We start from the raw sequence: 47,405 nt of genomic DNA, 5'->3' as shown, positions 1-47,405 counted from the left end.
ATCGGCGAAAACGCGGTAGCGCCGCTCGGCGTGGAGCTGGTCGATCGCATCCTCGAAGAACCGCTGGTAGTTCATGTCACTTCCCGATTTTGGGGCCGGATCATAATCACTGCCCCCTGCCTCGTCCACCGGACCCGACCGGTCAAAATGCCACGCCCTTGCCCTGTTCCTAACGATGCCGGATCGTGGCCTATTCCCGGCTGTCTGAAGCAGTTTTGTTTCAGTACGATGCCTCAGGCGGAAGGAACTGTTACGGACTTAACATTTGGGAGGGTAATGGGCTTGCGGCGGGGTTTCCAGCGCGGTGGCTGTTGAGACAGTTTCCGATAAATCTTGATCAGCGAGGTAGGTGATGACGGTTTTGGTGACAGGCGGTGCCGGTTATATCGGCAGCCACATGGTCTGGGAGCTGCTCGACGCCGGCGAAAGCGTGGTTGTCCTGGACCGGCTTTCCACCGGCTTCGAATGGGCGGTCGCCCCGGAAGCAAAGCTCGTCGTCGGCGATGTCGCCGACCGCGATCTGGTCGGCCGGATCATCCGCGAGAACAAGGTCGACGCCATCATCCACTTCGCCGGCTCGATCGTGGTGCCGGAATCGGTCGCCGATCCGCTCGGCTACTACGAGAACAACACCTGCAAGACCCGCACGCTGATCGAAACCGCCGTGCGCGAGGGTGTGCCGCATTTCATCTTCTCCTCCACTGCCGCCGTCTATGGCGGCGCCGGGCTGGAGCCGGTGCGCGAGGATGCGCGGCTGGCGCCGGAATCGCCCTACGGCCTTTCCAAGCTGATGAGCGAATGGATGCTGCGCGATGCGGCGCTGGCGCACGACATCCGCTATACGGCGCTGCGCTATTTCAATGTCGCCGGCGCCGATCCAAGGGGCCGCACCGGCCAGTCGACGCCCGGCGCCACGCATCTGATCAAGGTCGCCTGCGAGACCGCGCTCGGCAAGCGGCCCTTCATGCAGGTCTTCGGCAAGGATTATCCGACGCCGGACGGCACCTGCATGCGCGATTACATCCATGTCAGCGATCTGGCGGCTGCGCACCGGCTGGCGCTGCAGCGGCTGCGCGACGGCGGCGGGAGCCTCGTCGCCAATTGCGGCTACAGCCACGGCTATTCCGTGCTCGAAGTCATCGACAGCGTGCGCCGCGCCTTCGGCCACGATTTCGACGTTCGCATGGGCGACCGCCGGCCCGGCGACGCCGCCGCCGTGGTCGCCAATTCCGACCTTGCGCGCAAGGAGCTCGGCTGGACGCCGCAGCGCGACGATCTCGACCAGATCGTCAACGATGCGCTGGCCTGGGAGCGTATCCTGACCGGCAAGAACTCGGCGCGGAGCTAGTCACAGCGAGCTGTTGGGCCAAGGGCTCGTCCGGCGCGTTCATAAGCGGTATTGAGGCTCGTTCAGCGGTGCGCAAAGCGCGCCGCCGGCATGATCCTTGAGGGGAAGGCATGAAGGTCCTGGTTCTCGGCGCCGGCGCGGTTGGCACGGCGGCCGCCTACTATCTGGCTGAAGACGGTCACGAGGTGACGGTGATCGAGCGCCATGAGGCGGCGGCGCGAGGCACCAGCCAGTCGAATGCCGGCCTTGTGTCGCCTGGCGACGCCACCGCCTGGGCCTCGCCCGCCGCGCTGAAAACTTTCCTGCGCGCGCTCTGGAACCACGACCTCGGCATCAAGGTCAGGCTGCGCCTCGATCCCTATTTTTATGCCTGGAGCCTGCGCTTCCTGCGCGAGTGCACGGTGGCAAGGCTTCGCGCCAACACCGACGTCAAGCTGAGGCTGGCGCTCTATTCGCGCGAGTGCATCAATGCGTTGTCGGACGCGACCGGCATCGATTACGACGAGCGCCGGAAAGGCATCCTCTATTTCTTCCGCTCGCAGAAGAGCCTCGACACCGGCACCGACAATTACCGCTATCTCGGCGAGCATGGCCTGCCGATCGAGATCGTCGGCCGCGAGCGTCTGGTCGAGCTGGAGCCTGGCCTGGCCGGCGTGAAGGAAAAGATCGCCGGCGGCATCTATTCGCCGATCGACCAGACCGGCGATTCCAAGCAATTCGTCGACAAGCTCGCCGCCTATGCGGCCGAGAAGCTCGGCGTGAAATTCCTGTTCGGCACGACAATCCAGGGCCTCGACGTCGAAGGCGATCGTGTGCGCGCCGTCATGACCTCGGCAGGGCCGGTGACGGGTGATGCCGTCGTCATCTCCATGGGGCCGGAAAGCGGCCTGCTCGGCCGCCGCTACGGCATCGACCTGCCTGTCTACCCGGTGAAGGGCTACACCGCGACGATTCCCTTGGAGGACGAGAGCAAAGGGCCGACCATGGGCGGCGCCGACGAGGACCGGCTGATCGGCTATTCGAGGCTGGGCAATCGCCTGCGGATGTCCTCGACGGCCGAATTCACCGGCTTCGACCGCAGCTTCAAGCCCGGCGATTTCAGAACCATCCTGGAGACCGGCAAGGACCTTTTCCCGGGCGCCTTCGACGAGAAGAAGGCTGTGCTGTGGGCGGGTCTGCGGCCGATGATGCCGAGTTCGGTGCCTGTCTTCGGTCAGGCGAAATACCGCAATCTCTATCTCGATACCGGCCACGGCCACCTCGGCTGGACCATGGCCTGCGGCTCCGGAAAATTCCTGGCCGACATCGTCGCCGGCCGCAAGCTGGAGATCGATCCGCAGGGATTGCTTTACGGGACAGCGCGCTGAGCCAAGCACGCGGCCGGCTCAGAGTTTCACGGCCTGCCGCCAGGCCAACGCGTATTCGCCCCAGGCGCGCTCGGCCGGCGGTCCGCAGCGTTCGCCTTTGCTCATTGTGGTAGCGCCATCCGAGGCCAGCAGCGCGGCGCCGATGCTGGTCCCGGTCGACGTCTCCGACGCGACGACCGGCCTCTCCGTCGCCGCCGCCAGCATGCGGACGAAAAGCGGGTTCCGCGCGAAAGGTCCCTCGACCGTCGTCGGCCCATCGCCGCCGATCAGCTCCAGGCAGGTTGCGGTCATCAACGCCAGATAGAACGAGATGGCGGCGAAGCGCTGGCCGGAGCTTGAATCGTCGACATTGCGCCATTGCGCGGCGCGGTGCGGGAACGGTCCAGACCCCTGTTGGGTGGAAGGCAGCAGCAAGGCCTGGCGCGCCAGAACGGCGGCAACATCGGCTTCGCTCCATTGCTGTGGCTGGCCCTCGGTCAGCAGCGAGAATTCGCGCCCGCCCATGAAGCGCGCCGAGGGCACGGGGTCGCCGAGCGCATTGACGTTGACCAGCGTGTCGCGCGCCGGGTCGAGTTGCACCTTCTTGCCGCCAACCGCCATCGACACCACCCATGTACCGGTCGATACGACGCAGAAGGGTGGTGTATCGGACAGCAGGTGCGGCAGCAGCGAGGCGTTGGAATCGTGCAAGCCGCAGAATACCGGTGTCTGCGGGTTGAGCCCCGTCCGTTGCACGATCGCCGGCAAGATCGGCCCTAGCCGATCCTTGGCCGGCCGCACCGGCGCCATCAGCCGGCGCCAGTCCATCCTATCGACCAGGGAGGAGTAATCGGACGTCCAGGGGTTCCACAAATCGGTGTGGCAACCGAGCGACGTCACCTCATTGGCGGCGACGCCCGTCAATCGCAAGGCCCAGTACTGCGCATACATCAGGATAGTGGTGGCCCCGGCAAATTCGGCGGGAAAGCGCTTCTGCTGAAAGAAGAGCTGCGCGCCGACGTTGAGGCCGGCAGGCAGGCGCGGCGTGCCCGTCTCGGCAAAGGGAGGACGTACGGCGTCATAGTCCGGCGCCAATTCGTCGATGCCGCCAAACTCATAGTCGATCACCGGCAGCGCTAGCTCGCCTTGGGCAGCGACCAGCACTGCGGTGGCGCCATGGGTGGTGATCGAGATCGCGTCGACGCGTTGCTCGCGATGAAGCGCCGCTACGCTTTCGAGGATGAAAGCCCATAGCCGTTCGACATCGTGATGCCGATAGGGGCCATCCGTGGAGGCAGCGTTGGCTGTGCGGCGGACCGCCACTTCGCGCATGCTCTCCAGGTCGACCAGCGCCACCTTGGCGTTGGTCTTGCCGATGTCGATGACGGCGACGTGGCGGATCATGCCATATGGAACATGGTTTCCAGCGGCATCGCCACCGGCTCGTTGTCGGCCTTGGTTTGCATCACATCGGCCATATGCGTCCACCAGCGCTGCATGACCGGATGTTTGGGCAGGTCGGCCATGCCGTGGTCGTCCAGCCGCCACAGCACGCCGAACAGGATGTTGGTCTCCTCGTCGAGATGGATCGAATAGTCGGAAACGCCGGCCTGCTTCAAAAGTGCCACCAGTGACGGCCAGATCTCGTCATGACGGCGCTTGTACTCGGCCTTCATGCCGGGATTGAGCTTCATCTTGAAGGCATATTTTTCCATCAGGCGAAGCGACCTTCGCGCAGCCGCCGCCAGACGATCGGCAGCGCAATGACGATGATCAGCAAAAGGCCAATGAAGATCGACATGACGATGCCCGGCACGTTGAGCAGCCCGAGGCCGAAGGTCACCAGTCCCATGATGAAAGCTGCGAGCACGACGCCAAGGATGCTGCCGGCGCCGCCGAGGATCGAGACGCCGCCAAGCACAACCATGGTGATGGCTTCGAGTTCGTAACCCTGCGCGATCGACGGCCTGGTCGAGCCCAGCCGCGAGGTGATCAGCACCGAGGCGATGCCCGACATCAGCCCGGTCAGGCAGAACAATGTGAACTTGATACGGTCGACGCGCACGCCGGAAAACTGGCAGGCGACGGGATTGTTGCCGATGGCAAAGACGCGGCGGCCGAAGCTCGTCCGATGCAGGATGAACCAGTAGATCAAAGCCGCGACGAGGAACAGCGCCAGCTCGAACGAGAACACCCACCAGACATAGCCCTGGCCGAAGAAAGCGAAACTCTCCGGATAGCCCTTGTAGGCCTGGTCGCCGAGGATGATGAAGGCGATGCCGCGGAACAGGCTCATCGTGCCGATGGTGACGACGATGGACGGCAGGCCGAGCCGGGTGACGAGCAGCCCGTTGAAAGCGCCGCAGCCGAGCCCGACAACGATGCCGATCAGCACCAGCACCGGCGTGCCGGCGCCCGCCTGCACGGCCATGCCCATCATCGTCGAGGCTAAAGCCACGATCGCGGCGACCGACAGGTCGATCTCGCCGGAGATGATCAGCAACGCCATGGCAAGCGCGATCAGGCCCTTTTCGGTGAAGTTGAAGGTCAGGTCCGACAGCGACCACGGATCGAGGAAATAGGGCGAGGCGAAGCTGTTCACCGCGAAAATAAGGATCGCGATGATGACGAGCAGCGCCTCCCAGGAGAAGATCGCCGAGGAAAGCGGCTTGTCGAGCCGGTCGGGGATATGGCGCGGAGCAGGGGTATCGGTCATGCCGTTTCCGCCTTTCTCAGGATGATGCGGCCCTGCCGGCGTTCGCCGCGTGCGTTGAGCACCACGGCCAGGATGATGGCGCTGCCCGAGATAGCCATCTGCCAGAAGGGCGAGATGTTGATGACCGGCAGCGCGTTGGAGATGATGCCGAGGAACAGCGCGCCGAGCACAGCGCCGCCGACCGAGCCGATGCCGCCGGCGATCGAGATGCCGCCGATGACGCAGGCGGCGATGATGTTGAGCTCGTAGCCATTGGCGACCTCGACCGATGCGATCACGTAGCGCGAGATCCACAGATAGCCGGCGAGCCCGCCAATCATGCCGGAAATGCAGAAGACGATGAACTTGGTGCGGCCGACATCGATGCCGGCATAGACCGAAGCGGTCGGATTGACGCCGATGGCGTAGATCGAGCGTCCGATGGCGGTGCGCGTCATCACCAGGAAGAACAGCGCGATGACCGCGATCGCGATCCAGGACAGCACCGGCAGGCCGAGGAAGGCGGCGCGCTGGAAATTGATGAAGTCGGGGCTCATCTGGTCGGCATTGACCCAGGCGCCGCCGGAGATGACGAATGTGGCGCCGCGATAGATGGTGAGCGTGCCCAGCGTCACCACGATCGACGGGATGTTCAGCCGCCACACCAGCAAACCGTTGATGGCGCCGAGCGCGAGGCCAACGGCGAGAGCGACGACGATCAGCACCGGGATCGGGATCGCCGGATGCGCGGCGTTGAGCATGGCCACCACCATGCCGGTGAAGCAGAGGTTGGACGCCATCGAAAGGTCGATCGAGCGCGTCAGGATCACCGCCATCTGGCCGAGCGCCAGGATCATCAGGATCGAGGTGTCGTTGAACACCTGGCGCAGATTGGCCGGATCGGCGAAGCCCGGGAAGCGCGTCGAGATCAGGCCGACCAGAACGACGATGCCGGCGAGCAACCAGATCTCGCGGTTTTTGAGGAAGCTCTTCATGCCGCGATCCCCGCTGCCGTCCGAACCAGCGTTTCGGCGTCCAGGCCTTTGTTGTCGTAGGTCGCCGCGATGCGGCCCTCGCGCATGACGACGACCCGGTCCGACATGCCGAGGATTTCGGGCAGTTCCGACGACACCATGATCACTGACAGGCCTTGCGCGACCAGCTCGGCCATGAAGCCGTGCACGGCGGCCTTTGAGCCGATGTCGATGCCCTTGGTCGGCTCGTCGAGGATGATGACTTTCGGCGTCGTCGCGAGCCATTTGGCGATGACAACCTTCTGCTGGTTGCCGCCCGAAAGCGTGCCGACATCCTGGCTGAGCGAGGAGGCGCGCAGGTCGAGCCGCTCGGTGTAGGAGCGGGCGAGCGAGAACTCTTCCGCGAGCTTGAGCACGCCGGATCTCGAGGTGCGATTCAGCGACGGCAGCGAAACGTTCTGGAAGATCGGCAGGCCGATCACCACCCCCTGCTTGCCGCGCTCTTCCGGCACATAGACGATGCCGGCCTCGATGGAGTCCGCGGCCGATTTCGGCGCGATCGTCTGGCCGTCCAGCGAAATAGCGCCTCGGCTGGTGCGCGTGATGCCGGCGATCGCCTGCATCACCTCGCTGCGCCCGGCGCCGACCAGCCCGTAGAAGCCGAGGATCTCTCCCTTACGCAGCTCGAAGCCGATGTCGTCGAACTCCGTCGGATGCGACAGGCCGGAGACGGAAAGCACCGGTGCGCCGATCTTCGGTTCGCGCTGCGGGAAGATGTGGTCGACATTGCGGCCGACCATCATGCGTACGATCTCGTTCTGGCCGGTGTCTTTCAGAAGGCCTTCGCCCACCATCTCGCCGTCGCGGAAGACGGTGTAGCGGTCGGCGATGCGGTAGATCTCGTCGAACTTGTGGCTGATGAAGAGCACGGCCTTGCCTTCGCTCTTCAGGAATTCGATCAGAAGGAAAAGCTCCTCGATCTCCTTCATCGAGAGTGCGGCGGTCGGCTCGTCCATGATGACGATGCGCGCGTCGATCGACATCGCGCGGGCAACGGCCACCAGATGCTTGTTGGCGATGCCGAGGTCCTTCAGCCGCGCGTCGGCGTCGATATGGCTGGCGCGCATCGTCTCCAACACCTCGCGCGCATTCTTGCGCATGGTGCGCCAGTCGATGGTGCCGAATCGGGTGCGCGGCGCATGGCCGAGGAAGATGTTTTCGGCGACCGAAAGATCGTCGAACAGCACCGTTTCCTGGTGGATGGCGGTGATGCCGTGGCCGAAGGCGGCATGCGCGCTGGGCAGTGTGGTGGCCTGGCCGTCGATCCCGATCTCGCCTGAATCGGGCTGGTAGATGCCGGTCATGATCTTGACCAGCGTCGACTTGCCGGCGCCGTTCTCGCCGATCAGCGCCGTCACCTGTCCCGGATAGAGCGACAGGCTGACATTGTGCAGGGCGCGGACACCCGGGAAACTCTTGGAGATGCCTGAGAGCGTCAGGCGGGGAGAGGCGCTCGGAGCCGGGCCTGAAGGCTCGGGCAGCTGCGTCTCCATTTTGTGCTGGGCTGTCGTGTCCATATTCGTATCAGGCCCTGAGAGAAGGTCCGTTTGAAGATGCGGCGGGACAATTGTCCCGCCGCATGGGCTTGAAGTCGATCCGGATCAGTAGATCTTGGAGAACTTCTCGATGTTGGTCTTGTCGAACTGGAAGGGCGGAGCCATCGCAGCCGAGTTGGTGTCGTCGAGCGTCACCTTGCCGACGCGGCCGATCGACAGCGTCGCACCCGGCTTGGCCTCTTCCTTCTTCACCGCAAGGTCATGGGCAAGGTAGATCGCCGAGTAGCCGAGGTCGATCGGATTCCACAGCGCGACCGCCTGGCTGGCGCCGTTGTCGATGAACTTCTTGAACTCCGACGGCAGCGCGAGGCCGGTGACATTGACCTTGCCGATCAGGTTCGCGTCGGTGACGACCTGCGCGGCGGCGACGACGCCCACGGTGGTCGGCGCAATGATCGCCTTGAGGTTCGGATAGGACTTCAGCAGGCCCTTGGCTTCGTCGGTGCTCTTGGCCGAATCGTCATCGCCATAGACGGTGGCGACCAGCTTGATCTTCGGGAACTTCTCCGGCAGCACCTTCTTGGCCGCTTCGATCCAGGCGTTCTGGTTGGTCGCGGTCGAGGAGGCCGACAGGATCGCGACGTCGCCGCCTTCCGGCAGGTAGTCGGCGGCGAGCTTGATGATCGTCTCGCCGATCAGGCCGGTGTCGGACGGGTTGAGGTGAAGCTGGCGGCCTTCCTTGGCGACGCCGGAGTCCCACGAGATCACGGTGATGCCGCGGTCCATCGCCTTCTTCAGCACCGGCACCAGCGCGTCGGCGTCATTGGCAGAAACGGCGATCGCGTTGACCTTTTGCGCGATCAGCGAGTTGATCACCTCGATCTGGGCCTCGGCGGTCGCCTTGGTCGGGCCGGTGTAGATCACGTCAACATCGCCAAGTTCCTTGGCCGCTTCCTCGGCGCCCTTGTTGGCGGCGTCGAAGAAGCCGTTGCCGAGCGACTTCACGACCAATGCGATCTTGACGTTCTCGGCATAGGCGGCATTCACGAACATGGCGGCGGAAAAGGCCGCCGTAACCAGCAGTTTCTTCAAAAAGCTCATCGAATATCCTCCCTTGAGCGTTGCATTCCATCGCCGCTGCGGGCGTGAGTTTCCCTCAGGCCTGCAGTGAAGATTCTTCCTTGTCGCTTGACTGTTTGCGGGCGACGATCAGCGCCACGCCCGCTGTTTCCAACATCTTGGCCTCGCGGTCCTCGATGCCGTCGTCGGTGATCACGGTTGCGATGCGCGACAGCCCGCACAGGATCAGGCTGGAACGCATGCGGAATTTCGAGGAGTCGACCAGCACCACCAGTTCGTCGGCCTGGTCGATCAGCTTCTGTTCCGCCTGGATCAGCAGCGGATCGCCCTCCATCAGTCCGAGCGGCCCCAACCCCTGCGCGCCCATGAACATGCGCCGCGCATAGAAGTTGCGCGTCACGTCATTGTCGAAGGGCGACAGGATGATGTTCTGCTCGCGGTAGATCGTGCCGCCCGACAGCATCACCGTGTTCTTCGAGTGCTTGAGCAGGTGCTCGGCGATCGGGAAGGAATTGGTGAAGATCGGCATGCGGCGGCCGGTCAGGAAATGCACCATCTGGAAGGTCGTGGTGCCGCCATTGATGATGATCGGTTCGCCGTCCGTGCACAGGTTCACCGCTTCCCGTGCGATCGCCCGCTTCTGCGCGGCGTTGAGCGTCTCGTTGACGGAGAACGGCCGGCCGGCAAGGCCGATGAACTGCGGCGGCGAGATCGCCTCGGCGCCGCCGCGCACGCGCCGAAGGCGCTTCTGGACATGCAGCGCCGCGATGTCGCGCCGGATCGTCGCTTCGGAAGATTCCGTCAGCTCGACCATCTCCTGCACCGTCACCACAGGCTTTTCCTGGACGGCGGACAGAATGATCCTGTGGCGCTCTTTTTCGTGCATGGTTCCTCCCTGCCCCAGCATCAGGCCTTAGAAAACGCGCAGTGTCAATCATTTCCGATCATATATTTTCATTGTGCAGTGCAATATGATCGATGTTGATCGTTTCTGATTGACAAGCGGGGCGCTTGCGTAGACATTCCCAGGCGAGAAATGAGGGGTGCGGCGTTCGCGCTCCAAGGGAGGATACCTATGCTCGACAAGCGCTCCGGCTCGCGCCTCGCCAATCTGTGGGACGACGCAAAAGCCGAAGGGATGAGCGGTCCCGAACTCCTGGTCTATCGCTCGAACACGCTGGGTTCCGACAAGCGCGTTACCAATTATGGCGGCGGCAACACCTCGTCCAAAGTCTGGCAGAAAGACCCGCTGACCGGCGAGGACGTCGAGGTCCTGTGGGTGAAAGGCTCGGGCGGCGACAGCGCCTCGATCAAGCTGGACGGTTTCGCTACCCTTTACATGGACAAGCTGCGCGCCCTGAAGGGGCTCTATCGTGGCGTCGAGCACGAAGACGAGATGGTGGGCTATCTGCCGCACTGCACCTTCAACCTCAATCCGCGCGCGGCCTCCATCGACACGCCGCTGCATGCCTACGTGCCGAAGGCTTGCGTCGACCATATGCATCCCGACGCCATCATCGCCGTTGCTGCCGCCAAGGATTCCAAGGCGATTACGAAGGAGATCTTCGGCGATGCCATCGGCTGGTTGCCCTGGAAGCGGCCGGGCTTCGAGCTCGGCCTATGGCTGGAGAAATTCTGCCTCGAAAACCCCGATGCCAAGGGCGTCGTGCTCGAAAGCCACGGCCTGTTCACCTGGGGCGATACGCCCAAGGAATGCTATGAGACGACGATCTCGGTGATCAACCAGGCGATCGACTGGTTCGAGCGCAAGTCGCAAGGCAGGGCGATCTTCGGCGGCGAGGTGGTGAAGTCGCTCGATGCCCCGGCGCGCCGCGCCATCGCCGCAAAGCTGATGCCGAGGATCCGCGGCCTGATTTCCGAGAAGAGCCACAAGCTCGGCCATTTCGACGACCAGCCGGCGGTGCTGGAGTTCGTCAATTCGAAGGATTTGCGGCCGCTGGCGGCGCTTGGCACGTCATGCCCGGATCATTTCCTGCGCACGAAGATCCGGCCGCTGGTCATCGAGTTCGATCCGGCAAGTCCGGATGTCGACGCCGTCATCACGCGGCTCGCCGACGACATCGCCGCCTATCGTGTCGGCTACCAGGCTTATTACGACAGCTGCAAGCACCCGGACTCGCCGGCCATCCGTGATCCCAATGCCGTGGTCTATCTGATGCCTGGCGTCGGCATGTTCACCTTCGCCGGCGACAAGGCGACGGCGCGCATCTCCGGCGAATTCTACGTCAATGCCATCAACGTCATGCGCGGCGCTTCGACCGTATCGTCCTATGTCGGCCTGCCCGCGCAGGAAGCCTTCGACATCGAATATTGGCAGCTCGAGGAAGCCAAGCTGCAGCGCCTGCCGAAGCCGAAGGCGCTGGCCGGCCAGATCGCGCTGGTTACGGGCGGCGCCGGCGGCATCGGCCGCGCCACCGCCGACCGGCTGCTGCGCGAAGGCGCCTGCGTGGTGCTCGCCGATATCGACGAGGCGGCGCTGGCCGCCGCCAACGAAGAGCTATCGAAGGCCTTCGGAAAAGATTTCGTCCGTCCGGTGCGGATCGATGTGACGTCAGAAGACCAGGTGACTGCCGGCTTCACCGAAACATCAGTCGAATTCGGCGGCATCGACATCCTGGTCTCCAATGCCGGCCTGGCGTCCTCCGCGCCGATCGAGGAGACGACACTGGCGCTGTGGAACAAGAACATGGACATCCTGTCCACGGGCTATTTCCTGGTTTCCCGCGAGGCCTTCCGGCTGTTCCGCGCCCAGAAGATCGGCGGCAACATCGTCTTCGTCGCCTCCAAGAACGGGCTCGCCGCTTCGCCGAATGCGTCCGCTTACTGCACGGCCAAGGCCGCCGAAATCCATCTTGCCCGTTGCCTCGCGCTGGAGGGCGCGGAAGCGCAGATCAGGGTCAATGTCGTCAATCCGGACGCGGTGCTGCGCGGTTCCAAGATCTGGACCGGCGAGTGGAAGGAACAGCGCGCCGCCGCCTACAAGATGTCGACCGACGATCTCGAGGAGCACTACCGTTCACGCTCGATGCTGAAACGCTCGGTCTTCCCGGAAGACATCGCCGAAGCGATCTACTTCTTCGCGTCCGACATGTCGGCCAAGTCGACCGGCAACATCGTCAATGTCGACGCCGGCAACGCGCAAAGCTTTACGCGCTAATTTAGAGCGCTTTCCTTCTCCCCGTTCACGGGGAGAAGGTGCCGGCAGGCGGATGAGGGCAGCGCCGGCCAAATGTAGTCTTGGGAGGAACAGCACTTGTCCGAAACCATCATTTCCACCGACGTCGTCGCCGGCCATAACGCCAAGCGCCAGGCAGACCTCGAGCGCGACTACGCCTCGCTTGGCGAGCGCCTCGACCGCCGCGGCATCGCCATCGACGCGATCCTGGGCAAAGTGGAAAAATTCGGCGTGGCGATCCCGTCCTGGGGCGTCGGCACCGGCGGCACCCGCTTTGCCCGCTTCCCCGGCGTGGGCGAGCCGCGCGACATCTTCGACAAGATCGAGGACTGCGCAGTCATCAGCCAGTTGACGCAGGCGACACCGACCGTCTCGCTGCACATCCCGTGGGACAAGGCCGACCCGAACCGGCTGAAGCAGGCGGCCTCGCGCTTCGGCCTCGGCTTCGACGCCATGAACTCCAACACGTTTTCCGATGCCAAGGACCAGGAACGTTCCTACAAGTTCGGCTCGTTGTCGCATGCCGATGCCGGCACGCGCCGGCAGGCGGTCGAGCACAATCTCGAATGCATAGAGATCGGCAAGACGCTCGGTTCAAAGGCGCTGACGGTGTGGATCGGCGACGGCTCGAATTTCCCGGGCCAGGTCAATTTCGCAAAAGCCTTCGAGCGCTATCTCGACGCCATGCGCGAAATCTATGCCGGCCTGCCGGACGACTGGCGGCTGTTCACCGAGCACAAGATGTACGAGCCGGCCTTCTACTCCACGGTCGTGCAGGACTGGGGCACCAACTACATCATCGCGAAAGAACTCGGCGACAAGGCATTCTGCCTGGTCGACCTCGGCCATCACGCGCCCAACGTCAACATCGAGATGATCGTGTCGCGGCTGATCCAGTTCGGCAAGCTCGGCGGCTTCCACTTCAACGATTCCAAATATGGCGACGACGACCTCGATGCCGGATCGATCGATCCCTACCGGCTGTTCCTCGTCTTCAACGAGCTGGTCGATGCCGAGCTTTCCGGTGCCAAGGGCTTCAATCCCGCGCATATGCTCGACCAGAGCCACAACGTCACCGATCCGATCGAGAGCCTGATGCTGTCGGCGGTCGAGGTGCAGCGCGCCTATGCGCAGGCGCTGTTGGTCGACCGCAAGGCGCTGGAAGGTTTCCAGGAAGCCAATGACGCGCTGATGGCGACGCAGACGCTGAAGACGGCTTACCGCACCGATGTCGAGCCGATCCTCGCCATGGCGCGGCTGAGGACAGGCGGCGCCGTCGATCCGGTCGCCGCCTATCGGGCAGCGGGCTATCGCGCCAAGGCCGCGGCGGAGCGTCCGGCGGTCGCCGGCGGCGGCGGCGGCATCGTCTGAGGTGAGCTGATCTTCCTCCTTGTGGGGGAGATTGGCAGCCTACCTCACCGCGCGGCGCGGAAATGCTTGGAGAGCTTCAGACCCTGCGCCTGGTAGTTCGAGCCGAGATCGGTGCCGTAAAGCGCCTGCGGCCGCTTCAGCATGTGCTCGTAGACGAGGCGGCCGACGATCTGGCCATGGTCGAGGATGAATGGCACTTCGTGGCTGCGCACTTCGAGCACGGCGCGGCTGCCGCTGCCGCCGGCGGCGGAGTGGCCGAAACCCGGATCGAAGAAGCCGGCATAGTGGACGCGAAACTCACCGACCAGCGGATCGAACGGCGTCATCTCGGCGGCGTAGAGCGGCGGCACGTGCACGGCCTCGCGGCTGACCAGTATGTAGAATTCGTCCGGATCGAGGACGAGTTCGCCGGCGCCGCTCTTGTAGATCGGTTCCCAGAAATCGACGACGTCCTGCGCGGCGCGCTTGTCGACATCGACGAGGCCGGTATGATGCTTGCCGCGGTAGCCGACAAGGCCGTCCTTGTCGCCGTCGAGGTCGATGGACAAGGCGATGCCGCCGCCGGAAATGTTGGGCGGCTCGGTGGCGACCAGCATCTCGGCGCGGTGGAGATCACGCAGCTCGCTTTCCGAAAGCACCGCATTGCCGGTGCGGAAACGTATCTGCGACAGGCGTGAGCCGGCGCGCACCACGATCGGGAAAGTGCGCGGGCTGACCTCGAGATAGAGCGGCCCGTGATAGCCGGCGGCGATCTTGTCGAACTCGTGGCCGCGATCCGTCATCACGCGCGTGAATATGTCGAGGCGCCCGGTCGAGCTCTTCGGATTGGCCGAGGCGGATACGTTCGAGGGCAGCGCCAGGCTTTCGAGCAGCGGCACGATGTAGACGCAGCCCGTTTCCAGCACCGCACTCTCGGTAAGATTGATCTCGTGCAGCTTCAGCCGCTCGAGCTTGTCGGCGACCAGATGATCCGGTCCCGGCAGGAAGGAGGCGCGCACGCGAAACGCCGTGTCGCCGAGCCTCAGATCGAGGCTGGCCGGCTGGATCTGGTCGGCATCCAGAGCGCGCGGCGACCTCAGCGCCTTCGCCTCGAACAGCGCCGCGATATCCTGATCCGGAAGAATGCCTGTCTGCCGCAAAGGCTGGCTCCGTTAAGGCCGGTCTCTTTGTGGCGGGTTCTTGCTGCAAAACCGCTGGACACTTTTGCGGAACCTGCCTGGTACAAACCTCTTAATGAAGCCGGCAATTGACGCAAGCGCGGCGCGGGTCTAAAGGGTCGTTATCCCGTGGTGATTTGGCCGGTCGGCTTGCAGCCACGTTAAACAAGTCGCTAAAGGACCGTCGGGCCGCGAGGCCGTATGGACCGGTTGCGACTTTCGCGGCCGGTTTTTTTGTGTCTGGAAGCAGGGCTATGAGCACCAAGAAGCGCAACTGGAAACCTCAGACGGCACTCGTGCACGGCGGGACATTGCGTTCCGGCTTCGGCGAAACGTCCGAGGCGATGTATCTCACCCAGGGCTACGTCTACGAGACGGCGCAAGCCGCCGAAGCCCGCTTCAAGGGCGAGGAGCCCGGCTTCATCTATTCGCGCTACGCCAACCCGACGGTCGACATGTTCGAAAAGCGCATGTGCGCGCTCGAAGGCGCCGAGGATGCCCGCGCCACCGCATCCGGAATGGCGGCGGTGGCCGCGGCACTGCTTTGTAGTGCCAAGGCCGGCGACCATATCGTGGCGGCGCGCGCCCTGTTCGGCTCCTGCCGCTGGGTGGTCGAGACGCTGGCGCCGCGCTACGGCATCCAGGCGACGCTGGTCGACGGCACCGACATTTCCAATTGGGAAAAGGCGGTCAGGCCGAACACCAAGCTGTTCTTCCTGGAAAGCCCGACCAACCCCACGCTGGAAGTTGTCGACATCGCCGCGGTCGCCGCCTTGGCCAACTCCATCGGCGCGCGCCTGATCGTCGACAATGTCTTTGCCACGCCGCTGCAGCAGAAGCCCTTGCTGCTCGGCGCCCATATCGTCGTCTACTCGGCGACCAAGCATATAGACGGCCAGGGCCGCTGCCTCGGCGGCGTCGTCCTGTCCGACAAGAAATGGATCGACGAGAACCTGCACGACTATTTCCGCCACACCGGCCCGAGTCTGTCGCCCTTCAATGCCTGGACGCTGCTGAAAGGCTTGGAGACGCTTCCGCTGCGCGTGCGCCAGCAGACCGAGAGCGCCGGCAAGATCGCCGATTTCCTGGCTGGCCGGCCGGAGATCGCCCGCCTCATCTATCCTGGCCGCGCCGACCATCCGCAGGCGGATGTCGTCAAGAAGCAGATGTCGGGCGGCTCAACGCTGATCTGCCTCGACGTCAGGGGTGGCAAGCAGGCGGCCTTCGCCTTCCAGAACGCGCTCGACATCGTGCTGATCTCCAACAATCTCGGCGACGCCAAGAGCCTGATCACCCATCCGGCGACGACGACGCACAAGAACCTGAGCGATGAGGCCCGCGCCGAACTCGGCATCGGGCCCGGCACGCTCAGGCTTTCGGTCGGCCTGGAGGACACCGACGATCTGCTGGAGGACATCGAACAGGCGCTGAAGGCGGCGAAATAGGGGGCGGCAAGCCGAGCAAGAGAACGCGCGAGCCCGGCTCAAGCGCCCTCTTCCAGTTCGGTCATCGCCTTGGTGCGGATGTCATGGCATTGCCGCGCCATTCGACGGCGCCGCCGAACCAGGCGCGCGCGCAGAAGGGCTGACGGAGCGAGCGCGGCTGCGATAGTCAGTTCCATCGAGATCCGGTCACTCCCGAAAGGCCGCATGCGGCCGTTTCATCAGTCGACGGAGCGCCCGAGTCGCCCGGCACGGTTCGTGCACACCAACATTGTCGTGTGTCACTTAAATGACATTGTTTTTCGGCACTTGCGCTTAAAGGCTGGCAGGATGGTCGGCGCTTCGCCTACTTTAAGAGTGAGCGTGACGAACGTCCCGCGGCGGCAACCGGAGTAGCCCATGTATCGCGCCGTGACGCGCAACATCGAAGTGCTGGTCAGGCCCTTCTATCTGGAGGACCGCTCCGATCCGTCCGAGAACCGCTATGTCTGGGGCTATCAGATAACGATCGACAACCGTTCCGACGAATTCGTGCAGCTTGTGTCGCGCTACTGGCATATCACCGACGGTCGAGGCCGTGTCGAGGAGGTGCGCGGCGCCGGCGTCGTCGGCGACCAGCCGGAACTCAACCCCGGCGACAGCTATCAATACACCTCAGGCTGCCCGCTCTCGACCCCGTCGGGCATCATGGTCGGCCACTACACGATGCGCAACGGCCGCGGCGAAACGTTCGATATCGCCATCCCGGCTTTCTCGCTCGACATGCCGGGGACAAGGCGGACCGTGAATTAGGTCTTTGTCCCCGTCTCTATACGGGAGAAATGCCGGTCCACCCTCCGTAGCTGCAGCGCAGCTGCTGCGGAGGACGGGCAGGGCATGGGGGGCAGCACCAAACTTCTGAGATTTTCTTAGGTTCAACGACAGCGCCGGCGGCGGCATCTTCCCCGACGTTCGCGCCGCCCCTCATCCGCCCTTCGGGCACCTTCTCCCCGTGAACGGGGAGAAGGAAGAAGAAGCCTTACTTCGCCACGAATTCCGCCGGATCGAAGTCGTACTGCGTCGAGCAGAACTCACAGGCGACATGGATGCCGCCGTCCTCGGTCGATTCCTCGATCTCCTCAGCCGAAAAGCCTTCGAGGATGCCGCGGATCTTGTCGCGCGAGCAGGAGCACTGGTCGGCGACTGGCACGCCGCGGAAAACCCGCACGCCGTGCTCGTGGAACAGCCGGTAAAGCAGCCGCTCGGCGCCGACCGTCGGGTCGATCAGTTCCGTCGGCTCGACCGTGCCGAGCAGCGCCAGCAATTCCTGCCAGGAATTGTCGGACGGGTGCTCCGTCACCTCGCGATGGTCGCCGTCGCCGCCCGAAATATCGGGAATGCGCATTCGCTCCGGCGCCTGCGGCAGGAACTGCGCCAGGATGCCGCCGGCGCGCCACTGCTCGCGCGCGCCAGCCGGGCCAGGCGTGACCAGCTTGGCGACCGACATCTTGATGTCGGTCGGGATCTGCTCCGACTGCCGGAAATAGGTGCGCGCGGCATCCTCCAGCGAGTTGCCGTCGAGCTGGACGATGCCCTGATAGCGTTGCGTATGCGCGCCCTGGTCGATGGTTAAAGCCAGCACGCCGTTGCCGAGCAGCGTCTGCTGCGAAGTCTCGCCAGCGGCGATCAGCGCCTGCAGCCGGTCGGCATCGAAGCGCGCATAGGCGCGCAGCGCATGCGGCGTGGCGAAATCAGCCACCAGCATGTCGACCGGGCCGTCGGTGCGGGTCTGCAGGATGAACTTGCCTTCGAATTTCAGCGAGGTGCCGAGCAGGACAGTGAGCACGCAGGCTTCCGCCAGCAGGCGGGCGACCGGCTCCGGATAATTGTGGCGGTTCAAGATAGCGTCGAGCATCGGCCCGAGCTGCACGGTGCGGCCGCGCACATCGAGCGGCGCGACCTCGTAAGGCACGACATGATCGTCGCCGGCGAAGCCGAATTCGCCGAGTTGGGGTTTATGTTCAGCCAAGGTCTGGGTTTCCAACATGACAATACTCCGGGGCGCAACCGTGCAACCCGATGAGCCGCATGCGTCGAAGCGCGTTCAATTTACGTGATGGCCCGCAAATAGGCATCACATATCCCCGGATCAAGTCGACGTTTCCCCTGCCAGTCGCGTCGGATCAAGCGCCCAGGCACCAGGCCAGCACCGCCTTCTGCGCATGCAGCCGATTTTCGGCCTCGTCGAAGACCACCGAATGCGGCCCGTCGATCACCTCGTCGGTGACTTCCTCGCCGCGATGCGCCGGCAGGCAGTGCATGAACAACGCATCGGGCTTGGCCTTGGCCATAAGCGCGGCATTGACCTGATAGGGCAGGAAGACGTTGTGACCGCGCGCGCGGTGCTCCTGGCCCATCGAGACCCAGCTGTCGGTGACGACGCAATCGGCCTGGTCGACGGCGTCTTCGGCGGACCTGGAAAAGCGAACCTTGCCGCCGTTGGCCTTCGACCAGTCGACATATTTCCCGAAAGGCTCGCTGCCTTCCGGCACCGCGACATTGAGGTTGAAACGGAACCGCGCCGAGGCTTCCAGCAGCGAATGCAGCACATTGTTGCCGTCGCCGGTCCAGGCGAAGGTCTTGCCCGTCACCGGACCGCGATGCTCCTCAAAGGTCATGATGTCGGCCATGAGCTGGCAGGGATGCGTGTCGTCGGTTAGCCCGTTGATGACCGGAACGGTGGCGTTCTCGGTGAGTTCCAGCAGCCGGTCATGCGATGTGGTGCGGATCATGATGGCGTCGACATAACGCGACAGCACTTTAGCCGTGTCGGCGATGGTTTCCGAGCGGCCGAGCTGCATCTCGGTGCCGGTCAGCATGATGGTCTCGCCGCCGAGCTGGCGCATGCCGACGTCGAAGGACACGCGCGTGCGTGTCGACGGCTTGTCGAAGATCATCGCCAGCACCTTGCCATCGAGCGGCTTTGAACGCTCACCGGCCTTGAGCCTGGTCTTTCGCGCCACCGCATCGTCGAGCATGACGCGCAGGTCGCCGGCGGAAACGGCGGATAGATCGGTGAAGTGGCGAACACTCATCGGCACGGGTTCCAGAATTATTTCGCGGCTTCGGCCGCTATCGCGTCGGTCAGGCCCTTGGCGCCGCCGCGGATGCGCTCCAGCGCCTCGCCGATTTCCTCGTCGGTGACAGTGAGCGGCGGCAGGAGACGGATGACGTTGTCGCCCGCCGGCACGGCAAGCAGGTGCTGGTCGCGCAGCGCCATGTTCACCTTGGTGTTGGGCATGGCGCATTTCAGGCCTAGCATCAGGCCGGTTCCCCTGATGCCTTCGATGACATCGGGAAATTCGTCGACAACTCCGGCCAGACCCTGCTTCAAGAGCAGCGCCTTGCGCTGCACGTCCTCGAGGAAGCCGTCGGCGAGCACCACGTCGAGCACGGCGTTGCCGACCGCCATAGCCAGCGGATTGCCGCCAAAGGTGGTGCCATGCACGCCGGAGGTCATGCCGGTCGCCGCCTCGTCGGTGGCAAGGCAGGCGCCCATCGGAAAGCCGCCGCCGATGCCCTTGGCGATTGCCATCAGATCGGGCGTGACGCCTGTCCATTCATGCGCGAACAGCTTGCCGGTGCGGCCGATGCCGCACTGGACCTCGTCGAAGATCAACAGCAAGCCGTGCTTGTCGCAGAGTTGGCGCAGCCGCTTCAGCGAATGCGTCGGCACCGGGCGTATGCCGCCCTCGCCCTGCACCGGCTCGATCAGGATCGCCGCGGTCTCCGGCGTGATCGCCTTTTCGGCGGCATCGATGTCGTCGAAAGCCACCTGGTCGAAGCCCTCGACCTTCGGGCCGAAGCCTTCGAGATATTTGAACTGACCGCCGGCGGCGATCGTCGCCAGCGTGCGGCCGTGGAAGGCGCCCTCGAAGGTGATGATGCGGAAGCGCTCGGGATGGCCCTTGACGAACTGATAGCGACGCGCCGTCTTGATGGCGCATTCCAGCGCCTCGGCGCCCGAGTTGGTGAAGAACACCTTGTCGGCAAAGGTCGCATCGGCCAGCCGCTCGCCCAGCCGGCGCTGTTCCGGGATCTCATAGAGATTGGAGACGTGCCAAAGCTTGGCGGCCTGCTCGGTGAGCGCCGCGACCAGGTGCGGATGGCTGTGACCCAGCGAATTCACCGCGATGCCGCCCGCGAAGTCGAGATATCGCTCGCCCTTGTCGGTGACCAGCCAGGTCCCCTCCCCGCGGTCGAAAGCCAGGGGTGCGCGAGCAAAGGTCTCGTAAAGCGCCGAACCGCTCATTATATGCGTCTCCGGAACCGGAAATCAAAAAAGCCGCCAATGCGGCGGCCTTTGCGGCTTATGATGTTTTTCGGCCATGAAGTCAACGAAAACGTCACGCAGAAGCGCGTGGCAAGCCCCTGGCGCCACGCCGGCTCATGAATAGAGCGGCAAGTTGGGGAAAACCGAAAAAACCGAATCGTGTTGCCCTGGGGACTCTTGTCACCGAGTCAGCGCATAAGGTATTTGTAGTAGAGAAATAACTAGATTTCGTGCGGCGGACCTAGATCACCCGGTATATGTGGTGTTGTTTGCCCGGCGAGAGCCGGGTCGGGAACGGATTCTGACTACCGCACGCTTCACAGGAGCGCGGCCCCATGAACTGGACTGACGAGCGGGTAGAACTTCTCAGGAAACTGTGGTCGGAGGGTCTGAGCGCAAGCCAGATCGCCGCGCAGCTTGGCGGAGTGAGCCGCAACGCCGTCATCGGCAAGGTGCATCGCCTGAAATTGTCGGGCCGCGGCCGCGCGACGGCCGCCCCGGCGCGGCAGAAAAAGACGGTGCAGGGCGCCTCGATGCAGAAATCGGTGTCCCGCGCCGCAAGCGCTTCTCGCCATGTGACGTCCTCCGTCGGTGCAACGGCGCTGCAGATACAGTTCGACGCCGAACCGGTGGCGCGGCACTATATCCGCCCGGTCGAGAACGTCGTCGTGCCGATCTCGCGCAGATTGCAGCTCGTCGAACTGACCGAGCGCACATGCAAATGGCCGAACGGCGATCCGCTGTCGGAAGATTTCAACTTCTGCGGCAACGACGCCGGCGAAACGGGACCGTACTGCAAATACCACTCCCGCGTGGCGTTCCAGCCGGCGGGGGATCGGCGCAGGAGCCGCTAAGGAGTGAGTAGTGAGTAGGAAAATGGGCGCACAGAGCGCTGTTTCACTACTCACTAATTTCCACCGACTCTCTTACAGCCACCCGTTCTTCTTGAACCGCCAGTACAGGAACGTGCAGATCAGCGCGATCGCCACCAGCACGGCGGGATAGCCATATTCCATCTTCAGTTCCGGCATGTCGGAGAAGTTCATGCCGTAGATGCCGGCGAAGGCCGTGGGCACCGCCAGAATGGCGGCCCATGAGGCGAGCTTCTTGGAGATCGCGGTTTCCTGGCTCTGCCCGACAAGAAGGCTGGCTTCGAAAGCGAAGGCCAGCACCTCGCGCAGGCTGTCGATCTTTTCCTGTACGGTGCGGATGTGGTCGGTCACGTCGCGAAACAACGGATGCATGGCGGCATGGATCTGCGGCAGGTCGGCGCTGGTCAACCGACGGCAGACCTCCACCAGCGGCAAGGCTGCATTGCGCAGCCGCAACAGATCCCGGCGCAACATGTAAAGCCGCTCGATATCGGAACCGGTCATCGGCTTTAAAAGCACCTTGTCCTCGATCGCCTCGACCTCGTCCTCGATCTGCTCCAGCACCGGCATGTAGTTGTCGACGATGAAATCGAGGATGGCGTAAAGGACAAAGTCCTCGCCTTTGGCGAGCGAATGCGGGCAGCTTTCCCAATGCTGGCGCACGGCGGCGTAGGAGGTCGACGGGCCGTGCCGGACGCTGACGATGTAGCCGGTGCCGACGAACAGATGCGTTTCGCCGAAGGTGACGCGGCCGTCGATCAATTGCGCGGTGCGGGCGACGATGAACAGGGCGTCGCCATATTGCTCGATCTTCGGGCGCGCATGCGGATGCTCGGCATCCTCGATCGCCAGGTCATGCAGGTGGAATTGCGCCTGCACCCTGAGCAGAAGGTTGCGATCGGGCTCGAGCAGGCCGATCCAGACGACATGGCCGGGTCTTGCCGCCCATTCGCCGGCCTGTTCGACCTCGATGTCGGCGACGCGCTTGCCGCCCGAATAGACGCTGGACGCTATGATGCCCGACATTGGCTGTGGGGCCGGGGTCAGGTTTCGAACTTGTTCCATCGCAAACCTCCCGAGACTGCGACTGACAAATCGCCGTACCTGGAAGAGCTTAGCCTAAATCAGAAAACCGTTCGAGTGGCCTGAATTCACTTAGCCGGGACGATGCCCGGGAGAACGACCTTGTCGGTCTTGTCGCCCTTCGGCCGGTCGGCGGGCATCTGGTCTCCGGTGACGATGTAGTAGATGGTCTCGGCGATGTTGGTCGCATGGTCGCCGATGCGCTCGATGTTCTTGGCGCAAAACAGAAGATGCGTGCAGGGCGTGATGTTGCGCGGATCTTCCATCATGTAGGTCAAAAGCTCGCGGAACAGCGAGGTATACATGGCGTCGATCTGGTCGTCCCGGTCGCGCACGAGGCCGATCCTCTCGACCGAGCGCGAGGCGTAGACGTCGAGCACTTCCTTGAGCTGCGTCAGCGCCAGGTCGGCAAGGGCCTCCAGACCGCGGAAAAGGCTGTTCGGCTGGCGGCCGTCGACAGAGGCCACGCGCTTGGCGACGTTCTTGCCGAGGTCGCCGACACGCTCGATATCGGCCGAGATGCGGATGGCGCCGACGATCTCGCGAAGATCCGTCGCCATCGGCTGGCGCCTGGCGATGATGATGATGGCCTTGTCGTCGATCTCGCGCTGTCCCTCGTCGAGGACGAGATCGTCCTGGATGACCTTCTGGGCGAGGCCATGGTCGGCGTTCACTAGGGCCGCGACCGCCTGCTCGACCATGCGCTCGGCATGGCCACCCATCACGGCGATGCGCTTCGTCAGGAATTTCAGCTCTTCATCATAGGCACTGACGATATGGACGGACTGCATGGACATGCCTTCCCGGTTTGCGCCGGCTGGTGCGTTCCCTCGATCTGTCGCTGATACGCGAACCGCGTGACAGAAAGAAGAAAATCCCGGTTGGCAACCGGTACACGATCAGCGAGCCGGCAAATGAACCGTGAACGCCGCGCCCTTGCCGACTTCCGACTTGATCGACAATCTTGCGTTATGACGGGTCAATATATGCTTGACGATCGAAAGGCCAAGCCCGGTGCCTTTCTGGGTGCGGCTGTTTTCGACGTCGACGCGGTAGAAGCGTTCGGTGATGCGCGGGATATGTTCCTCGGCGATGCCCGGGCCGTAGTCCCTGATCGTGACGTCGAAGCCCGGCTGTTGAGCGTCCTCTGCACCGGCAATCGATACGGTGACGTGCCCGCCCGACTGACCGTATTTGCAGGCGTTCTCCAAGAGGTTCTCGAAGACCTGGAACAGTTCGTCGCGGTCGCCGGGAACGACAGGCCGCCCATTGGCGAACTCCCGTTCGATGACGATGCCGTTCTCGGCGGCCAGCGGCCCGAGCGAGTCGATGACGCTGTCGATCGTCTGGCGAAGATCGACCTCCGTGCCCGGCCTTAGATAGGGTTTCATCTCCAGTCGCGACAGCGACAGCAGGTCGTCGATCAGGCGGGCCATGCGGCCGGTCTGGTTCTGCATGATCTGCAGGAACTGGTCGTGGGCCGCCGGGTCATTGCGCGCCGGCCCGCGCAGCGTCTCGATAAAGCCGGCGATCGAGGCGAGCGGCGTGCGCAGCTCGTGGCTGGCATTGGCAATGAAGTCGGCCCGCATGCGATCGATGCGGCGCGTCTCGCTCTGATCCTTGAACACCAGCACATAGAGGCCGGTGGCATGGCCGACCGTGGACGCGCTGACCCGGTATGTCCGTTCCACCGGCAGCTTCTCGGTGTAGTCGACCGCATCGGCGGCGACCCGCCCCGACAAGATGCTGTCCAGCAGCGACTGCATTTCCGGCGCGCGGAACTTCAACGCTAAAGACATGCCCGGCGCCAGCCCGCCGAAGGCGGCGAAGGCGGCGGCGTTGGCATGAACCATGGTGGCGGAATGGTCGAAGATGATCAGCGGATCGGCGACTGCGGCCGCCAGATACTCGCCGGAAAGCCTTTGCAGCCCGCTGGCCTCGATCGCGGCGGCCGTATCGGCCGAGCGGCGCTCGGCATCGGCAGGCAGCATCGCCGCGATCGCCAATGCGGCCAGGGCCAGCAGCGGCACATAGGCGGAGGCGCCGGCGAAATAATAGACGGCAACGACCGCGACAACGCCAGCGGCAAGTAGCCAGCGATTGCGCCAAAGCCGCGCCGCCAGGGCTTGCCCCTTGCTTCCTTGCCCCGCGCCCGTCTCTGCCATAGGCCCGCGCTACCCCGCATCTCGTCGACCGATCAGCGACCGGCTGGACTGGCCTGGCGCATGAGGCCCTGAAAATCAGGATCGATTTTCGCGAAGGTTCATGCGCAAAATCAAAATGCTACGGCGTGTTTGCGCCCGGATGGGCGCGCTACGCTGCACAGGCTCCATAGCATGAGTCCGCAAACTGGAAAGGTTCGTCTGGATGAAAAAAGCCAAGGAAACGGCTGAAGCATTGCCGGCCGCGGCACCGATCAAGATCAAGGTCGGCGACAAGGAGCGCGAATTCGACATCGACAATCCAGTGCTTCCGGACTGGATCGAGGACAACAAACTGACCGCCGGCGGCTATCCGTACGACAAGAAGATGAAGGGCGAAGACTACGAAAAGGAGCTCGAACGGCTGCAGATCGAACTGGTCAAGGCGCAGGCCTGGCTGCAGGCGAGCGGCAAGCGGGTGATGGCGCTGTTCGAGGGGCGCGACGCGGCCGGCAAGGGCGGCACGATCTTCGTGCTGCGGCAGTACATGAACCCTCGCACGGCGCGCAACGTGGCGCTGACGAAGCCGACGCCGACCGAGACGGGGCAATGGTATTACCAGCGCTATGTCGATCATTTCCCAACCTCGGGCGAATTCGTCACCTTCGACCGCTCCTGGTACAACCGCGCCGGTGTCGAGCCGGTCATGGGTTTCTGCACGCCGGAACAGCACGAGAAATTCCTCGACGAGACGCCGCATTTCGAGCGCATGATCTGCAACGAGGGGATTCACTTCTTCAAATTCTGGCTGAACATCGGCCGCGAGACGCAGCTCGAACGGTTCCATGACCGCCGCTGGTCGCCGCTGAAGAACTGGAAGTTCTCGCCGATCGATATCGCCGGCGTCGGCAAATGGGACGACTACACCAAGGCACGCGACCAGATGATCGACCGCACGCACAAGGAGTTCTCGCCCTGGATCGTCGTGCGCGCCAACGACAAGCGCCGAGCCCGGCTTGCGGTGATCCAGCGTATCCTTCTGTCGCTGCCTTATGACGGCCGCGATCTAGATGCCGTCGGCAAGCTCGACAAGAAGATCATCGGCGAAGGGCCGGAGTTCCTGAAGGACTAGACCGCGGATTGCAGCGCCGCGCGCCTTTCGGCCCGCGCGGCGCTGAGATTGTCGATCAGGCGGCCAGGCGAGCGATCCGTTGCAGCCGCTTCAGCGTGGCGTCATCCTGAAGCGCCTGTTGGAACAGGGTGATCTCGTGGTCGATGCGGTCGCACAACACGTCCGTATCGCCCTTGAGCAGGCTCCGCGTCTGCAGCAGTGCGGCGACCGGCTTCTTGGCGAGCTGTTTCGCTCTCGCCAGGGTAGCCTCCTCCGCGCTGCCTTCCGTCACGATTTCGCCCACCAGTCCGAGCGCCCTGGCGTCCTCGACCCCGAGCGTGTCGCCCAGGCAGAAGAAGCGGAAGGCGCCGGCATAGCCGAGCTTCTGGGGCGCCAGGATGCTGGTCGCCGCGTCCGGCACCAGGCCGAAGTCGACAAACGGCACCCTGAAGGTGCTGCCCTTCGAAGCGATCACCATGTCGCAGTGGAACAGGATGGTGCAGCCGACGCCGACGGCATCGCCGTCGACACAGGCGAGCACCGGCTTGGGGAAGGTCGCCAGCATGCGGAACATGTCGGTGACAGCGGCGATCAGCTCTCGGTGCTTGGTGGCGTCGAGGAACTCCGAGAAGTCGCCGCCAAGGCAGAAACATCCGGCGAGGCCACGCAGCATGACGACGCGGACGTCGTCATTGACGGCGGCTTCGTGGAAGGTCCTGGCAAGGCTCGCATAGGCGTGCCTGTCGAGCACCGGCCGGCCGTCATGCGAGGACACCGTGACGACCAGCGTATGGCCGCGCAGTTCAGGTTCGGGATGGAAACTCATGACCGCCTCCATCACGAAGCCTGCTTCAGGCCGAGCAGACCGGGATAGCCCCGGTTCAGCACCGGCAGGAAGTGGTTGCGGCGGGCTCGCACGGTATCGAGCGTATGCTCGGTGAAGGTGAGCAGCGTCGCCACGACCTGCTGGTTGCCGTAAGTGCGCTGGTAGCCAAGCGGCTGTGCCAGGAAGTGCAGTTGCAGCGCCCGCAACACCCACATCGGCTCGAACTCGATGATGACCTGGTTGACGTTGCGCTTCAGGCCCCATTCGACGAAGCCAGCGATCAGTTCGGTGCCGACAGTCGAGACGCCCCGCTTGCCGTCGCGAAAACCCGGTGCCACCGCATAGCGGGTCAGCTCCCAGACATTCGGCCCCGAGGGGGACTGCCCCTCGCAGAGATCCGACAACACGTCCGTCAGAAGGTGCGGCCGTGTCGTCGGCAGCATGCGCTGGTAGCCGGCAAGCTCGCCATTGCGGATGACGAGGTGGTGTTCTGCCTTGTCATGGTCGAACTGGTCGATCTCGAGCTGGTCCGGCCGATCGAGATCGGTCCATCCCATCTCCTCGACGAAGATCTTATGACGCAGGCGATGAACCGCTTCCCAAAGGTCGGGGCGTTCCATCAATTCCTGAGTGGTAAGGGAAAAAAGCATTAGCCGTCTCCTGGGCTTAAGAGGAAGATACGGCCGGGCTTTCCCGAAAACATTACGCGATCGCGTAGGCAAGAATTTCTAGGTCGGCACCGGCCGACCTAGCTAATATAGCCGCGCATAATCGCCTCCGCGACTACCTGTACGCAGTTGGCAACGCCCCGTTGCTTTTGGCGTTAAGAAAGCATTAGCCGTCTTGAGGCTTAAGAGGAAGATACGTCGGATTTTCTGAAAATTTTATGCAATCGCGTGGGCAAGAATTTCTAGGCCGCACGCCGACCTAGCTAATATAGCCGCGTCTAATCGCCTCGGCGACTGCCTGTACACGGTTGGCAGCGCCCAGTTTGCTCTTGGCATTAAGAAGGTGTTTCTCGGAGGTGTGCTCCGAGATGCCGAGAATCTGCGAAATCTCCCACTCGGACTTGCCGACAGCCGCCCATTGCAGGCATTCCCGCTCGCGCGGCGTCAATTCAATGTGATCGATGATGTTGTCGGCCTTGGTGTGCAGTTGCATGGCGCGGCCGATCGCGTAGGTCGACGCCAGCGAGACCATTCCGAATTCGGCATCCGACAGTTCGACGGACTCGCCGCCCAGCGAGACCATGACGATCTGGCCGTCGAGCGTGACCAGCGGAAACGCCAGGCCGTCGCGCAGCTTGAACTCGCGCGCGTCGCCCATGACTTCGTCGCTGCTCTTGTCGATCACGGCGTTCTTGGAAGCATCCCGCCATTGGAACGGCGCCTGAAGCTGCTTCATGTGGCTGACAACCGGATCGTGGTCGACATAGTTGCGCGCCACGTAACGCTCGAGCCAATCACCGGGCCAATCGCAAAGCAGAACGTGCTGCTTCTGCCGGCCGCGTGGCGTGCCCGGCTGCGGCACGGTTCCCGCCATCAGGGCCGTCAGCCCGAAGTTCGAAGTGACACCCAGCAGCCTTTCGCAAACCGCTGCCGCGGTGCCAGCGTCCTGCAACTGGTCTATGTATTCCAGAGTTCTGTCGAACAGGCCCATGGCAACATCTACCCCATGTTGCTTCTGCTTTTTCGTTACCGACGGTAGATGCCCGAACCGCTCTTCGTCATCAACCCCGGATCGCAATCTCCTCTACAAACCGGTAGCTTCCCCCTCTTCCGGCGCGCGAGGTCACATGCAAACGCTCTAAACCATACGCCTAATTTGGCCGCTTGAAATCAAAAACCGTTGTGTCTGCCCCGTTTTCATACGAAAAGCCAAGGAAGCTGTCTGGGCGGAGCTATATCGTGATGTTGCGGTGGATATTTCTGACCCTGATGTCCGTACTGACCGGCGCGTTGCCCTTTGCCGGCGCGACTCAGGCAGCGGAGCCGCAGGTGCCAGTGCTGTGGGATGCCAAGGAGCGGCTGCCGAAACCCGACCTCTCCGCACTGCCGCGGCTCAGATTCCTCACCACCACCGATTTTCCACCCTTCAACTTCCTCGACGGCTCGGGCCGCCTGTCCGGTTTCCACATCGATCTGGCACGGGCGATCTGCGCGGAATTGGGCGTCGCCGAGAAATGCCAGGTGCAGGCGCTGCCGTGGAACGAGTTGGAGGATGCCCTCCAGAAGGGCGAGGGCGAGGCGATTATTGCCGGCATCGCCGCGACGCCGGAGAGCCGCGAGAAATACGCCTTCTCGCGCTCCTATATGCAGTTCCCTGCGCGCTTCATCATGCCGAAGGCGAAGGCCTTCGCCGAGCCGATCCTCGACAAGCTGCGCAGCAAGCGGGTCGGCGTCGTCGCCGGCTCCGCGCATGAAAAAATGCTGCGCGACTATTTCAACACCGTGCAGGTCGTGACCTTCGACAAGCCCGAGGGCCTTTATGCCGATCTCAAGGCCGGCAAGATCGACGCCGCCTTCGGCGACGGCATGCGCTTCGCCTTCTGGCTGGGCGGCTCCGATGCCGCCGGCTGCTGCCGGTTTGCCGGCGGTCCGTATCTGGCGCCGGAATATCTGGGCGCGGGCATGGCGATCGCCACCCGCAAGAGCGACACCGCACTTGCCGCGGCCTTCGACTACGCGCTGCAGGAAATCTCGATCAAGGGCACCTTCGCCGAGTTCTATCTGCGCTACTTCCCCGTCAGCTTTTTCTAGAGCGGCTCACCGTTTGATCGAAACGGCAAACCGCTCTATCCCTTTGATTTGACACAACTCCTAACGGAAAACCGCTTCACACTTTTCCCGGACTTGCTCTAGGTGAGCGTGCGCAGTCGCGCCTTGGCCGCGCGCGCGATCGCGGCCACCGTCAGCGTGTCGAGATCGAGCTTGAGCCGGATCAGTTGCAGCACCCTGACCTCCTCCATGCGCATTTCGAGATCGACGGCGGCGACCTCGAAAGCGGCGGCGTAAGCGGTGTCGCGCAGCCGCTCCGGCAGCGCTTCGGCGACGTGCGCCAGCACGCCTTCCAGCCCGTCCTTCTCATGCAGCGCCTTCTGGCAGGCCTGCGCCACTTGAACCAGCCTATCCTGGTTGAAGTCGACGAACACCGGCCAGGAGCGGACGACGTCGCCGATCCGCGTCAGCTCGACATCGGTCATGTCGCGATCGGACGCCGACGTGATGACCATCAGGTGGATCAGGGCTTCGTGCGGGCTCAGCAAAGGCATTCAAAACTCCTGGATGCGTGCATGTCGTTTCCGCCAATCCGCGAGGCACTTTGGGGCGACATGCACGGGATAATCCCGCTTCAACGTAGGAACACCATTATGACGCCGCAAGGAAAACCACCGCAAATCGTTGACGCTCCGGTCTCGCGCGCCTAGAGACCGGTTGAAAATCATATCCGCCGCGAAGACGGCCATGACTGGAATTTTTGACATGACGGGATCAAACATCATCGATCTCAATCCCGAGATGCTTGCCGCGGCGGCCGAGAGCAAGGCCTGGCCGTTCGAGGAAGCAAAGAAGATCATCGCGCGATACAAGGGCAAAGACTTTCCCGAGACCGTCCTGTTCGAGACCGGCTACGGACCGTCCGGCCTGCCGCATATCGGCACCTTCGGCGAGGTGGCGCGCACGACCATGGTGCGCCACGCCTTCCGGGTGCTGACCGGAGACAAGGTCAAGACCAAGCTTTTGTGCTTCTCCGACGATATGGATGGCATGCGCAAGATCCCGGAAAGCGTCCCGGATCGCGCAGCGCTCGAACCCTATCTGCATATGCCGCTGACGTCGGTGCCCAATCCGTTCGGCGGCGACCATGCGAGCTTCGCCGACCACAACAATGCGATGCTGTGCCGCTTCCTCGACACGTTCGGCTTCGACTACGAGTTCGCCAGCGCGACGAAGTACTACAAGGCCGGCCGTTTCGACGAGGTGCTGTTGCGCGCCGCCGACCGCTACGACGAGATCATGGGCGTGATGCTGCCGACGCTCGGGCCGGAGCGCCAGGCGACCTACAGCCCGTTCCTGCCGATCTCGCCGAAGAGCGGACGCGTGCTCTACGTGCCGATGAAGCATGTCGACGCCAAGGCCGGCACAGTCACGTTCGACGATGAAGGCACCGAGACGACGCTGCCCGTGACCGGTGGCCATGTGAAACTGCAGTGGAAGCCGGACTTCGGCATGCGCTGGGCAGCGCTCGGCGTCGATTTCGAGATGTTCGGCAAGGACCATCAGACCAACGCCGTGATCTATGACCGCATCTGCAACATCCTCGGCGGACGCGCGCCGGAGCATTTCGTCTACGAACTGTTCCTCGACGAGGAAGGCCAGAAGATCTCGAAGTCGAAGGGCAATGGCCTGACCATCGACGAATGGCTGACCTACGCGCCGACGGAAAGCCTCGGCCTTTATATGTACCAGCGGCCGCGGCAGGCGAAGAAGCTGTATTTCGACGTCATCCCTAAGGCGGTGGACGAATATTATTCCTTCCTCTCCGCCTACCCGCGCCAGGACTGGAAGGAGCGGCTCGGCAATCCGGTCTGGCACATGCATGACGGCAATCCACCGGCCATCGACCTGCCGGTGCCGTTCGCGCTGCTGCTCAACCTGGTCAGCGCTTCCAACGCGCATGACAAGGCGGTGCTGTGGGGCTTCATCTCGCGCCATGCGCCGGGCGTGGCACCGAAGACGCATCCGGAGCTCGACCGGCTGACCGGATACGCCATCCGCTATTTCGACGACTTCGTGAAGCCGACCAAGGTCTACCGCGCCGCCGACGAGGTGGAGCGCGAGGCGCTGGGCAAGCTTTCCGAGGCACTCGGCGCGCTGCCGCAAGGCGCCGACAGCGAGGCGATCCAGAACGCCGCGCTCAATGTCGCGCGCCGCATCGAACGCTACCAGGACCATTCCAAGCAGAGCCCGGAAGGCGGGCCCGGCGTGTCGGTCGCCTTCTTCCAGATGATCTACCAGGTGTTGATCGGCCAGGAGCGCGGGCCGCGCTTCGGCTCGTTCGCGGCGCTCTATGGCATTGCCGAGACGCGCGCGCTTATTGGGCGGGCGCTGGCTGGTCAGTTGGCGGCGTAACGGCGCCGCCTTCCGCCGGCAGGATCGAATCCGGCGCCACAGGCGCCGGTTGCGATGCTGCCGGCAGCGCCGGCAAGCCGTCGAGGTCCGGCGCCTGGCCGAAAATGCCCTTCTTTGCGGCACGGGCCTTGTTCTCGGCATCGACATAGGGGCCGCCTTGCGCGGCGCGCGCCCAGCCGTTCTCGACCAGCCACTGGCCGATGTCCTGGTTGCCGATATGGCATTCGGCGGAAATGGTGTCGCGGCCGCCTTCCGGCGGCACCTTGCAGGCTAACGCCCGGCCGCGCAGGAAGGCGCGGAAGGCTGTCCTGGCGCGCGCGCCGCAAGCCCATGCCTTGCCATCGTCGCTGCAGGTTTCGTCCGCCTTGACGACATCCACGCCGGACACGGCGACGGCGTAGCCCTTTGCCTCGATCAGCCCGGCGGCCGTGGCGACCGGCTGGAAGAGCTTGGTGCCGTTCCAGTCGCCCGGCATCTTTACTTTCGGCGGCTTGGGCGGCCCGGCCAGCGCCAGATCGCCGAGTGGCGCGCGCGGTTCCACCCGTTCGAGCTCGTTGTCTGTGAGGGCAGGCGGCGCCACCATTTCGGGATCAATGGCCCTCGAGTGGACAGGCGGCTTCGGCGGCTGCGGAGCGGCGGGCGCGGGAATGGCAGAGGTCGCCGGCTCCCGCGGCGGCGTATCGGCCCCCGGATCGGCGATCGCGGCCGGATCGATCTGGTCCACGGCGATCACGCTCTCATGGCCTTTGACCACGCGGCCGCCGGCAATGACGAGCGCCGCCATAGCCGGAATCGCCAGAACCGCCAGGGTTGTGTGAAGGAGCCGCACCAGCCCGGGCCTACTGGCTCGCCCAGACGATGCGCGCCACCCATTCGATATCGCGCGTCGGGATGTCCCGGTCCGGGTGAGCGGGGTTGAGCGAAACCAGCACGATCGATTTCACCGTTTGCCGGTCGAGCACCTTGGCCATGACCTCGCCGGCGGTGGTCTTTACGACGACGCGGTCGCCCTTGCGCGTCGGCGCGCCGGGTTCGACGATCAGCACATCGCCATTGCGGTAGAGCGGCAGCATGGAATCGCCCTGCACCTGCAGCGCGTATGACGTCTCGGTCGCCCGCGCCGGAAGCTCGACCAGATCCCAGCCCTGCCCTGCCGGATAACCGGCATCGTCGAAGAAGCCCCCCGCGCCGGCCTGGGCGAAGCCAAGCAACGGGACGGCGCTGCGTTGTCGGGCGATAGCGGCGCCGACGCGCCCTTCGACCAGCCCGGTGAATTCCTCGAGCGAAGCGCCGGTGGCCTCGATGATCTTGGCCAGCGATTCTGTCGAGGGCCAGCGCGGCCGGCCGTCCGACGACAGACGCTTCGACTTGTTGAACGCCGTCGAATCGAGACCAGCGCGCCGGGCGAGGCCGGAGGCCGACAGCGAATAGCGCTCTGCAAGAGCGTCGATTGCGGCCCAGACGCGGTCGTGTGAAAGCACGCGCACTCTCCTTCAAAACAGGAAAAAATGCCTCGACCTGTCTAGCGCGCGACCGCAGCGTTGTCCACCGGTAGCGATGGACCGAAGAATAGAAGTGATCCGCCGGCGCGCAAAAGGGTGAGCTGGTCTGGCACGGCCAATTGACCCCGAAGACCGAATGATTTTATGGTCGAACCGCGGTGCAGGCCGCATCCGGGTCCGCGGGAAGGGTTGAACCCACTTGCTTCGATGAGCTGACAGCCAAACCTTTGTGCAGCCGGATTTGCGGACCTTCGGCGAACAACGCACGGAGGTTTTCATGAGCCAACTCCCCAACCGTCCCAATCTCGACCTGTTGAAGAAACAGGCCAAGGATCTGCTCGCGGCCTATCGGCGCGGCGAAGCGGACGCACTCGCCCGTTTTCGCCAAGCGCTACCCTCGGCGACGGACAAAGACGATGCGACCATCGCGGCGCTCGCCCTGCGCCTGCATGACGCCCAGTCTTGCCTGGCGCGCGAATATAGCTTCCCTTCCTGGCGCGACCTGAGCAGCTTTGTCATCGCGCAGCGCGCCTACGGCGCCGACCGCGCCGCTTCGATCCGCAACTGGGCGGGGCTCGTCTATGCCGGAGACATAAGCGGCAGCACCAACCGGGCGAGCCCTGCTGCCGCCGCACGCTTGATCGAACAACATCCCGATCTCGTCCGAGGCGACGTGTATGTGGCCTGCGCGATTGGAGACGAAGCGATCCTGCGGGATGCGACTAAGCGGGACGCCGGCTGGGTCAACCTCCCGGGCGGCCCACTCGACCTGCCGCCGCTGGTGGCGGTTACCCATTCCAGCCTGGTGCGGCTGCCGCGCTTTCGCGACGCGCTTCACACCGCCGCCAGATTGCTGATCGAGGCCGGCGCCGATCCCAATCAGACGGTTGGCAGCCGCTGGCCGCCGGCCTCGCTGGAGAAGCCCTCGGACGAATACAGGCTGTCGGCGCTCTACGGCGCGGCCGGCCAGAACCACGATCCGGTTATGACGGAGCTGTTGCTCGATGCCGGTGCCGATCCGAACGATGGCGAGTCGCTCTATCACTCGCTCGAGAACCCGGCCTGCACGCGGCTGCTGCTCGCAGCTGGAGCCCGCGTCATGCGTTCGAACGCGCTTTATCGTGTCCTGGATCTCGATAGCCTGGAGGCGCTGAGACTGCTGCTCGCCGCGCCGGATGCCGATCCGAACGAGCCAGCCGGAAGCCAGCCGACCTCTGATTGGGGCAGGCCGCTTCTGTGGGCAATCCGCCGCCGCCGCTCGCCGGCGCATATCGAAGCCCTGCTTGCGGCCGGCGCCGATGCGTCGGCGCGGACGCCTGAAGGCCTAAGCGCCTACCGGGTCGCACTGCGCTTCGGCCTGCCGGACGTCGCTGCGCTGCTGCGGCAACCGGGAGACGACGAACCGCTGCCCGACGAGGAGCGGTTCGTCGCCGCCTGCGCGGCCGGTGACGAGGCGACGGCCAGCAAGATCAAGGCCCGCCGGCCAGACCTGCCGGAGTCGCTGTCGGGTCAGCAGTTGCGGCTGCTGCCCGAGCTTGCCGCACAGGGCTGCCGAGACGCGGTGAAGGTGATGGTCAGGCTCGGCTGGCCGGTTGCCCGGCGCGGCGGCGACTGGGACGCCTCGGCGCTGAACCATGCCGTCTTTCACGGCGACGCCGACCTCGCGCGCTTCCTGCTCGAACACGGCGCGGACTGGAAAGAGCAGCATGGCTTCGGCAGCGATGTGCGTGGGACGCTCGGCTGGGCTTCCGTCAACGAGCCCGAAAGCGATGGCGACTGGGTCGGTTGCGCCGAGGCGCTTTTGGCGCACGGAATGCCGTCCGGGCGGCCGGATCCCCAAGGCAGGCGGACCGTCGCCTTTGAAGACGGGCTGATGGTCTTTTCAGATGAGGTGACCGACTTTCTGCTCGGCAGGCCGGCCTGACCCGATCAGACCTTTTTGGCCTGCTCGCGCAAATTCCGGTGCGACAGCATGAACGCCCGCTCGGCCTCGGTCGGCGGGCGTGGACTGGCGGAGTAGCCGAGCGCCGCAACGACCTCGTCGATGTCGAGGAAGCGGCGACCGCCGCGGTCGTAGACGCCACCGGTGGTCAGGATCAGCGCCGCCGTCTCGCCGCCATCCAGGACGAAACGGTGCCTGCCGATGACCGACGTGCCTTCCCAGGTCCCGATCGACGACACCACCTCGAAGCGGCGCCACAGCTTGATCTCGCGCACATAGGCCACCTGCAGCCCACCGATCATCGGCGCCCAGCCATTCTTGCGCGCCAGCGCGATGAGACCGACGCGCAGGAAGATGTCGATGCGGCCAAGATCGGCCAGCATCATGTAGCGGGCGTTGTTCAGATGCAGGTTGAAATCGATGTCGATCGGCAGGCAACGAAAGGCCAGCCGGCTTTCATCGCCCACCCGATAAGGGCCACGGCTAGACGCCGTGGCCACGGTGCGGGCCATTCGCCCCCAGACATACATCCCGGGTTCGTTCGTCAGGCCGCCTTTCTGACCTCACCCTTCTGGTAGGGGTCGAAGCGTTGGTAGAAGGTCTCGTCCTTCTCGGCCATGTCGAGTAGAAGCTTCGGCGCCTTGAACTCGGCGCCATACTTCTTCTGCAGCCCCTTGGCGATCTTGACGAAGCGCTTGGCGCCGATGCCGTCGATGTAGGACAGCGCGCCGCCGGTGAAAGGCGCGAAGCCGAAAGCCAGGATCGAGCCGACATCGGCTTCGCGCGGATCGGTGACGATGCCTTCTTCCATCACCCTTGCCGCTTCCAGCGCGATGGTGACCAGCAGGCGCTCCTTCAGCTCCTCATAGTCGACCTTCTCGGGCTTCAGCTGCGGATAGAGGTCCTTCAGGCCCGGCCAGAGCTTCTTTTTCGCGGGTTTCGCCGGATAGTCGTAGAAACCCTTGCCGTTCTTGCGGCCGAAGCGGCCATGCGCGTCGACCATGGTGTTGATCAGCGCCATCTGCTTGGGGTCGACAGCCTTCTCACCGAGATCCCTGATGGTCTGCTTCATGATCTTCTGGGCAAGGTCGACGGCCGTGTCGTCGGTCAGCGCCAGCGGGCCGACCGGCATGCCGGCGGCCTTGGCGGCATTCTCGATCATCGCCGCCGGGACGCCCTCGATCAGCATCTTGTAGGCTTCCGACATGTAGCGCAGCACGCAGCGGTTGACATAGAAGCCGCGCGTGTCGTTGACGACGATCGGCGTCTTCTTGATGGCGCGCACGAAGTCGAACGCGACGGCCAAGGCCTTGTCGCCTGTCTTCTTGCCGAGGATGATCTCGACCAGCATCATCTTGTCGACCGGCGAGAAGAAGTGGATGCCGATGAAGTTCTTCGGCCGCGCCGAGTTCTTCGCCAGTGCGGTGATGGGTATCGTCGAGGTGTTGGAAGCGAAGATCGCCGACGACTTCAGCACCGCCTCCGCCTTCTCGGTGGCCTCCTTCTTGACGCCCGAATCCTCGAAGACCGCCTCGACGACCAGATCGCAGCCGGCAAGGTCGGCATTTTCCGCCGTGGGCGTGATCAGCGACAGAAGCTTGTCCTTATCTTCCGGCTTGGCGCGCCCCTTCTTGACCTGATCGGCCATCAGGCCGTCGGAATGCGCCTTGCCCTTCTCGGCCGACGGCAGATCGCGGTCGAGCAGCACCACCGGAATACCGGCCCTGGCCGTGACATAGGCGATGCCGGCACCCATGAAGCCGGCGCCGAGGATGCCGATCTTCTTGAATTTGGTATCCGGCACGCCGGCCGGACGACGCGCGCCCTTATTCAACTCCTGCAGCGACAGGAACAGCGAGCGGATCATAGCCGCCGCTTCCTTCGACTGCATGATCTCGGTGAAATAGCGCTGCTCGATCCTGAGCGCTGTGTCGAAAGGCACCAGCAGGCCTTCATAGACGCATTTCAGGATCGCCGCCGCGGCCGGATAATTGCCGTAGGTCTCGCGGCGCAGAATGGCGATCGCCGGCGGCCAGAGATTGGCGCCGGCCGCCGAATAGATCGGCCCGCCCGGCAGCTTGAAGCCCTTCTCGTCCCAGGGCGCCACCGGCTTCAGGCCGTTCCTGATCATTGCCTTGGCGGTCTCGACGAGCTTGGAGGGCTCGGCGATCTCGTGGATCAGGCCCATTTGCTTCGCCTTCTGCGGCGTCAGGTTCTGGCCACTGGTCAGCATCTGCAGCGCCTGCTGCTGGTCGGTCAGCCGCGGCACGCGCTGGGTGCCGCCAGCGCCGGGGAAGATGCCGATCTTCACCTCGGGAAGTGCCATCTTCACCTTGTCGGAATCGGCGGCGACACGGCCATGGCAGGCGAGCGACATCTCGAAGGCGCCGCCCATGCAGGTCCCGTTGATCGCCGACACGAACGGCTTGCCGCACGTCTCGATCTTGCGGAACAGGCCGGTCATATAGCCGGCATTGTCGAACAGCGCCCTGGTCGCCTTGTCGAGATCATGCTCCTTCTCGGCGGCGAAGGTCGCCAGCATCTTCTGCAGCATGGTGATGTCGGCGCCGCCGGAGAAGCTGTCCTTGCCGGAGGTGATAACCGCGCCCTTGACGGCGGCATCGCCGGCAACGTGATCGACGATGGTGTTCAACTCGCGCATCACCTCCTCGGTGAACACGTTCATCGAGCGGTCCGGCATGTTCCAGGTGACCAGCGCAATGCCGTCGGCGTCGATGTCGAGGGTAAAATTGGTGTAGGTCATCTCTTCTCTCCCCGTCAGACGCGTTCGATGATCGTGGCGGTGCCCATGCCGGCGCCGATGCAGAGCGTGACCAGCGCGGTGTTCAGGTCGCGGCGCTCGAGCTCGTCCAGCACAGTGCCGAGGATCATGGCGCCGGTGGCGCCGAGCGGATGGCCCATGGCGATCGCCCCGCCATTGACGTTGATCTTGTCATGCGGGATGTCGAAGGCCTGCATGTAGCGCAGCACCACGGAGGCGAAGGCCTCGTTGAGCTCGAACAGGTCGATGTCCGACAGCTTCATCTTGGCGCGCTTCAACAGCTTTTCGGTGACGTCGACCGGACCGGTCAGCATCAGCACCGGCTCGGAGCCGATGTTGGCGAAAGCGCGAATGCGCGCGCGCGGCTTGAGGCCCATTGTCTTGCCGGCCCTTTTCGAGCCTAGCAGCACAGCCGCCGCGCCGTCGACGATGCCGGAGGAATTGCCGGCGTGATGGACGTGGTTGACCTCCTCGACCTCCGGATGCTTCTGCACGGCTACCGCGTCGAAGCCGCCCATCTCGCCGGGCATGACGAAGGACGGATTGAGCGAAGCCAGCGACTGCATGTCGGTCGAAGGCCGCATGTGCTCGTCATGATCGAGGATGGTCAGGCCGTTCTGGTCCTTGATCGGGATCACCGAATTCTTGAAGCGGCCGTCAGCCCAGGATTTTGCGGCGCGCTTCTGGCTCTCGACCGCATAGGCATCGACATCGTCGCGGCTGAACCCGTATTTGGTGGCGATCAGGTCGGCCGAGATGCCCTGCGGCACGAACCAGCCGGGCAGGCCGACGGACGGGTCCATGAACCATGAACCGCCGGACATGCCCATGCCGACGCGCGACATGGATTCGACGCCACCGGCAATGACGATCTCGTCCGCCCCTTGCGCGATCTTGGCGGCGCCGAAATTGATGGCGTCGAGACCCGAGGCGCAGAAGCGCGAGATCTGCATGCCGGGCGCCGAGGTCGCGTAGCCGGCCTCGAAGGCGGCGGCGCGCGGAATGACGGAGCCTGCCTCGCCGACCGGGTCGACGCAGCCGAAGATGATGTCGTCGACATTGCCGGTGTCGAGCCCGTTGCGATCGCGCAGGGCCTCGAGCGTCCTTGCGGCCAGCCGCACCGCCGGCACCTCGTGCAGCGAGCCATCCTTCTTGCCCTTGCCGCGCGGCGTGCGCACGGCGTCATAGACATAAGCCTCAGTCATTTTCGTGCTCCTTGGCTTTGCCGGCCGCCGCGCTCAGAGAGAGCGCCCGATCAGCAATTTCATGATTTCGTTGGTGCCGCCGTAGATGCGCTGGACGCGAGCGTCGCGGTACATGCGGGCGATCGGATACTCATTCATGTAGCCATAGCCGCCGTGCAATTGAAGGCATTCGTCGACTACTTTGCCCTGCAGGTCGCTGAGCCAGTATTTGGCCATCGAGGCGGTCACCGGGTCGAGGCCGCCATCGATATGGCGGGCGACGCAGTCATTGTAGAAGACGCGGCCGATCGTGGCCTCGGTCTTCAGCTCGGCCAGCTTGAACTGGGTGTTCTGAAAATCGATGACCGCCTTGCCGAAGGCCTTGCGTTCCTTGACGTAGTCGATGGTGATTGCCAGCGCCCGCTCGATCATGGCGATCGCCCCGGTGCCGATCTGCAGCCGCTCCTGCGGCAATTGCTGCATCAACTGGACGAAGCCCTTGCCCTCCTCGTGGCCAAGCAGGTTCGAGGTCGGCACGCGCACGTCGTTGAAGAACAACTCGGACGTGTCGTTGGCCTTGAGCCCGATCTTGTCGAGGTTGCGGCCGCGCTCGAAACCCTCGACCTCGTCGGTCTCGACAACGATCAGCGAGGTGCCCTTGGCGCCCTGTTCCGGATCGGTCTTGGTGACCACGATGACCAGGTTGGCGAGTTGGCCATTGGTGATGAAGGTCTTGGAACCGCTGATCTTGTAATGGTTGCCGTCCTTCTCGGCGCGGGTCTTGACGCCCTGCAAGTCGGAACCGGCGCCGGGCTCGGTCATCGCGATGGCGCCGATCAGCTCGCCGGTCGCGAGCTTGGGCAGCCATTTCTCTTTCTGCTCCTCGGAGCCATAATGCAGGATGTAGGGCGCGACGATCGAATTGTGCAGGCCGATGCCGAAGCCGTCGACGCCGACATGGCCGATCGCCTCGATGATGGCGCTCTCATGCGCGAAGGTACCGCCGGAGCCGCCGTATTTCTCCGGCATGGAAGCGCAGAGCAGGCCGGCAGCGCCGGCCTTCAGCCAGCTCTCGCGGTCGAACATCTCGTTCTTCTCGAACTCGTCATAGCGCGGCGCGATCTCTTCCGACATGAAGCGGGTCGCCATGTCGTAGAGCATGCCGACCTCGTCCGCCGCCCAGGCGGGCTTCGGAAGGCCAAGAACTTCGGCTGGATTTGTCGCCACGATTTCCTCCGCGTTCCGACAATTATGGGGGCCGGCCCAGGGCCGACCCGCCAAACCTAGAACGCTTCCGCCGGCAGCGCCATTAGCGTGTCCGCGCCACTCGAAATGCGGGCGAGACGCGTCGCCGTTTCCGGCATGATGCGCTCCATGAAGAAGCGCGCCGTCACCAGCTTGGTGTCGTAGAACACGCTGGCGCCATTGGCGCCTTCCGCGAGCTTTGCCTGCGCGGATTTCGCCATCTGCGCCCACATATAGCCCAGCGCCACCAGGCCGAAGAGATGCATATAGTCGGTTGAGGCCGCGCCTGCATTGTCGGGCCTGGCCATCGCGTTCTGCACCAGCCACATGGTGGCCGCCTGCAGGTCGTTGAGGCCCTTCTTCAGGGGCTTGGTGAAGGTCGTCATCTTCTCGTCGGCACGGTTTTCCTCGCAGAACTCGCCGACCTCCTTGAAGAAGGCCTGGACGGCGCGGCCGCCATTCTGCGCCAGCTTGCGTCCGACGAGGTCGAGCGCCTGGATGCCGTTGGCGCCTTCATAGATCATGGCGATGCGGGCATCGCGCACGAACTGGCTCATGCCATGCTCTTCGATATAGCCGTGGCCGCCGAACACCTGCTGCGCCATCACCGCGTGATCGAAACCCTTGTCGGTGAGCACGCCCTTGACCACCGGCGTCATCAGGCCGGTGTAGTCGTCGGCCGCCTGGCGGTCCTTGTCGTCACCCGAGCGATGCGCGACATCGGACTTGATCGCCGTCCACAGCGCCAGCGCGCGGCCGGCCTCGTTGAAGGCCTTCATCGTCATCAGCGTGCGGCGGATATCGGGATGGACGATGATAGGGTCTGCCTTCTTGTCCGGCGCCTTGGTGCCCGACAGCGAACGGCCCTGCAGGCGCTCCTTGGCGTAGGAGACAGCGTTCTGATAGGCGATCTCGGAGACCGAAAGCCCCTGCAGGCCGACGCCGAGGCGGGCTTCGTTCATCATCGTGAACATGGCCTTCAGGCCGCCGTTCAATTCGCCAAGCAGCGTGCCCTCCGCCTCGTCATAATTCATGACGCAGGTCGAATTGCCGTGAATGCCCATCTTCTCCTCGATCGAGCCGCAGGAGAGCGTGTTGCGCTGGCCGGGATTGCCCGCGGCATCGAGCTTGAACTTCGGGACGATGAACAGCGAGATGCCCTTGACGCCTTCCGGCGCGCCCTCGGCGCGGGCCAGCACCAGATGGACGATGTTGTCCGACATGTCGTGCTCGCCGGCTGAGATGAAGATCTTCTGGCCGGAAATCCTGTAGGTGCCGTCGCCGTTGGGAACGGCCTTGGTGCGCAGCAGGCCGAGGTCGGTGCCGCAATGGGGCTCGGTGAGGTTCATGGTGCCGGTCCAGACGCCTTCGATCAGCCTGGGCAGCCAGGTGGCCTTCTGCTCGTCCGTGCCGTGGGTGACGATGGCCGCGATCGCGCCTTGCGTCAGGCCGGGATACATCATCAGCGCCATGTTGGCGGAGATCATGTATTCGGAGACGGCGGTATGAACGGCGTAGGGCAGGCCCTGGCCGCCGAACTCGGCAGGTGCTGCGAGCCCCATCCAGCCGCCTTCGCGATACTGGTCGTAAGCATCCTTGAAGCCCTTGGGCGTCGTCACCGAGCCGTCGTCATGGCGCACGCAGCCTTCCATGTCGCCGATGCGGTTCAGCGGGTGCATGACGTTCTCGGCAAGCTTGGCGCCTTCGGCGAGGATCGCCTCGAGCACGTCGGGCGTCGCGTCCGAGAAGCCCGGAAGATTGGAATAGCGCTGATAGCCGAGCACGTCGTTGAGCACGAACAGCGTGTCCTGGATCGGCGCCCTGTAGATCGTCATGCCTTCCTCCACCCTTATAGTCCCGGCCTGCCGGCAAGTTGCCCTGTCCACGTCCTGGACGGGAGGCCGGCCAATGTGGATGCTCCGATAGCAAATATTGACGTTTGCGTAAACGTCAACTTCGTCGCAGTGGAAAATTTTGTGAGCGGTCAGGCATTGTGGCGACAAAAAAGCCGCGCGGCTATAACCACGCGGCTCTCGATTCTGGGTCGCAATTGAACGCGAGCGTTCAGCCCGCGGCGCTAGCCTGCGGCGCCGCGGTGCGCTCGACGAGCATCTGGCGAACGACGGACATCGAGTTGCTCAACTCATTGATGGCGTCGTCTATCAGCGCCCGCTGCTTCTGCAGGCGGGCGAGCTGCTTCTCCGACTTGTCGAGCGCCAGCCGCAACTGCTTGGTGTTGGTGCCGGTCGGATCGTAGAGATCCATCATCTGCTTGACGTCGCGCAGCGAGAACCCGACCTTGCGTCCGAGCAGGATCAGCTTCAGCCGAGCCTTGTCGCGACGCGTATAGAGACGGGTCGAGCCGTCGCGATGCGGATTGAGCAGGCCCTTGTCTTCATAGAAGCGCAGCGTGCGCAAGGTCACGCCGTATTTCTTGGCCATCTCGCCGATGCGGACGAATTCCTCGCCGGTCTCGGTCGGAATGTCATTGGTATTGGCCGCGGCTTCGCCGGGCGAAACAAGTTTCATGGTCACTGGCTTTCCCCTGGTGGCGTCGCGGTCGCGGACCAAGCGTCGCCTGAATGGAAGCGGGGGCGTGCTTCCAATCGTGGTTGCAACAAGTCAATCGCAAGAGGCACGGCTTCGCACCTATTACGTTTACGTCAATCCTATATCGACAGCCGCAGGGTGACGCAAGGGCGTTGTCAAATCCGACCTTTATGCCGCACCCGACAGGAGGCTCATGATTTATACGCGGCTTCTTAAGCTTGGTTAACGCCTTGTTTACCACGTTGGGCGAAATGTGCGCATGTCGGTCACCCGTGTTTATCCTGTAGCGAATTTTTCACGGTTTTCGAAGCGTGGGTGAAAACCCGGAAGCCCGTCTTCCTCCGCAGCAAAACCGCTCGGCTCGCTTCGTTCCCGGCAGGACTCTGGGAAACCGGTCTTTGGCCGGCCATTCTGAACACGGGCGCATCGATGAACAGCAAGCGGTCCTATCTCGATACACTCAACGCCGGCAGGCAACGCCGGCCGCACGCCTCGCTCGAAGACCTGAACCGCTCGCTCGAAACGCTGGAGCAGCGGCTGGACCGCACGCGCGCCGACATACCCGATCGCCCCGACCTGCGGCGGCCGCCGGTCGAGCCGCGTTATCCCAGCACGCAGCCTTACGGCCAGCCGCGCTGGTACGAAGATACCCATTCCGCGCAAAGGCCTCTGGACCAGCCGCCGCAAGATCCGCCGCCGCAGAGTCCACGGCCGCAAAATCGCGCTCCGCAAAACCCAGCGCCCGCCGCGCCCGCCTTCGGCCAGAGCTATCACGCGATCGCGCGTGACATCGATCGCGTGCGCGGCCAGGAAGACAGCGTCGCGATGGTCGGCAAGATCGCCGTCGAGTTGCGCGGGCTGCGCGAGGAACTGCGCCACCAGATGACCGTCGGCCTGCAGCGCGAATTCGAAGCGTTTCGCCAGGACATCGACCGCGCCATGCAGGCCAACAGCCAGCGTGGCCCCAACGGCCTGCCGGACAAGAGCAGCGCCGAGCTCAGTCTCGAATTCGAGCGGCTTTCGGGCGCCATCCAGACGCTCGCCGAAAAGAGCGACGACCGCAGCGTCAACCTGCTGAGGCTGGAACTGGAGCAGGTGAAGGGTGCGCTGGACACGCTGGCGCGCGAGGAAAGCCTACAGAAGGTTGATCGGCGCTGGGACGATTTCGACCGCCGCTGGAGCGCCTTCGAGGACCGCGTCGACGCTGACCAGCGCAAGCGCGCCGAAGGCCCGAGCCTTTCGGTGCTGACCGACCGGCTCGAACAGATCAGCAGCGCAGTCAGCAACCTGCCGGAATCGCTTTCACTGCGCTCGCTGGAGGAAAAGGTGCGCACGCTTGCCGGCGCGGTCGACCGTTTCGCCGGCCAGCAGACCGTGCGCGGCGGCGAAACGCTCGCCATGATAGACGAGCGGCTGGACGAGATTTCCCGCGCCATCGTCGCCTCGACCGTGGCCGCGCAGGCCAATGCCTTCGATCCCGAGACCTTCGGCCGAATCGAGAAGCGCATCGCTTCCCTGGCGATGCAGATCGAAGAAGTCGCGCAGTCGCGGCCGGGGGCGGAGGTTCTCGACCACCTCAACCTTTTGTCCAGCCGGGTAGACCAGTTGGCCGGCAGGGCCGACCTGCCCGAGCAGGCCATGGAGCGGCTCGGCAAGCAGATCGCCTTGATCACCGACAAGATGGACCGGGTGCCGGGCATGCCCGACGCCGATCATATCTTCCAGGGCCTGGAGAAGCGCTTCGACGCGCTGTCCATGCTGCTCGAGCGCCGCCAGGGCGATGCTATGGAACAGGGCAATATCCTGTTCCGCGATCTCGAGCGGCGGCTGGACGAGGTCGCGGACAGGCTCGACCAGCGCATGCGCCAGGACGACAGCGCCAGCATCATGGACGCGATCGACGCCCGCTTCACCGCTTTGGCCAAGCGCATCGAGACACGCGCGCCGGATCCCGCCAACGACATGGCGATCCGCGGGCTGGAAAGCCGGCTCGAGGATATTTCCAGCCGGTTGGAATCGTCCGCGCAGCAGGTCGCGGGCATCGATCCGGCCCTGATCCGCAGCCTGGAGGCGCAGGTCGCCGGCCTTTCGGCGCATCTCTCCAAGCCCGGCACGCCGCTGCCCGAATTCGAGGACATAAGCCCGCGTCTCAACGAGATCGAGAAGTCGCTGGCCGGCACGCGCGATTCCATCCTGAGCGTGGCGCGAGAGGCGGCCGAGGGCGCCGTCAGATCGCTCGCCGAGTCGACGTCCAGCACGGCCCAGACCAACGCGACCGCCGTTGCCGGCCTCGCCCAGGACCTGAAGACGCTCGAGGCGCTCACCCGCCGCTCCGACGAGCGCAACTCGCGGACATTCGAGGCGATCCACGACACGCTGCTGAAGATCGTCGACCGGCTCGGCTCGATTGAAGCGACCGAGACCAGCGAAGCGGTCAGCGAACTGGTCGATCCGCAACCGGCCGGCAAGCGCGGCGGGCGCGGCGGCAAGATCGCGGTGCAGGACGCGCCTTCGATGGACATCGACCAGCCGCTGCCGCTCACGGGAGACATGGCCAGCCTTGAAGGCCGCGCCGCGGCGATCATGCGCGATGAGCTGGATGCGCCGCGCTCGCCCGCCGAGGCTGCGGCTGCAGCGGCCATGGCTGCGCTGGGACCGGATGCGATTGGCGAGAAGAGCGAGACGGCCGGCCGCAAGAAATCCATGTTCAGCGGCCTGGCGCGCGCCTTCAAGGGCAAGAAGGATGCGGACACGCAGCCGCTTGCCGGCTCGGCGCCGGTCGGCGACGTGCCAAGCGTCGACATAGACGAGCCGCTCGACCCCAGGGCCGCCAACCGGCCATTGGAACCCGGGTCCGGCGCGCCGGATCTCAACGCCATCATGAAGCGCGTGCGCGACGAGCGCGGCGGCCAGCCGGTCAGGCGCAACGAGGGCGATGCCGCGAAGTCCGACTTCATCGCGGCTGCCCGCCGCGCAGCCCAGGCGGCGGCCGCGGAAGCCGACACGCTGAAGCGGCAATCGACCATGACCGGCCCGGTGAAGGCACTGAGGATCGGCGACCTGCTCAAGGCGCGGCGCAAGCCGATCCTGATGGCGGCGGCCGCGATCATGATGGCGCTGGCCGGCCTGCAGTTGGGCAAGGCCTTCTTGTCCGATCCCGTCGAAACGGCCGCCAACCAGCCCGCCCCGATCATCTCCACGCAGACGGTCGACACGGCCTCGCTCAATGCCACCGTTGCGCCGAAGACCGACACTCCGAAGACCGGCACTCCGAAAACCGACATGGGGACCGCACAGGCCGAAGGCGAGCCGGTTCGCGCCGTCAGGCAGGCGGAGCCCGTCCAGGACACGGCACCGGCCGTCTCTATCCCCTCCAGCCTCGAAGACGCCGCCGCCATGCCGGCCGCACCGTCGCCCGCGCCGGTAGCGCTTGCGACGCCTGCCGAGCCGGCGCCGATGGCTTCCGCAACGCCAGCCGAACCTGCCACCTCCGCGACGGACACGGATGGCGACGCGCAGCCGATGGTTAAGGAACAGGCGACGACCAATCCGGCGGCCGAAGGCGCAGCAGCCAGCGCGCCGGCGGCGACCACCGCCGACACGACAGGCGCCGTGCCGCCGGCGAGCAGCCAGACGGCCGCGGCCAAATTCGATATTCCTTCCGAAATCGGTCCGGTGGCGCTGCGCGACGCGGCCACAGGCGGTGACGCCAAGGCGCTGTTCGAGATCGGCTCGCGCTACGCGGAATCGCGCGGCGTGAAGGAGGACATGAAGGCAGCCGCCAAATGGTACGAGCAGTCGGCCGAGCTCGGCTTCGCGCCGGCCGAATACCGCATCGGCAATTTCTATGAAAAGGGCATCGGCGTCGCGCGCGACATCAAGAAGGCCAAGACCTACTACCAGCTCGCCGCCGAACAGGGCAACGCCAGCGCGATGCACAATCTGGCTGTGCTGTTCGCCATGGCGGCGGACGGGGTGACCGACAATGAATCGGCGACGCACTGGTTCCAGGAAGCCGCGGATCTCGGCGTCAAGGACAGCCAGTTCAACCTCGGCATCCTGGCAGCCAAGGGCGTCGGCATGAAGCAAAACCTGGAGGAATCCTACAAGTGGTTCGCGCTGGTCGCCAAGACCGGCGACAAGGACGCCGCCGCCAAGCGCGACGAGATCGCCAATGCGCTGCGGCCAGAGCAGCTCGAGCAGGCGCGCGCCGCAACGGAATTGTGGAAGGCCAAGCCGCTCAACGCGGCCACCAACTCGGCCGACGTTCCGGAGTCCTGGCAGGACAGCGCGCCACAGACCACCGCCGGTATCGACATGAAGAAGGCGGTGAAAAACATCCAGCTGATCCTCAACAAGAACGGCTATGATGCCGGCGGCGCCGATGGCGTGATGGGCGGCAAGACCAAGGACGCCATCATGGCCTTCCAGACCGACAACAAGATGAAGGCGACCGGCGAGATCGACGCGCCGCTCGTCAAGGCGCTGCTGGCGATGCTGGTGCTGGCCGTGGCCATACGCCTTGCTGTCGATCTCTTCGCGACGCCGCCCAATCTCT

39 protein-coding genes and 1 riboswitch are annotated in these 47,405 nt (G+C 64.1%); of the genes, 12 read left to right on the top strand and 27 right to left on the bottom strand.

Annotated elements, in window-relative coordinates; translation table 11 throughout:
• The first annotated feature begins 352 nt into the window (after nt 1-352).
• Together galE and AC0L2L_RS32115 are read left to right on the top strand one after the other, a co-directional pair.
• Complete coding sequence (gene galE, locus AC0L2L_RS32120; RefSeq protein ID WP_473583828.1) at nt 353-1,348, top strand: UDP-glucose 4-epimerase GalE; 996 nt, start codon at nt 353-355, stop codon at nt 1,346-1,348.
• A 110-nt stretch (nt 1,349-1,458) separates the two neighbouring features.
• Entirely contained in the window at nt 1,459-2,715 is a 1,257-nt protein-coding gene (locus AC0L2L_RS32115; protein ID WP_473583827.1) for a D-amino acid dehydrogenase, read from the top strand.
• Between the two features lie 18 nt (nt 2,716-2,733).
• On the opposite strand, the gene AC0L2L_RS32110 is transcribed toward AC0L2L_RS32115, so the two are convergent.
• The 7 genes from AC0L2L_RS32110 to AC0L2L_RS32080 all read right to left on the bottom strand — a co-directional run bounded on the left by AC0L2L_RS32110 (nt 2,734) and on the right by AC0L2L_RS32080 (nt 9,885).
• Nucleotides 2,734-4,098, bottom strand: a complete 1,365-nt coding sequence (locus AC0L2L_RS32110) for an FGGY-family carbohydrate kinase (RefSeq protein ID WP_473583826.1) — start codon at nt 4,096-4,098, stop codon at nt 2,734-2,736.
• Nucleotides 4,095-4,409 (bottom strand): L-rhamnose mutarotase, encoded by a 315-nt coding sequence (gene rhaM / locus AC0L2L_RS32105; RefSeq protein WP_473583825.1) that lies wholly within the window; start codon nt 4,407-4,409, stop codon nt 4,095-4,097. Before rhaM ends, AC0L2L_RS32110 begins: the two co-directional genes overlap by 4 nt.
• Nucleotides 4,409-5,410: an ABC transporter permease gene (locus AC0L2L_RS32100; RefSeq protein WP_473583824.1), complete on the bottom strand. Its 1,002-nt coding sequence runs from the start codon at nt 5,408-5,410 to the stop codon at nt 4,409-4,411. Before AC0L2L_RS32100 ends, rhaM begins: the two co-directional genes overlap by 1 nt.
• Nucleotides 5,407-6,384 (bottom strand): ABC transporter permease, encoded by a 978-nt coding sequence (locus tag AC0L2L_RS32095; protein WP_473583823.1) that lies wholly within the window; start codon nt 6,382-6,384, stop codon nt 5,407-5,409. The genes AC0L2L_RS32100 and AC0L2L_RS32095 overlap by 4 nt, the downstream gene beginning before the upstream one ends.
• Nucleotides 6,381-7,940: a sugar ABC transporter ATP-binding protein gene (locus AC0L2L_RS32090; RefSeq protein ID WP_473583822.1), complete on the bottom strand. Its 1,560-nt coding sequence runs from the start codon at nt 7,938-7,940 to the stop codon at nt 6,381-6,383. The genes AC0L2L_RS32095 and AC0L2L_RS32090 overlap by 4 nt, the downstream gene beginning before the upstream one ends.
• Before the next feature lie 84 nt (nt 7,941-8,024).
• The gene (gene rhaS / locus AC0L2L_RS32085) at nt 8,025-9,020 is read right to left on the bottom strand and encodes a rhamnose ABC transporter substrate-binding protein (protein WP_473583821.1); all 996 of its coding nucleotides are present in this window, start codon (nt 9,018-9,020) and stop codon (nt 8,025-8,027) included.
• Between the two features lie 55 nt (nt 9,021-9,075).
• Nucleotides 9,076-9,885 carry a DeoR/GlpR family DNA-binding transcription regulator gene (locus AC0L2L_RS32080; RefSeq protein ID WP_473583820.1) on the bottom strand — a complete coding sequence of 270 codons (810 nt, stop codon included), beginning with the start codon at nt 9,883-9,885 and terminating at the stop codon, nt 9,076-9,078.
• A gap of 189 nt (nt 9,886-10,074) precedes the next feature.
• On the opposite strand from AC0L2L_RS32080, the gene AC0L2L_RS32075 reads away from it, so the two are divergent.
• Complete coding sequence (locus AC0L2L_RS32075; RefSeq protein WP_473583819.1) at nt 10,075-12,177, top strand: bifunctional rhamnulose-1-phosphate aldolase/short-chain dehydrogenase; 2,103 nt, start codon at nt 10,075-10,077, stop codon at nt 12,175-12,177.
• A 96-nt stretch (nt 12,178-12,273) separates the two neighbouring features.
• On the top strand, nt 12,274-13,566 hold the full coding sequence (rhaI, locus tag AC0L2L_RS32070) for an L-rhamnose catabolism isomerase (RefSeq protein WP_473583818.1): 1,293 nt from the start codon (nt 12,274-12,276) through the stop codon (nt 13,564-13,566).
• A gap of 44 nt (nt 13,567-13,610) precedes the next feature.
• On the opposite strand, the gene AC0L2L_RS32065 is transcribed toward rhaI, so the two are convergent.
• Nucleotides 13,611-14,705, bottom strand: coding sequence for a 2'-deoxycytidine 5'-triphosphate deaminase (locus AC0L2L_RS32065; RefSeq protein WP_027169324.1), 1,095 nt, complete (start codon nt 14,703-14,705; stop codon nt 13,611-13,613).
• Between the two features lie 137 nt (nt 14,706-14,842).
• Nucleotides 14,843-14,920: riboswitch (SAM riboswitch) on the top strand.
• Nucleotides 14,921-14,977: 57 nt separating this feature from the next.
• On the opposite strand from AC0L2L_RS32065, the gene AC0L2L_RS32060 reads away from it, so the two are divergent.
• Nucleotides 14,978-16,168 carry an O-succinylhomoserine sulfhydrylase gene (locus tag AC0L2L_RS32060; RefSeq protein ID WP_473583817.1) on the top strand — a complete coding sequence of 397 codons (1,191 nt, stop codon included), beginning with the start codon at nt 14,978-14,980 and terminating at the stop codon, nt 16,166-16,168.
• A gap of 38 nt (nt 16,169-16,206) precedes the next feature.
• On the opposite strand, the gene AC0L2L_RS32055 is transcribed toward AC0L2L_RS32060, so the two are convergent.
• Complete coding sequence (locus tag AC0L2L_RS32055; RefSeq protein ID WP_473583816.1) at nt 16,207-16,344, bottom strand: hypothetical protein; 138 nt, start codon at nt 16,342-16,344, stop codon at nt 16,207-16,209.
• A 220-nt stretch (nt 16,345-16,564) separates the two neighbouring features.
• On the opposite strand from AC0L2L_RS32055, the gene apaG reads away from it, so the two are divergent.
• Nucleotides 16,565-16,957, top strand: coding sequence for a Co2+/Mg2+ efflux protein ApaG (gene apaG, locus AC0L2L_RS32050; RefSeq protein ID WP_027169321.1), 393 nt, complete (start codon nt 16,565-16,567; stop codon nt 16,955-16,957).
• Nucleotides 16,958-17,183: 226 nt separating this feature from the next.
• On the opposite strand, the gene AC0L2L_RS32045 is transcribed toward apaG, so the two are convergent.
• The 3 genes from AC0L2L_RS32045 to AC0L2L_RS32035 all read right to left on the bottom strand — a co-directional run bounded on the left by AC0L2L_RS32045 (nt 17,184) and on the right by AC0L2L_RS32035 (nt 20,456).
• Entirely contained in the window at nt 17,184-18,191 is a 1,008-nt protein-coding gene (locus AC0L2L_RS32045) for an Hsp33 family molecular chaperone (protein ID WP_473583815.1), read from the bottom strand.
• 136 nt (nt 18,192-18,327) lie between these two features.
• On the bottom strand, nt 18,328-19,239 hold the full coding sequence (argF, locus tag AC0L2L_RS32040) for an ornithine carbamoyltransferase (protein ID WP_473583814.1): 912 nt from the start codon (nt 19,237-19,239) through the stop codon (nt 18,328-18,330).
• A gap of 17 nt (nt 19,240-19,256) precedes the next feature.
• Entirely contained in the window at nt 19,257-20,456 is a 1,200-nt protein-coding gene (locus AC0L2L_RS32035) for an acetylornithine transaminase (protein ID WP_473583813.1), read from the bottom strand.
• Between the two features lie 356 nt (nt 20,457-20,812).
• Between AC0L2L_RS32035 and AC0L2L_RS32030 the strand changes: the two genes are divergently transcribed.
• Nucleotides 20,813-21,331 carry a GcrA family cell cycle regulator gene (locus tag AC0L2L_RS32030; RefSeq protein WP_027169317.1) on the top strand — a complete coding sequence of 173 codons (519 nt, stop codon included), beginning with the start codon at nt 20,813-20,815 and terminating at the stop codon, nt 21,329-21,331.
• A 72-nt stretch (nt 21,332-21,403) separates the two neighbouring features.
• On the opposite strand, the gene AC0L2L_RS32025 is transcribed toward AC0L2L_RS32030, so the two are convergent.
• The 3 genes from AC0L2L_RS32025 to AC0L2L_RS32015 form a co-directional block, all read right to left on the bottom strand.
• Entirely contained in the window at nt 21,404-22,414 is a 1,011-nt protein-coding gene (locus AC0L2L_RS32025) for a magnesium and cobalt transport protein CorA (protein WP_473583812.1), read from the bottom strand.
• A gap of 86 nt (nt 22,415-22,500) precedes the next feature.
• Nucleotides 22,501-23,223, bottom strand: a complete 723-nt coding sequence (phoU, locus tag AC0L2L_RS32020; protein ID WP_473583811.1) for a phosphate signaling complex protein PhoU — start codon at nt 23,221-23,223, stop codon at nt 22,501-22,503.
• A gap of 108 nt (nt 23,224-23,331) precedes the next feature.
• Nucleotides 23,332-24,597: a sensor histidine kinase gene (locus AC0L2L_RS32015; protein WP_473583810.1), complete on the bottom strand. Its 1,266-nt coding sequence runs from the start codon at nt 24,595-24,597 to the stop codon at nt 23,332-23,334.
• A 202-nt stretch (nt 24,598-24,799) separates the two neighbouring features.
• On the opposite strand from AC0L2L_RS32015, the gene ppk2 reads away from it, so the two are divergent.
• Nucleotides 24,800-25,705, top strand: a complete 906-nt coding sequence (ppk2, locus tag AC0L2L_RS32010; protein ID WP_473583809.1) for a polyphosphate kinase 2 — start codon at nt 24,800-24,802, stop codon at nt 25,703-25,705.
• A 55-nt stretch (nt 25,706-25,760) separates the two neighbouring features.
• On the opposite strand, the gene AC0L2L_RS32005 is transcribed toward ppk2, so the two are convergent.
• The 3 genes from AC0L2L_RS32005 to AC0L2L_RS31995 all read right to left on the bottom strand — a co-directional run bounded on the left by AC0L2L_RS32005 (nt 25,761) and on the right by AC0L2L_RS31995 (nt 28,169).
• Nucleotides 25,761-26,510, bottom strand: a complete 750-nt coding sequence (locus AC0L2L_RS32005) for an enoyl-CoA hydratase-related protein (RefSeq protein ID WP_156913619.1) — start codon at nt 26,508-26,510, stop codon at nt 25,761-25,763.
• Nucleotides 26,511-26,521: 11 nt separating this feature from the next.
• A complete protein-coding gene (locus AC0L2L_RS32000) occupies nt 26,522-27,160 on the bottom strand; it encodes an acyl-homoserine-lactone synthase (RefSeq protein ID WP_473583808.1) in 639 nt (212 codons plus the stop codon).
• 277 nt (nt 27,161-27,437) lie between these two features.
• Nucleotides 27,438-28,169 (bottom strand): helix-turn-helix transcriptional regulator, encoded by a 732-nt coding sequence (locus AC0L2L_RS31995; protein ID WP_473583830.1) that lies wholly within the window; start codon nt 28,167-28,169, stop codon nt 27,438-27,440.
• Between the two features lie 278 nt (nt 28,170-28,447).
• Here AC0L2L_RS31995 and AC0L2L_RS31990 point away from each other — a divergent pair, with 278 nt between their 5' ends.
• A complete protein-coding gene (locus AC0L2L_RS31990; protein ID WP_473583807.1) occupies nt 28,448-29,269 on the top strand; it encodes a transporter substrate-binding domain-containing protein in 822 nt (273 codons plus the stop codon).
• A gap of 98 nt (nt 29,270-29,367) precedes the next feature.
• Here AC0L2L_RS31990 and AC0L2L_RS31985 read toward each other — a convergent pair whose 3' ends face one another.
• Nucleotides 29,368-29,781 (bottom strand): tellurite resistance TerB family protein, encoded by a 414-nt coding sequence (locus AC0L2L_RS31985; RefSeq protein WP_027169308.1) that lies wholly within the window; start codon nt 29,779-29,781, stop codon nt 29,368-29,370.
• 211 nt (nt 29,782-29,992) lie between these two features.
• Between AC0L2L_RS31985 and AC0L2L_RS31980 the strand changes: the two genes are divergently transcribed.
• On the top strand, nt 29,993-31,642 hold the full coding sequence (locus AC0L2L_RS31980; RefSeq protein WP_473583806.1) for a lysine--tRNA ligase: 1,650 nt from the start codon (nt 29,993-29,995) through the stop codon (nt 31,640-31,642).
• Here AC0L2L_RS31980 and AC0L2L_RS31975 read toward each other — a convergent pair.
• Together AC0L2L_RS31975 and AC0L2L_RS31970 are read right to left on the bottom strand one after the other, a co-directional pair.
• Nucleotides 31,605-32,471 (bottom strand): thermonuclease family protein, encoded by an 867-nt coding sequence (locus AC0L2L_RS31975; RefSeq protein WP_473583805.1) that lies wholly within the window; start codon nt 32,469-32,471, stop codon nt 31,605-31,607. The two genes, AC0L2L_RS31980 and AC0L2L_RS31975, sit on opposite strands and share 38 nt — an antisense overlap.
• 10 nt (nt 32,472-32,481) lie before the next feature.
• Nucleotides 32,482-33,123 (bottom strand): S24 family peptidase, encoded by a 642-nt coding sequence (locus AC0L2L_RS31970; protein WP_027169305.1) that lies wholly within the window; start codon nt 33,121-33,123, stop codon nt 32,482-32,484.
• A gap of 298 nt (nt 33,124-33,421) precedes the next feature.
• On the opposite strand from AC0L2L_RS31970, the gene AC0L2L_RS31965 reads away from it, so the two are divergent.
• Nucleotides 33,422-35,068, top strand: a complete 1,647-nt coding sequence (locus AC0L2L_RS31965) for an ankyrin repeat domain-containing protein (protein WP_473583804.1) — start codon at nt 33,422-33,424, stop codon at nt 35,066-35,068.
• A gap of 5 nt (nt 35,069-35,073) precedes the next feature.
• Here the strand turns inward: AC0L2L_RS31965 and AC0L2L_RS31960 are convergent, their stop codons facing one another.
• The 6 genes from AC0L2L_RS31960 to AC0L2L_RS31935 form a co-directional block, all read right to left on the bottom strand.
• Nucleotides 35,074-35,616, bottom strand: a complete 543-nt coding sequence (locus AC0L2L_RS31960; RefSeq protein ID WP_473583803.1) for a thioesterase family protein — start codon at nt 35,614-35,616, stop codon at nt 35,074-35,076.
• A 14-nt stretch (nt 35,617-35,630) separates the two neighbouring features.
• Complete coding sequence (locus tag AC0L2L_RS31955; RefSeq protein WP_473583802.1) at nt 35,631-37,850, bottom strand: 3-hydroxyacyl-CoA dehydrogenase NAD-binding domain-containing protein; 2,220 nt, start codon at nt 37,848-37,850, stop codon at nt 35,631-35,633.
• Nucleotides 37,851-37,864: 14 nt separating this feature from the next.
• Nucleotides 37,865-39,073 carry an acetyl-CoA C-acetyltransferase gene (locus AC0L2L_RS31950; protein ID WP_473583801.1) on the bottom strand — a complete coding sequence of 403 codons (1,209 nt, stop codon included), beginning with the start codon at nt 39,071-39,073 and terminating at the stop codon, nt 37,865-37,867.
• Between the two features lie 33 nt (nt 39,074-39,106).
• Nucleotides 39,107-40,279 carry an acyl-CoA dehydrogenase family protein gene (locus tag AC0L2L_RS31945; RefSeq protein ID WP_473583800.1) on the bottom strand — a complete coding sequence of 391 codons (1,173 nt, stop codon included), beginning with the start codon at nt 40,277-40,279 and terminating at the stop codon, nt 39,107-39,109.
• A 56-nt stretch (nt 40,280-40,335) separates the two neighbouring features.
• Complete coding sequence (locus AC0L2L_RS31940) at nt 40,336-42,132, bottom strand: acyl-CoA dehydrogenase (protein WP_473583799.1); 1,797 nt, start codon at nt 42,130-42,132, stop codon at nt 40,336-40,338.
• A 229-nt stretch (nt 42,133-42,361) separates the two neighbouring features.
• Nucleotides 42,362-42,826 carry a MerR family transcriptional regulator gene (locus AC0L2L_RS31935; RefSeq protein ID WP_473583829.1) on the bottom strand — a complete coding sequence of 155 codons (465 nt, stop codon included), beginning with the start codon at nt 42,824-42,826 and terminating at the stop codon, nt 42,362-42,364.
• A 450-nt stretch (nt 42,827-43,276) separates the two neighbouring features.
• Between AC0L2L_RS31935 and AC0L2L_RS31930 the strand changes: the two genes are divergently transcribed.
• On the top strand, nt 43,277-47,405 hold a 4,129-nt coding region (locus tag AC0L2L_RS31930), incomplete at its 3' end, for a peptidoglycan-binding protein (protein WP_473583798.1).

It is taken from the genome of Mesorhizobium sp. WSM4832, from assembly GCF_055811115.1.
The sequence above is the reverse complement of the archived record's forward strand: the minus strand, read 5'-3'. Positions and strand labels throughout refer to the sequence as shown.

Bases quoted from the DNA above. Each gene is read 5' to 3' on its own strand.
- galE (WP_473583828.1), top strand. From the start codon at position 353: ATGACGGTTTTGGTGACAGGCGGTGCCGGTTATATCGGCAGCCACATG.
- AC0L2L_RS32115 (WP_473583827.1), top strand. From the start codon at position 1,459: ATGAAGGTCCTGGTTCTCGGCGCCGGCGCGGTTGGCACGGCGGCCGCC.
- AC0L2L_RS32110 (WP_473583826.1), bottom strand. From the start codon at position 4,098: ATGATCCGCCACGTCGCCGTCATCGACATCGGCAAGACCAACGCCAAG.
- rhaM (WP_473583825.1), bottom strand. From the start codon at position 4,409: ATGGAAAAATATGCCTTCAAGATGAAGCTCAATCCCGGCATGAAGGCC.
- AC0L2L_RS32100 (WP_473583824.1), bottom strand. From the start codon at position 5,410: ATGACCGATACCCCTGCTCCGCGCCATATCCCCGACCGGCTCGACAAG.
- AC0L2L_RS32095 (WP_473583823.1), bottom strand. From the start codon at position 6,384: ATGAAGAGCTTCCTCAAAAACCGCGAGATCTGGTTGCTCGCCGGCATC.
- AC0L2L_RS32090 (WP_473583822.1), bottom strand. From the start codon at position 7,940: ATGGACACGACAGCCCAGCACAAAATGGAGACGCAGCTGCCCGAGCCT.
- rhaS (WP_473583821.1), bottom strand. From the start codon at position 9,020: ATGAGCTTTTTGAAGAAACTGCTGGTTACGGCGGCCTTTTCCGCCGCC.
- AC0L2L_RS32080 (WP_473583820.1), bottom strand. From the start codon at position 9,885: ATGCACGAAAAAGAGCGCCACAGGATCATTCTGTCCGCCGTCCAGGAA.
- AC0L2L_RS32075 (WP_473583819.1), top strand. From the start codon at position 10,075: ATGCTCGACAAGCGCTCCGGCTCGCGCCTCGCCAATCTGTGGGACGAC.
- AC0L2L_RS32060 (WP_473583817.1), top strand. From the start codon at position 14,978: ATGAGCACCAAGAAGCGCAACTGGAAACCTCAGACGGCACTCGTGCAC.
- AC0L2L_RS32055 (WP_473583816.1), bottom strand. From the start codon at position 16,344: ATGGAACTGACTATCGCAGCCGCGCTCGCTCCGTCAGCCCTTCTGCGC.
- apaG (WP_027169321.1), top strand. From the start codon at position 16,565: ATGTATCGCGCCGTGACGCGCAACATCGAAGTGCTGGTCAGGCCCTTC.
- AC0L2L_RS32045 (WP_473583815.1), bottom strand. From the start codon at position 18,191: ATGTTGGAAACCCAGACCTTGGCTGAACATAAACCCCAACTCGGCGAA.
- argF (WP_473583814.1), bottom strand. From the start codon at position 19,239: ATGAGTGTTCGCCACTTCACCGATCTATCCGCCGTTTCCGCCGGCGAC.
- AC0L2L_RS32035 (WP_473583813.1), bottom strand. From the start codon at position 20,456: ATGAGCGGTTCGGCGCTTTACGAGACCTTTGCTCGCGCACCCCTGGCT.
- AC0L2L_RS32030 (WP_027169317.1), top strand. From the start codon at position 20,813: ATGAACTGGACTGACGAGCGGGTAGAACTTCTCAGGAAACTGTGGTCG.
- AC0L2L_RS32025 (WP_473583812.1), bottom strand. From the start codon at position 22,414: ATGGAACAAGTTCGAAACCTGACCCCGGCCCCACAGCCAATGTCGGGC.
- phoU (WP_473583811.1), bottom strand. From the start codon at position 23,223: ATGCAGTCCGTCCATATCGTCAGTGCCTATGATGAAGAGCTGAAATTC.
- AC0L2L_RS32015 (WP_473583810.1), bottom strand. From the start codon at position 24,597: ATGGCAGAGACGGGCGCGGGGCAAGGAAGCAAGGGGCAAGCCCTGGCG.
- ppk2 (WP_473583809.1), top strand. From the start codon at position 24,800: ATGAAAAAAGCCAAGGAAACGGCTGAAGCATTGCCGGCCGCGGCACCG.
- AC0L2L_RS32005 (WP_156913619.1), bottom strand. From the start codon at position 26,510: ATGAGTTTCCATCCCGAACCTGAACTGCGCGGCCATACGCTGGTCGTC.
- AC0L2L_RS32000 (WP_473583808.1), bottom strand. From the start codon at position 27,160: ATGCTTTTTTCCCTTACCACTCAGGAATTGATGGAACGCCCCGACCTT.
- AC0L2L_RS31995 (WP_473583830.1), bottom strand. From the start codon at position 28,169: ATGGGCCTGTTCGACAGAACTCTGGAATACATAGACCAGTTGCAGGAC.
- AC0L2L_RS31990 (WP_473583807.1), top strand. From the start codon at position 28,448: ATGTCCGTACTGACCGGCGCGTTGCCCTTTGCCGGCGCGACTCAGGCA.
- AC0L2L_RS31985 (WP_027169308.1), bottom strand. From the start codon at position 29,781: ATGCCTTTGCTGAGCCCGCACGAAGCCCTGATCCACCTGATGGTCATC.
- AC0L2L_RS31980 (WP_473583806.1), top strand. From the start codon at position 29,993: ATGACGGGATCAAACATCATCGATCTCAATCCCGAGATGCTTGCCGCG.
- AC0L2L_RS31965 (WP_473583804.1), top strand. From the start codon at position 33,422: ATGAGCCAACTCCCCAACCGTCCCAATCTCGACCTGTTGAAGAAACAG.
- AC0L2L_RS31960 (WP_473583803.1), bottom strand. From the start codon at position 35,616: ATGTATGTCTGGGGGCGAATGGCCCGCACCGTGGCCACGGCGTCTAGC.
- AC0L2L_RS31955 (WP_473583802.1), bottom strand. From the start codon at position 37,850: ATGACCTACACCAATTTTACCCTCGACATCGACGCCGACGGCATTGCG.
- AC0L2L_RS31950 (WP_473583801.1), bottom strand. From the start codon at position 39,073: ATGACTGAGGCTTATGTCTATGACGCCGTGCGCACGCCGCGCGGCAAG.
- AC0L2L_RS31940 (WP_473583799.1), bottom strand. From the start codon at position 42,132: ATGACGATCTACAGGGCGCCGATCCAGGACACGCTGTTCGTGCTCAAC.
- AC0L2L_RS31935 (WP_473583829.1), bottom strand. From the start codon at position 42,826: ATGAAACTTGTTTCGCCCGGCGAAGCCGCGGCCAATACCAATGACATT.